We start from the raw sequence: 55243 nt of genomic DNA, 5'->3' as shown, positions 1-55243 counted from the left end.
TTGCAGCAGCGCGGCCAGCCAGGTCTGCAGCACGAACAGGCCGGCCACCAGCAACAGCGCCAGCAGGGTTGCCCGGCCGACCACGCGGTTGCCGCCACGGGCCTCTTCCGACAGCGTGGAGATCGCATCGAAGCCCAGGAACGACACCACTGCCACCGACAAGGCGCTGAAGATCAGCTGCGGCGAAAAGGCCTGCGGGTTATAGAAGGGGCGCAGGCTCCACTGCGCACCATTGACGCCATGCTGGATCGCCAGGCTGGCCAGCACCACGAACACCGCCAGCACCACCAGCTGCGCGTAGAGGAAGAAGCGATTGGCACGCGCGGTGGTTTCGATGCCGCGCAGGTTGACCAGCGTGTTGAGCACCACGAAGAAGGCGATCCAGGCCGGCTGCGGCACCGCCGGCAGCACGTTGTGCATGGCGTTGGCGCCGACCACGTAGAGCAGCGTGGGCACCAGCAGATAATCCAGCAGGATCGCCCAGCCGGCCAGAAAGCCCATGCCGCTGCTCAGGCCGCGGCCCACATATGCATACACCGAGCCGGCCACCGGAAACGCCTGCGACATCTGCTGGTAGCTCAATGCGGTGAACAGCATCGCCACGAAGCCGACCAGGTAGGTCAGCGGCACCATCCCGGCGCTGATGTCGAACACGCCGCCGAAAATGGAAAACGGCGCGGTCGGTACCATGGACACCAGACCGTAGATCAGCAGGTCCTTGAGCGTGAGCTGCCGCTTGAGTTCCTGGGTGTAGCCAAAGCGTTCCAGCGTAGCCGCGTCGTCGCGGCGGGGTGTGTCGGTCATGCATGTGTCCGCTGAAAGGAGTGCCGGGTCGCGACGCAGACGCGGTAGAGCGTCTGAACGGCGATGCTGCAGTGCAACTGCCGGCCAGGCATTGTGACCATAATGTGGCCGCCAAGCCCATCCATTGGTAAAAATGCTAGGTTTTCCATGCTGGATGCGCTCCAGCGGCATACGTCGACACCGAAGGACCCACCATGTTCGACACTCTGGCCAGCCTGGGCCGCGACCTGCAGGCGCTGCACACGCTCAATGCCTGCCTGGATCGGGTGTTTGCCGATGTCTGCGGACTGGGCTTCCAGTCGTTGGTCTACGACTACGCACCGGTCCCGCTGAGTCTGGAAGGTGCCTTGATCACGCCGTCGGTCTTCATGCAGCGCAACGCGCCAGGCGATATGCAGCACGTCTGGTGCGAGCACGGGTATTACCAACATGACCCGGTTCAGCAGCGTGCCACACGGCGTACCACGCCATTCGTGTGGTCCTATCGCAACGATGGCGACATGGAGGGCGTGGAATACGTCGGCAGCCAGCATCGGCAGGTCACGCGCTATCTGTGCGATAGCGGCATGGGAACCGGTGTCACCGTGCCCTTGCATCTGCCCGGCGGCGCGTTTGCAACATTCAGCGCCGCGGTGGACGCCGTCGCGGCCGAGGCGCCACGGCTGGCCGAAGCGCAGCTGTCGCCCTTCCTGCTGCTGGCGCATGCCTTTCAGGCACGTGCGCAGGAGTTGCTCGATCCGCAGGAACGCCGCTGCCACCACATTGCATTGACCCGCCGCGAGCGCGAATGCCTGCAGTACTCGGCCAGGGGGCTGACAGCCAAGAGCATCGCCGCTGCGCTCAACCGTTCCACCGCCACGGTGAACCTGCATCTGAACTCGGCAGCACGCAAGCTGGGTGCGCGCAATCGCGTCGAGGCCGTGGTGCGTGGCATGCATTACCGGTTGCTGGAGCCGTAGGCGCGTCTGGTTCGGCGGCTGCGCCGACGCCTCAGCGATAGGCGACAGACGGTAGCGAGTTCGCCCTGGCCAAGACCTGCGAGTGGCGCGTGCCATCGCGGTGCTGGTCGATGGCCATCCGGGCCACCAACGGCATGCGCAGCTGGATCGCATCGCCTTGGTCGGGCGTCTGTCCCCGAACGCAGCGCGAACCTGGGAGTTTTGCCAGTTAACGCGCGGCGGTTCGCCCGCTAGGCTCGGCGCTCATTCTTGCCGTCAGCAGGCGTAGGTCATGCAGTCCACCGAGGGTTACGTCCAATTCCATGGGTACCGCACCTGGTACCGCATCGCCGGCGACCTGCGCAGCGACGCCTGCCCGCTGATCGTGCTGCACGGCGGCCCCGGCTGCACCCATGACTACGTGGACAGCTTCAAGGACCTGGCCGCCAACGGCCGCGCGGTGATCCATTACGACCAGCTCGGCAACGGCAAGTCCACCCATCTTCCCGATGCCGACCCCGGCTTCTGGACGGTGGGGCTGTTTCTGGACGAGTTGCAGGCCTTGATCACGCAGTTGGGGCTGTCGCAGTACGCGTTGCTGGGGCAGTCCTGGGGCGGGATGCTGGCCGCCGAGCATGCGGTGCGCCGGCCGGCCGGCCTGCGTGCGTTGGTGATTGCCAACTCGCCGGCGTCGATGGGCCTGTGGCGCGCTGCCGCGCTACGGCTGCGCGCGCGCCTGCCCGAGGACATCCAGGCGGTGCTGGATGCGCACGAAGCGGCCGGCACCCTGGACGCCCCGGCCTATCGCGCTGCAAGTCAGGTGTTCTACGCCCAGCACGTCTGCCGCGTGCTGCCGTGGCCTGCCGACGTGGCGCGCACCTTCGCCGCCATCGATGCCGACCCGACCGTGTACCACGCCATGAATGGTCCGACCGAATTCCACGTGGTCGGCAGCCTGCGCAACTGGAGCATCATCGAGCGCCTGCATCGCATCAGCGTGCCCACGCTGGTGCTGTCGGGCAAGTACGACGAAGCCACGCCGGAAACGGTGGAACCGTACGCGCGTCTGATCCCGGACGCGCGGTGGCATGTGTTCGCCAATTCCAGCCATATGCCGCATGTGGAAGAGCGCCCGGCGTGCATGCGCCTGGTCGGCAACTTCCTCGACGACCACACGCCGTGGCCCGGTGCGGAACTGGCGCATGCGTCCACGCTGGCCAGCCGCGCGGTGTGAGCCGGTGGGGCGGGGCGCGTGAGTCCGCGCGATCCCGAGCGTGCCCGGCCTGCCGGGCGCTGCTGCGGTGCGTCTCGATGCAGCCTGCGCTGCGGCCTGCGCATCGCAAGCGTCGGTGTGGCAACGTTTTAAGAGTCGTCGTCTTGAGACACGCAGATGCGCCGCAACGGCGTGTCGCTACCTCCACGCATCCACTGCTGATCACCACGCTGCGGTCGGACATTCCCTCAGGCACCACGTGGTCGCGCTGAAGTGGCCTGACCTTGCCGATAGACTTGTCATGGCGCCAGCGCTCGCCCACTGTCGCGAGTGATCCAAAGCGCAATCACGCCTCGTCTTCAGCACAGCGCATGTAATGCCGCGCAAACCGCGCGCCGGTGCGATGGCACTGCTGCTACGCACCACTACCTCTGACGACTCACAACACGCGGTCGTGTGCAGCTACCACCGCGTCGCGTCCGGTAAATGCATGTGGATTCTTGGAGAGCGCATTTGCCACCAGCAACTGCGGTCGAAAGCGCGCGTGAGCAAACCGGCATCAGTCTGCGTTTGCATGCATGGAAAACACATCTGCCTACATCAGAAAACAACGCGTACGACACCGCGCTGTCCTGTCCCGGGTGTCTTCCGCTGTCTCTTTTGCATGTCCTGCCAGAAGAACACCGTGGTGCGTCAAAGTTTCAGTGATGGATAATTGTTTTATGTTTTAAATCGCGCGAAGAATGCGGCCCCCACGCACCGCTTTGCTGTTGTCGTCGCTACGGCGCAGGCAGCACGCATCGCTTTTCCACTTCTTTGGGAGAGGCTGCATGATGATCAAGACATTCCATGGCGCACTGGCGCTTGCACTGTCCGCTTGCGCTGCGGGCGCCATTGCCGGCCCGGTCGGGTACGGTGCCGCCACCACCGGCGGCGGCAACAAGACACCGGTCAACGTGGCCACCTTCGAGGCGATGCAGGCGGCCATCGACAGTTACTCCGGCAGCGGCGGGTTGGTGCTCAACTACACCGGCAAGTTCGATTTCAGCACCATCAAGGACGTCTGCGCCCAGTGGAAGTTGCCGGCCAAGACGGTGCAGATCAAGAACAAGAGCAACATCACCGTCAAGGGTGCCAACGGCTCGTCGGCCAACTTCGGGCTATGGGTGGTTGGCAATTCCAGCAACGTCATCATCCAGAACATGACCATCGGCCTGCTGCAGGGCGGCGAGGATGCCGACTCGATTTCACTGGAAGGCAATTCCAGCGGCTCGCCGTCCAATATCTGGGTGGACCACAACACCGTGTTCGCCTCGTTGACCAAGTGCTCGGGTGCCGGCGATGCGTCTTTCGACGGCGGCATCGACATGAAGAAGGGTACCCATCACGTCACCGTGTCCTACAACCACGTCTACAACTATCAAAAGGTCGCGCTCAACGGATACAGCGACAGCGACACCAAGAACTCGGCCGCACGCACCACCTATCACCACAACCGCTTCGAGAACGTCGAATCGCGCGTGCCGCTGCAACGTCGCGGGCTGAGCCACATCTACAACAACTACTTCAACAACGTCACCACCTCGGGCATCAACGTGCGCATGGGCGGGGTGGCCAAGATCGAGTCCAACTACTTCGAGAACATCAAGAACCCGGTGACCTCGCGCGACAGCAGCGAGATCGGCTACTGGGACCTGATCAACAACTACGTCGGCAGCGGCATCACCTGGAGCACCCCGGACGGCAGCAAGCCTTACGCCAACGCCACCAACTGGATCACCACCAAGGTGTTCCCCGAACCGCTGGGCTACACCTACAGCATCACCCCGGCCGCACAGGTCAAGGCCAAGGTGATCGCCACCGCCGGTGCGGGCACCAACCTGGCCGAGTAAGCGGCAACGGCCTGCGCGCGCACCGATCCCCGGCATGTCCGGGGATTTTTGTCGGTGCGAGGCAGCAGGTTCGCGCATCGCCGGTTGCGGCCAGCCACGGTGGTCACTGGTGGTTGCGCACCGGGAGGCCGTGCTCCCGTGCGGTGGATGCGTGCAAGAGCGCTTCCGGGCTGATCGACTCCCGCTCCCGGGCCGGCGTCAAGAGGCGCGGCAGGCGCCGCGACGCGGTATCGTGTCGCGATCCCATCCATCCAAGCCCGTCCATGCCGCTTCCGACCGATCCCGTTGCTGAGCACGCTCCGTCCGCCACGCCCGCGTTGCGCCATGCGCTGAAACCGCGGCAGTTGATGATGATGGGCCTGGGCACGGCGATCGGCGCCGGGCTGTTTCTGGGCTCGGGAGTGGGGATCCATGCGGCGGGGCCGGCAGTGCTGGTGTCCTATCTGATCGCCGGAGCGCTGGTGATCATCGTGATGAACGCGCTGGGCGAAATGGCGGCCTCCAAGCCGGCCAGCGGGGCGTTCTCGGTGTACGCGGCCGATGCGATGGGCCCGACCGCCGGTGCGACGGTGGGCTGGTTGTGGTGGCTGCAGATCGTGGTGGTGATCGCCGCCGAAGCGGTCGGCGCGGCGGGCCTGCTCGCCTCGGTCTGGCCGGCGTTGTCGGTGCCGTTGCTGGCAGTGGTGTTCATGGCCACCTTCACCGCGATCAACCTGCTGGGCGTGCGCAATTTCGGCGAGTTCGAATTCTGGTTCGCCATCCTCAAGGTCGTGGCGATCGTGGTGTTCCTGCTGATCGGTGTGGCCCTGCTGGCCGGCTGGTTGCCCGGCGTGGTGTCGCCGGGGCTGTCCAACTTCACCCAGAACGGCGGGTTCGCGCCGAAGGGATTGGCCGGCATCGGCTCGGCGTTGCTGGTGGTGGTGTTCGCCTTCGGTGGCACCGAAATCGTGGCGGTGGCCGCTGCGGAAACCGCCGACCCGGGCCGCAGCCTGGCACGCACGATTCGCACCGTGGCCTGGCGCATCCTGGTGTTCTACATCGGCTCGATCAGCGTGATCGTGGCGGTGGTGCCGTGGACCAGCGCAGCGCTCAGCTCGCCGTTCGCTGCGGTGCTGGAGGTGGCGCGCATTCCCGGCGCGGCCACCGCCATCACCCTGGTCGCCGTGGTGGCCTTGCTGTCGGCGCTCAATGCCAACCTGTATGGGGCCTCGCGGATGATCTTCTCGCTGGCGCAGCGCGGCGAAGCGCCGCGGGTGCTTGGCAGGACCAGCGGCGAGCAGGTGCCGCTGGTGGCGGTGATCGCCAGCGTGCTGTTCGGGTTTGCCGCCGCCGCGCTGGAACTGCTGTACCCCAACAAGGTGTTGCCGATGCTGCTCAACATCGTCGGCGCCACCTGCCTGCTGGTGTGGACGATCTCGCTGCTGTCGCAGCTGATCCTGCGCGCACGCGCCGACCGCGCCGGCGTCGTGTTGCCGTTCCGCATGCGGGGTTACCCGTTTCTGACCCTGCTGGCCCTGGCGATCCTGGCGGTGATCTTCGTGCTGCTGGCGTCGTCGGTGGACACCCGCGCGCAGTTCCTGTCGATGGTCGGTCTGACTGTCTTCATCGCCGTGGTCAGCGAGCTTGCCCGGCGGACGCGCGGCGCCGCCTAGCATGCCGCAGCGCCTTGAACGCGTACCATCTGGCAGCAGGACAGGCGCGACGGTTTGACGCAGATGCGACCCCGTGTCGCATCGGGAACCCGCTCGAGCGTCCCTATCATGATGCGGTAGCGCAGGAGGTCGCGATCGGCCACCGCAGCGAGTCTCTGCGATCGATCTGCACCCGCTGCGCTGCGGTTTCCCCATTTTCCTGGAGGACTCTCCATGGATGCCTTGCTGTTATCGCGGATCCAGTTCGGATTCGTCATCGCATTCCACGTGCTGTTTCCCGCATTCACCATCGGGCTGTCCAGCCTGCTGGCATTTCTCGAATGGCGCTGGCTGCGCACCCGGCTGCCGGTGTGGCGCGAGCTGTATTTCTTCTGGCAGAAGATCTTTGCCGTGTCCTTCGGCATGGGCGTGGTCAGCGGCATCGTGATGGCCTTCCAGTTCGGCGCCAACTGGCCGGAGCTGAGCCGGATCGCCGGCAGCGTGATCGGCCCGTTGCTGAGCTACGAAGTACTGACCGCGTTCTTCCTCGAGGCCAGTTTCCTGGGCGTGATGATGTTCGGCTGGGGGCGCATCTCCGAGCGCCTGCATTTCCTGGCGACCTGCATGGTGGCGCTGGGCACGCTGTTTTCCACGTTCTGGATCCTGTCGTCCAACAGCTGGCTGCAGACCCCGGCCGGCTATGAGGTGGTCGACGGCATGGTGCATCCGGTGGCGTGGCTGAAGATCATCTTCAACCCCTCGTTTCCATACCGGCTTGCGCACATGGCGCTGGGCTCGTTCATCACCACCTGCTTCGTGGTCGGCGCGGTGGGGGCGTGGTATCTGCATCGCGGCGTGCATCGCGAGGCCGGGCTGCGCATGCTCAAGCTGGCGGTGGCCTTCGCGGCGATCACCGTGCCGCTGCAGATCTTCGTCGGCGACATGCATGGCCTGAACACGCTCGAGCACCAGCCGATGAAGATCGCGGCGATGGAAGCGCACTGGCATGACGAGGGCCAGGACAAGGGCTTCCCGCTGGTGCTGTTCGCCTTGCCCAACGCGCAGGCCGAGCGCAACGATTACGAGGTGGCGATCCCGCGCCTGGGCAGCCTGATCCTGACCCACAGTCTGGAAGGCAGCATCAAGCCGTTGACCTCGGTGCCGGCCGCCGATCGCCCGCCGGTGATGCCGGTGTTCTTCGCCTTCCGCATCATGGTCGGGCTGGGCTCGTTGATGCTGCTGGTGGCCTGGGTCTCGGCGTTCGCCTGGTGGCGCGGCAAGTTATTGCAGTGGCGCTGGCTGTTGGCGGCCTGGCGCTGGATGCTGCCCAGTGGCTTCATCGCGCTGGTCTCGGGCTGGTTCGTCACTGAGATGGGGCGGCAGCCGTATGTGGTGTACGGGCTGTTGCGCACTGCCGATGCGGTGGGCCCGCAGTCGACGTTGATGACCGCGATCTCGCTGGCGGTCTACGTGCTCGGCTATGCCTTCGTGTTCGGCTGGGGCATCTGGTACCTGGTCAAGATCGGCAAGATCGGGCCGACCCCGCATGACGCGCCGCAGCTGGACCACGGCGAGCACACGCCGGCACGGCCGCTGTCGGCGGCCGATGAACCGATCGACGGAGCCGCATGATGGACATGAGCAGCGTATTGCCGGTGGCGTGGTTTGCGGTGATCGGCTTCGGGGTGCTGATGTACGTGGTGCTGGATGGCTTCGTGCTCGGCATCGGCATCCTGGCGCCGTTCCGCAAGGACGAGGCGCAGCTGGACCTGATGATGAACACCGCCGCGCCGATCTGGGACGGCAACGAGACCTGGCTGGTGCTGGGCGGGGCAGGGCTGCTGGCAGCGTTTCCCAAGGCGTATGCGGTGATCCTGTCGGCGCTGTACCTGCCGGTGTTGCTGATGGTGATGGCGCTGGTGTTCCGCGGCGTGGCGTTCGAGTTCCGCTTCAAGGCGCATCGCTCGCGGCGGCTGTGGAGCAATGCCTTCGCTGCCGGCTCGATCCTGGCGACATTTGCGCAGGGCGTGATCCTGGGCGCGCTGGTGCAGGGCCTGCCGATCGAAAACGACCGCTATGTCGGCGGCATCTGGGGCTGGTTCAGTCCCTTCGCGATGCTGACCGGCGCCGCACTGGTGTTCGGCTACGCCTTGCTCGGCAGCACCTGGCTGATCCTCAAGACCGAAGGCCACGTGCAACAGCTCGCGCGCCAGCTGAGCCGGCCATTGACGATCAGCGTGTTGATCTTCATCGGCCTGGTCAGCGCGTGGCTGCCATCGCTGCAGTCGCATGTGATGGACCGCTGGTTCAGCGATGCGCATTACCTGTGGCTGATGCCGGTGCCGGTGCTGGTCGCCCTGGTGGGGTTCGCGCTCTGGCGTTCCACCGACGCGGGGCGGCCGGATATGCCGCCGTTCCTGTTGGCGATGGGCCTGTTCGTGCTCGGCTTTCTCGGCCTGGTGCTGGGCATGTGGCCATACCTGGTGCCGCCGGTCTACACGATCTGGCAGGCCGCCGCGCCGCCGTCCTCGCAGTTGTTCGCGTTGATCGGCCTGGTGGTGCTGCTGCCGCTGATCCTGGGGTACACGGTGTGGTCGTACCGCGTGTTCCGCGGCAAGATCACCGCGGATACCGGCTATCACCACTGAGCGGGTGCAGACCGCATCGGCGCGGCGAGCCGCCCGCTCAGCGCAGGCGCTGCCTGAACATCCATTCCCACATCGCCGGGTCCGCGTAGGTCGCGTCCCAGGCGTTGTGGTTACCGTCTGGATATTCGCTGTAGCGCACATTGGCGCCGATGCCCTTTGCGGCCCGGTACAGCGCGCGGTCGTCGTGCGGTGGCACCGAGTCGTCCTTGGCGCCATGGAACATCCAGATCGGCACGTGCCTGAGCTGGGTGACCGCAGCGGTGTACGGGTCGGCCTCCTTGGCCACCAGGCTGACGTAGAGCGTGCGACGCTCGTCGCGCGGCGCCTTGAGTGCGCCGCAGATCGGCACGATCGCGGCAAACCGCTGCGGCTGCATCAGCCCGATTTCCCAGGCGCCATAGCCGCCCATCGAGATGCCGGTGAGATAGGTGCGTTGCGGGTCGGCACCGAATTCGGCACTGGCCGCATCCAGCGCGGCGATCGCCATGCGTGCATTGATGCCCAGCCACTCCTCGTCGTCGGGCACCTGCGGCAGCACCACCAGGGCAGGGAACTCGGCGGTGTGTGCGCTCAGGTAGGGACCAACGCCGACCTCCGCCTGATCGCGTCCGTTGTCGCCGCGTTCGCCCGAGCCATGCAGGAACAGCACGATCGGGCGCGGTTGCGGCGCCGTGGAGGCCGGTACGAACACCTGATAGCGGTAGAGCCGTCCTTCCAGTTCCAGCGTGCGGGTGACGAAATGGCCGCGGCGTCCGTCGTGGTGGCGCTCAGCCATGCTGGAACAGCCGGCCAGGACCAGCGCCACAATCGCAAGAACAAGACAACGACGGATCACGCAGACCTCCTGACCAATGACAGACCAGCAGTATCGCCGCATGCAGGTGTGCTGGCATGTCGCGCTGCGGCGATTTTTGCCGACTCTTCATCCGATCCTTGCCGCTGTATGCCCAGCACGACGTTCGGCGCAAGCACCGGATACGGCAGCTACGGCAGCAGGATCAGCGTCGCCAGGCCGAGGAAGCTCAGGAACCCCATCACGTCGGTCAGCGTGGTCAGGATCACGCCACCGGCCAATGCCGGGTCGAAGCCCAGCCGCTTCAGCGTCACCGGGACCAGTACCCCGCCGAAGGCGGCGGTGAGCATGTTCAAGGTCAGCGCGGTGCCGATCACCAGCGACAGCATCGGCTGGCGGAACCACGCCAGCACGATCAGCCCCAGCCCGATCCCCAGCACCATGCCGTTGATCAGCGCGACGGTGAGTTCCTTCTTCAGCAAGGTCATCACGTTGGAGGAGCCGATCTGGCCCAGCGCCAGGCCGCGGACCATCAGCGCCAGCACCTGGGTGCCGGCATTGCCGCCCATGCCGGCAACGATCGGCATCAGCGCCGCCAGGGCCACCAGTTTGGCGATGGTGCCTTCGAATTCGCTGACGACGCTGGAGGCCAGGAACGCCGTGCACAGGTTGATGCCCAGCCAGATCAGGCGGCGGCGGAATGCGCGCCGCGCCGGGCTGAACATGTCCTCGTCCTCGTCCAGGCCGGCCGCGCTCATGGCCTGGTGCTCGGCCTGTTCGCGGATGATGTCGACCACGTCGTCGATGGTGATGCGGCCGAGCAGGATGTTGTTGTCGTCCACCACCGGCGCGGAAATCCAGTCATGGTCGGAGAAGCGCCGTGCGACCTCGTCGGAGCCATCGCCCACGTCGATCGCCGGTTGTTCGTCGTCGATCAGGCGATTGACCGGCGTGCTGTCCTCGTGCGTGACCAGCGCGGCCAGCGACACCCGGCCCAGATACTGATGGCGTCGGCTCACCACGTACAGGTGATCGGTGTGGTCGGGCAGCTCGCCGCGCAGGCGCAGATAGCGCAGCACCACATCGACATTGACGTCGGCGCGCACCGTCACCACGTCCGGATTCATCAGGCGGCCGGCGGTGTCCTCCGGATACGACAGCACCTGCTCGAGCCGCTCGCGGTTCTCGCGGTCCATCGACTTGAGCACTTCGTCGATGACGGTGTCGGGCAGGTCTTCGACCAGGTTGGCCAGATCGTCGATGTCGAGGTCTTCGACCGCGGCGACGATCTCGTCGGTGTCCATGTCGGCCAGCAGGCTTTCGCGCACTTCATCGCCGACATGCAGCAGCACTTCGCCGTCGTCTTCCGGGTCGACCAGGCCCCACACCACTTCGCGCTTGCCGGGCGGCAGCGACTCCAGCAGGTTGCCGATCTCCGCCGGCGCCAGTGTATTGACCAGCCGGCGTACCGGGCCCAGGCGTCCGCTATCCAGCGCATCGGACAGCAATCGCAGCTGTCGCGCGGTCTTGTCGTGGCGGACAGCTTCGGCCATGCGCGGCTCCCTGGAAGAGTGGACACGTCCCGATGGAAGACGCGGTGCTGAGTCAGCACGGCATTATCGCTTGCGCATGGTGACGAAACATACAGTGCGAAGGGCAACGCGCAGGAACATCCCCTGCGCGATGACGCAATCGCTCAGCGCATCAGGCCCTGCGCGACGTTGGCCAGCCACTTTTCGATCCCCTTGCGGTCGCGCGCGCGCAGCAGTTTTTCGCCATGCACGCGCAACTCGCCCAGGTGGATGTCGCGCACCGCACGGCGTACCTCCAGCAGCGTGGCCGGATGCAGGCTGAACTCGGTGAGCCCCAGGACCAGCAACATCGGGACGAAGCGCGGGTCGCCGGCGATCTCGCCGCACACCGCCACCGGCTTGCCGAACGCGCGCCCGGTGGCGATCACCTGCGCGATCAGGCGCAGCACCGCCGGATGCAGCGGCGAGTACAACTCGCCCAATGCCTCGTTGTTGCGATCCACCGCCAGCAGGTACTGCACCAGATCGTTGGTGCCGATCGACAGGAAATCGATATCGTCGATAAAGCAGTCCAGCGCCAGCGCCGCAGCCGGCACTTCGATCATTGCGCCGAGCGGAATGTGCTCGGCGATCTCGTGGCCTTGCTCGCGCAATTGCGCGGCCAGCTTCTTGATCTGCCGGCGCAGCAGCTGGACTTCCTCGCGGCCGCTGACCATCGGCACCAGGATGCGCACCGGCCCGTAGCCGGAGGCGCGCAGGATCGCGCGCAACTGCGCCTGCGCCACCGCAGGCCGGGCCAGCGACAACCGCACCCCGCGCAGACCCAGCGCCGGGTTGTCTTCGTCGCTCAAGGTCAGGCCGGTGCGGTCGGCCTTGTCGGCGCCCAGGTCCAGGGTGCGGATGGTGACCGGTCGCCCGCTCATGCCCAGCACGGTGTCGCGGTAGGTGTGGAACTGTTCCTCTTCGTCCGGCAGCTCGTTGCGCTGCAGGAACAGGAATTCGGTGCGATACAGGCCAAGGCCGCTGGCGCCGAGTGCGTGCGCCTTCGCCACGTCCTCCAGCGATTCGGCATTGGCCAGCAGCGTGATATCGACGTTGTCGCGCGTGCGCGTGGGCTTGGAGCGCAGCCGGCCCAGTTCGCGCTGTTCCTTGGCCAGCGCGCGCAGGCGCTCGCGGTAGTCGCGCAGGTGCTCGGGCTTGGGATCGACGATCACCTGGCCGGAACCGGCATCGACGATCAATACATCGCCATCGTCGATCCGCTGCACCGCATCGCTTACCCCCACCACCAGCGGCAGGTGCAGGCTGCGCGCCAGGATCGCGCTATGCGACAACGCGCTGCCGGCGGTGGTGACGATGCCGACCACCCCTTGCGCCTGCAACTGCGCCAGCTCCGAGGGTGCGACGTTGTCGCAGACCAGGATCTCGCCGGCCACGCCCTTGAGGTCGGGCGCGCGCTTGTGCAGGAACGCATGGATGCGGCCGATGACGTGATCCAGGTCGTCCATGCGGCTCTTGAGGTAGGCGTCCTCCATGCCGTCGAACACCGCTGCCAGCCGGTCGCGCTGCACGCGCAAGGCGTAGTCGGCGCTGTAGCGGTGGGTGCGGATCAACTCGTCCAGGCCTTGCAGCAGCTCCGGGTCGTCGAGCAGCAGCGCATGCAGTTCGAGGAATTCGCCGACTTCGCGCGCAAGCGCGCCATGCAGGCGGTCGCGCAGCTGCTGCATCTCGGTGCGTGCCGCCTCGATCGCCAGATGCAGGCGCTGCAGCTGCGTCTCCACCTGGCTGGCGGGCACGCGTTGTTCGGCCACTTCCAGCGTGTGGCTCTGGCGCACGCGCGCGCGTCCGAGTGCGTTGCCGCGCGAGGCGGCGTGTCCACGCAGACGCAGGCTCATGTGCGCCCCTGGCGCGGCCGCGCCCTGTCGGTCAGCCCCGCACCGACCCCGCGCATGCTCAGCTGTCCTCGTCGAAACGACGCTCGAACAGGTCCACCAGCGCCTGCAGGGCCTGCGCTTCGTCTTCGCCATCCAGCCGCACCACCACGCTGGTGCCTTGGCCTGCGGCCAGCAGCATCACGCCCATGATGCTCTTGGCGTTCACCTCGCGGCCCTTGGCCGCCAGCGTGGCGTTGCTGCGGTAGGACGACAGCGTCTGCACCAGCTTGGCGGTTGCCCGCGCATGCAGTCCGAGTCGGTTGGAAACTATGAGTTCGCGTTCAAGCATCGTCGATGATCGCTCCGTTGCGGGTGCCTGCCGCCGCGGTGGCGGGCAGCTCCTGCAATCCTTGTTCGGGGTAGTTCATCACCCGCAGCAGCATCGGCAGGCTGAGCGCGGACACCCGGCGAACCGGCGTGCCGAGCTTTGCCAACCGGCTGGCGAGATTGCTGGGGCTGGCGCCGTACAGGTCGGTCATGACCAGCACGCCGTCGCCGCTGTCGACCCGTCGCATCGCCGACGAGGCCTGGGGCAGCAAGGCGTCCAGGTCTGCATCGAGCGGCACGTCGAACGCTTCGGTCTTCAGCGGCAACTGCCGCAACAGCCCCGTCGCCACGTTCAACAACGCCGCGCCGATGCCGGGATGAGTAATGAGGAGAATGCCACAGGCCATGCCGAAACGTTAACAGGTCGGCATGACCGCGCGATAGCGTCTGCCGGCACCGATGTGTTGCGAAATGAATAGCCGTTTAGGACCGCCGCACCGTGACGCGCACGATGCCTGCAACACATGCGCTGCCGCCGGCACGGCAATGATCCGTGACCTCGCCAGTCTCCCGATGCGTCCCGCATCACAAGCGAGCGCTGCAGTCAGTAGGCGGGAAGGCAACGCGTGATCAAAACGCGCTGATGAAATGCATTGATGACACGCGTTCTTTCAGACTGCATGACACCGCTCTGACGATTCCCGATTCCCGATTCCCGAATCCCGGCCCTTCAATCCTGCTCGCGATGAAACGTCGCCACTTCCGGCCAGCCCTGCTCGCGCGCATGCCGCGCCATGCGCTCGGCCAGATACACCGAGCGATGCTTGCCGCCGGTGCAGCCGAAGGCGATGGTGACGTAGCTGCGGGTGTCGTTGCGCAGCCGCGGCAGCCAGGTATCGAGCAGGTCCACGATCTGCGCGCTGTAGCGCACCACGTCCGGTTCCTTGTCCAGATAGTCGCGCACGCCGGCATCGCGGCCGGTCAGCGGGCGCAGCTCCGGGTCCCAATGCGGGTTGGGCAAGACGCGCGCATCGAACACGAAGTCGGCCTCGGCCGGCACGCCACGCTTGTAGGCGAACGATTCGAACAGCAGCGACAGTCGGTCGCTGGTGCCGAGCGCAAACTCGGTGACCACCCGGCGACGCAGCTGGTGCACGTTGAGCGCGCTGGTGTCGATGATGGCATCGGCCTGCGCGCGCAGCGGTTCGGTCAGCTGCCGCTCGCGGGTGATCGCTTCCGGCAAGGCCAGGCCGAGATGGCTGAGCGGATGGCGGCGGCGGGTATCGGCGTAGCGCTTGATCAGCGCCTCGTCGCTGGCCTCGAAAAACAGCAGCCGTGCCTCGATGCCGTATTCCTGCGCGGCCTGGCGCCATTGCGCCAGCTGGGTCAGGTCGCTGCGGCTGCGCACATCGATGCCCACCGCCAGGCGCTGGTCGCCGAGCGGGTTGCCACGCAGGCGGCTCTTGACGAAGTCCGGCAGCAGTTCGACCGGCAGATTGTCCGAGCAGTAGTAGTCCAGGTCCTCGAAGGTCTTCAACGCGACCGATTTGCCCGAGCCGGACAGCCCGCTCACGATCATCAACGTGGAGGGCGCGGTACTCATGGCGTGCGTCGCTCCAGCAGGTTGCTGTGGCGGGCGATGAACATCGCCGCCGGGTCGATGCCCTTGGTGCGCAGGATATGCAGCCGCGTGGCCGCCTCGGTCAGCACCGCCAGGTTGCGGCCGGGCATCACCGGCAGGGTGATCAGCGGCACGTCCAGGTCCAGCACATGCCGGCTGCCGGAATCGCCGGTCAGGCGTTCGTAGCCGGACGGGGTGGGCTCGGTCATCGGGCGGGTCAGGTGCACGATCAGGCGCAGGTACTTGTTCTTCTTCACTGCGGTGTCGCCGAACATGTCGCGCACGTTCAACACGCCCAGGCCGCGCACTTCCAGCAGGTCCTGCAGCAGTTCCGGGCAGGTGCCGTCGAGCACGTCGGGCGCGATCTGGGTGAACTCCGGTGCGTCGTCGGCCACCAGGCGGTGACCCCGGCTGAGCAGTTCCAGCGCCAGCTCGCTCTTGCCCGAGCCAGCCTCGCCGGTGATCAGCACGCCGATCGAATAGATCTCCATGAACACGCCATGCAGCGTCACCCGCGGCGCCAGCGTGCGCGCCAGGTGGTAGGAGAGGTGATTGAGCAATTCATGGCCGCGCTTGGGCGAGATCCACAGCGGCGTGTTGGATTCGTCGGCGGCCGCGCGCAGGTCTTCCGGGCACGACTGGTTCTTGCTGATCGCCAGCGCCAGCGGCTGCACCTGGATGATCTTCTCGATGGTCTCCCAGCGCTGGCGCGCATCCAGCGAGTCCAGCCAGGCCAGCTCTTCGGTACCCAGGATCTGCACCTTGTTGGGATAGATCACGTTGAGGTAGCCGGCCAGCGACGGGCGGCGCGCATTGTTGCTGCCGGCCTCGATCTCGCGGTGCTCGCCCTTCTGGCCGGCGACCCAGCGCAGCGCCAGCTTGTCGCGCTGCTGGTCGAACAGTTCGCGTGCGGTGATGCTGGTATTCATGCGGCGCTGGCCTGTGGTGGCGGTGCGTCGGTGAGCAGCGCCATCAAGGCGTCGGCGTTGGGGGCGGCGCGCAGCTGCTGACGAAACTCCGCATCGGAAAACCGTTCGGCCAGCTCCGACAGCAGCATCAGGTGCTGGTGGGTGTAGTGCGCAGGCACCGCCATCGCGAAGATCAGGTCCACCGGCTCATCGCTACCGAAGGCCACCGGCGTGTCCAGCCGCAGCAGTGCGCCCCGTGGCTCGGTGAGATTGGGGCAGCGCCCATGCGGGATGGCGATGCCGTGGCCGATGGCGGTACTGCCCAGGGCCTCGCGCTCGCATAGGTTGGCGTAGAGCTCGTCGGCGCCGGCCTGGCGGCAGGACAGCAGGTCGGCGGCGGTATGCAGGACGGTGTCGCGATCGGCGGCCGGCGACACCACGGTGCGCACGGCCGCCATCAGATCGGTTAAAGGCATGAGGGCATCAAGCGGGAAGCGTCATGCGGGATTGTCGCGCACCTCGCGTGCATGGTGGTTACATTTCTTTTCCTTGTGCTTGAGCACCAGGCGGTCGAGCTTGTCGACCAGCAGGTCGATGGCCGCGTACATGGTGGAGCCGCTGGCATCTGCGTGCAGGGTACGACCGGGAAGGTTGACGGTGGCGACCACGTGATGGTCTGGCTTGCGAACGGCCAGCTGGGTCCGGACTTCACAGTGCTGGTCGAAATGGCGCTGCAGTCGCTGCAGCTTGCTTGCCACGTACTCCCGCAGCGCGGGGGTCACTTCAAGCTGGTGGCCATACGTCTCGATACGCATCGGATACCTCCATTGGTCGGGTGGGCCAATGAACCGTTCCGGTGATCCGACGAACCCGGCGCAGGCCGGCGTTGCGGTGGGTGCAACGTCAGGCGATACGGACGCGTTCGTGGGAGGCGGAAATGTTCATGGCCTCACGATACTTCGCAACGGTGCGCCGCGCCACTGGTACGCCGGAGGTTTTCAGCAGGTCGGCCAACTTGGCGTCCGACAGCGGCTTGCGCGGGTTTTCCGCCTCGATCAGGCGCCGGATCATGGCCTGGATGGCGGTGCTGGAGGCCTCGCCGCCGCTGTCGGTGTCGATGCCGGAGGCGAAGAACGAGCGCAGCGCGATGGTCCCGCGCGGGGTGCGCACGTACTTGCGGGCGATCGCGCGGGAAATGGTGGATTCGTGCAGGCCGAGCTCGCCGGCGATCTCGCGCAGGGTCAACGGGCGCAAGGCCTGCGCGCCGAATTCCAGGAACCCGGCCTGGTGCTGCAGCAGGCAGCGCACCACCCGCAGCAGGGTCTCGCCGCGCGCTTCCAGGCTCTTGAGCAGCCAGCGCGCCTCCTGCAGCTGGCCGCGCAGATAGCCGGCGTCGGATTCGCCGCAGCTGCGGATCAGGTTCTCGTAGCCGCGGTGGATGGTGACCTTGGGCTGGGCGCGACCGGCCAGCGAGGCCCGCCACACGCCACGCTGGCGCCAGATCACGCAGTCCGGCACCACATAAGTGTCCTGCGACAGGTCGCCGATCTGCTTGCCCGGGCGCGGGTCCAGCGAGCGCACCAACTGGACCGCCTGGTCGACATCGGCGGTGGAGCGCTTGAGTTCGTGCGCTAGGCCGGCCACGCCGCTGCGCGGCAGGCGCTCCAGCGGGCCGGCGACGATCTGCAGCGCCAGTTCGCGCCCCGGGGTGGCCGGGTCGAGCACGGCCAGCTGCAGTGCCAGGCATTCGCCCAGGGTGCGCGCACCCACGCCGACCGGGTCGAAGCGCTGGATCTGGTGCAGCACGGTGAGCACGTCGGCCTCGTCCACTGCCGCGCCCAGCGCCAGCGTTTCCAGGATGGCCGACAGCGGTTCGCGCAGGTAGCCGTCTTCGTCCAGCGCATCGATCAGCATCGCGCCGATCTGGCGGTCGCGCGGCGACAGCGGCGACAGGTGCAGCTGCCACAGCAGGTGGTCGGCCAGCGTTTCGGCTTCTGCCACGCGCTCGGCGGCATCGCCGGATTCGTCATCGTCGAAGCTGCCGCCGCTGCCCGAACCTGTCCACTGCAGCTCGTCCTGCGACCAGTCGTCGTCGCGCTCGGCCGGCGCCGGTTCTTCGCGCGGGGTGTCGTCGGTGGAGGCGGCCGACGATGCTTCCACCGGAAGCGCGTTGGCCGCATGCGCGGCTTCGTCGGCCCATTCCAGCAGCGGATTGGTCTCCACCGCTTCGGCGATTTCCAGTTCCAGCTCGGTGGTGGACATCTGCAATAGCTTGATCGCCTGACGCAACTGCGGCGTCATGACCAACTGCTGTCCTAGCGATGTCTGGAGCCGGGCTTTCATGCGGGCACTGACTGGGAAAATCGATGGCGCGGCGACGCGCTCAAAGGCGGAAAGTTTCCCCCAGATACACGCGACGGACGTCGGGATTGGCTAGCAGCGCATCTGGTGCCCCCTGCGCCAGTACGCCCCCCTCGGCGAGAATATACGCGCGATCGCAGATTCCCAAGGTTTCGCGCACGTTGTGATCGGTGATCAGCACGCCGATGCCGCGTTCCTTGAGGTGGATGATGATGCGCTGGATCTCGCCGACCGAAATCGGGTCGACGCCGGCGAAGGGTTCGTCGAGCAGCATCATGCGCGGCTTGGCCGCCAGCGCGCGCGCGATCTCGCACCGCCGCCGCTCGCCGCCGGACAGGCTGGCGCCCAGCTGGTCGGCCACGTGGGTGATCTGCAGTTCTTCCAGCAGCGAGACCAGTTCCTTCTCGCGGCCGGCGCCATCCAGCTCTTCGCGCAGCTCCAGCACCAGGCGGATGTTGTCGGCCACGGTGAGCTTGCGGAAGATCGAGGGCTCCTGCGGCAGATAGCCGACGCCAAGCTTGGCGCGGGCATACATCGGCTCGGCGGTGAGGTCGCGGCCGTCCAGCTCGATCCGGCCGGCATCGGCCTCGACCAGGCCCACGATCATGTAGAAGCAGGTGGTCTTGCCGGCGCCGTTGGGGCCAAGCAGGCCGACCACTTCGCCGGCCTCGAGCGTGAGGCCGAATTCCTTGACCACTTCGCGCTGCTTGTACTTCTTGCGCAGACCGGTGGCGACCAGCATTACTTCTTCCCCTGCGGCTTGGCCGCGGGCTTGGCGGCCGGCGTTGCGGCCGCCGGCGCCGCGGTCTTCGGCTGGATGATGGTGCGCACGCGGCTGCCGTCGCCGCCGCTCTGCATGTTGCCGGTCTTGGTGTTGTAGACCATGCGCTGGCCGGCGTTGGTGCCCTTGGGCGAGTCGACCTTGTAGTTGCCGGTCAGCACGATGACTTCGTTGGCGACCTGGTACTCGATGTTGTCGGCCTGGCCGTTCATCATCGCGCCGTCGTCCATCTGCTGCTTGAGCGTGGCCTGCTTGCCGGTCAGCACGACGCGGTCGGTCTGACCATTCTTCTGGAAGATGTCGGCGGTGTCGGCGTGGATTTCCAGCGTGCCCTGGGTGATCACCACATTGCCGCTGAAGCGGCACTTGCCGCTGTCGTCGAGCATGTTGCAGTCGTTGGCATTGGAGTCGATCGCCATCGGCTGATTGCGGTCGCTGGTCTTGGCCATCGCAAGGGCAGGCAGCAGCAGCGCGGCAAACGCCAGCTTAGCGGGCAGCATTCGGTTCATAACGGGTCTTGACCTGGGAAAGGAGCTTGTACTGGCGTGATTTGAGATCGGCCTCGAAGCCGACCCCGCTCTGCATGATACCCGGCCGGCTCATGCTCACCGGGGCAGCGGTCTTGGCGAGATTCTGCTGCGGGAACACGTCCAGGCTCTGGGTACGGAACGTGGTCGGCGGGGTTGCGCCGCCGGTGGGGCTGTCGCCCTCGACATCGCCGCGCAGGCGCAACTCGTCGCCCTTGGGGCTGATCCAGCCGGTCTTGGAGCGCAGCGTCCACGGTTGGTTGGTGTTGTCGGGCAACAGGAACACCGGGGTGGTGACCTCGGAGGTGCGATCGGCACGGTTGCGATGCATCTCCGGCGCGCGCAGCGTCATCGATTCCTTGCCGGTTTCCTTGTCCAGCGCAATCAGTTCGAAATCGCGCAGCACGTAGTCGGCGCGCGAATCGTCCGCCGCCGCCGCAACCGGGCGCGCGCGCTGCTGCCAGGCCGACCAGCCGGAGACCACCGCAGCGGCCAACAACACCACGCCCAGGGTGGTGCGCCAGTTCCAGCTCATGCGGAAAACCTTTCGATGATGCCCTCGATCTGGCCTTGCGCGGCCAGCACGACGTCGCAGACCTCGCGCGCGGCACCTTCGCCGCCACGTGCCCGGGTATGCCACTGCACGCGCTCGGCGATCCACGGGTGCGCGTTGGCGGGTGCGACCGGCAGGCCGACCGCCAGCAGGGCCGGCAGGTCGGGCAGGTCGTCGCCCATGAACAGCACCTGGTCCAGCGACAGACCGTGCTCCTGGCACAAGGCCAGCACGGCCAGGCGCTTGTTCTTGACCCCGATCTGCACGTGCAGGCCCAGATCCTGGCCGCGCTTTTCCGCCGACAGGCTGGCGCGCGCAGTGATCAGCGCGACATGGATGCCGGCATGGTCGAGCTGCTTGAGCCCCTGGCCGTCGAGCACGTTGAAGGACTTGCTCTCGTTGCCGGCATGGTCGTAGTACAGGCGGCCATCGGTCAGGGTGCCGTCGACGTCGAAACAGGCCAGGCGGATACGCGCGGCGCGGTCGGTGATGTCGGCGGGCAGGTGCTGCAAAGGGGAATAGGGCATCGGCACGAATCGGTGAGAACGGGGTTCCAACGGTAGAAAACTGAACCTGTTAAACCACTTTTGCGCGCAACAGGTCGTGAATGTTCAATGCGCCGACCGCGCGCTGCTGCGCATCGACCACGATCAAACCGTTGATCTTGTAATCCTCCATCAGCCGCGCGGCTTCGGCGGCCAGCTGGTCGGCGCCGATGGTGCGCGGGTTGCGCGTCATCACCTGCGCAATGCCGGCGCTGCGCACGTCGATGTCGCTGTCCAGCGCGCGGCGCAGGTCGCCGTCGGTGAACAGGCCGATCAGGCGGTCCTGGCCATCGACCACCGCGGTCATGCCCAGGCGCTTGCGGCTCATTTCCATCAACGCCTCGCTCAGGCTGGCGTCCTCGCGCACGCGTGGCAGGTCATCACCGGCGTGCATTACGTCGGTGATGTGCAGCAGCAGGCGCCGGCCCAGGCTGCCGGCCGGATGCGAGCGCGCGAAGTCGTCGGCGGTGAAGCCGCGCGCGTCCAGCAGCGCCACCGCCAGCGCGTCGCCCATTGCCAGCGAGGCGGTGGTGCTGGAAGTGGGCGCCAGATGCAGCGGGCAGGCTTCGGCGGACACGCTCACATCCAGGTGCACGTCGGCGGCCTGGGCCAGCGACGAGCTCGGGCGCCCGGTCATGGCAATGATCGGGTTGCCCTGGCGCTTGAGCACCGGCAGCAGCATGCGCACCTCGTCCGATTCGCCCGAATAGGACAGCGCCAGCACGATGTCGGCCTCGGTGATCATGCCCAGGTCGCCGTGCCCGGCCTCGCCCGGATGGACAAAGAACGCCGGCGTGCCGGTGGAGGCCAGGGTGGCGGCGATCTTGCGCGCGATATGCCCGGACTTGCCCATGCCGGTGGCCACCACGCGCCCGCGCGAGGCCAGCACCAGCCGGCAGGCCGCGGCGAAGTCGCTGCCGATCCGCGCGCCCACGCCGGCCAGCGCCTCGCGCTCGATCTCCAGCACGCGCTGGCCGCTGGCGACCAGGCTGGCGTCGCTGACGGTGGCGGAGGGCAGGTGCGAGACGGCCATGCGGGACTCGGGTGAAGAGTAGAATGTGCGCTCATTTTATGAGGAAACGCCCTGTGGACGCCGAAACCATCCGTAAACTCATCGAATCCGGCTTGCCCGAAGCCCGCGTCGAGGTGCACGGCGACGATGGCGTGCACTTCGAGGCGACCGTGATTAGCCCCGCATTCGCCGGCAAGGCGCCGCTGGCCCGCCACCGCATGGTCTACGCGACCCTGGGCGAGCTGATGGGCGGGGCGATCCACGCGCTGCAGCTCAAGACGCTGACCCCCGACGAAGGCTGAGCGTCAGTCGATCCTGGCCGATCGGGCTGCGCCCCCGCCCCGACTGCCAAGTGCCGGCCGACTCCTGGCGACCCCTTACATTTCCCCGACGTCCCTTTTCGGATTCCCCAAGCTCCCATGGCAAAAATCGTAGTGACCGGCGGCCAAGCGCTGCATGGTGAAGTCAATATTTCCGGCGCCAAGAACGCGGTGCTGCCGATCCTGTGCGCGACCCTGCTGGCCGATGCGCCGGTGGAGATCAGCAACGTGCCGCACCTGCACGACGTGATCACCACGGTGAAGTTGCTCAGCGAGCTGGGCGCCGAGGTGACCATCGACGAAGGCACGCTGGCCAAGGGGCGCTCGATCCTGGTCGACCCGCGCTCGGTCACCCACCAGGTCGCGCCCTATGAGCTGGTCAAGACCATGCGCGCCTCGATCCTGGTGCTGGGCCCGCTGCTGGCGCGCTACGGCACTGCCGAAGTGTCGCTGCCCGGCGGCTGCGCGATCGGCTCGCGCCCGGTCGACCAGCACATCAAGGGCCTGCAGGCGCTGGGTGCGGAGATCAGCGTGGAAAACGGCTACATCAAGGCCACCAGCAATGGGCGCCTGAAGGGGGGCCGCTACGTGTTCGACATGGTCAGCGTCACCGGTACCGAGAACGTGCTGATGGCGGCCGTGCTGGCCGACGGCACCACCGTGCTGGAAAACGCGGCGATGGAGCCGGAAGTCACCGACCTGGCCGACTGCCTGATCGCGCTCGGTGCGCAGATCGAGGGCGCCGGCACGCCGCGCATCGTGGTGCAGGGCGTCGAGCGCCTGGGCGGCGGGCACCATGCGGTGCTGCCGGATCGTATCGAGACCGGCACCTTCCTGGTCGCCGCGGCGATGACCGGCGGCAGCGTCACCGTGCGCCGCGCCCGTCCGGACACCCTGGACGCGGTGCTGGACAAGCTCACCGAAGCCGGCGCGGCCATCACCACCACCGCCGACAGCATCACGCTTGACATGCATGGCAAGCGCCCGCGCGCGGTCAACCTGACCACCGCGCCGTACCCGGCGTTTCCCACCGACATGCAGGCGCAGTTCATGGCGCTCAACTGCGTGGCCGATGGCGTGGGCGTGATCAACGAAACCATCTTCGAAAACCGCTTCATGCACGTCAACGAGCTGCTGCGCCTGGGCGCTGACATCCAGGTCGAAGGCCACACCGCGATCGTGCGCGGTGCCGAGCGCCTCAGCGGCGCGCCGGTGATGGCGACCGACCTGCGCGCTTCGGCGTCGTTGATCCTGGCCGGCCTGGTGGCCGACGGCGACACCAGCATCGACCGTATCTACCACCTGGACCGTGGCTACGAAAACATCGAGGAGAAGCTGGGGGCGCTGGGCGCGACCATCCGGCGCAGCGCATGATCCTGCGCGGGCGGTTCACCACCCGGCGCAAGATCCTGCTCGGCGTGATCGTGCTGATCCTGGCGTGGCTGGCCTACGCCTGGTCGGTCGGCATGGCGATCACCCAGGGTGTCGAGTTCAAGGACATGGACTGGAACAACGACGGCACTGCCAGCCGCGACGAGATCGCGCAGTCGTTCTATGCGGTGGCGGTGAAGAAGACCGTCGAAGGCAAGCGCCATTGCGACCTGTTCTACTGGCGCAAGAATGACCAGCAGATTCGCGTGGACTGCCGCACGGTGTTCAGCACCGGCGACGACAAGGCTGCGGCAAAGCCCTGAGGGGTGAGCGTGTCTCTGCCTGCTGCGGAGATTCCGCACCGCGCCTGATCGAAATGAAGAGCCCGGCTGGCAGCCGGGCTTTTTCTTGCAGTCGGAGGGCAGCTGCCGAGCAGCTCCCACGACCTGGTAGGAGCGTGCCTGCGCGCGACGGCGCATGACCGATAACGCCCCGTCGCGCGCGGGCACGCTCCTACCAGGCGCGCCTGGCGCTCAGCGCAACGCCTTGATGGTCAGGTCCAGCGCGTCCTGGCCCTTTTCCTTCTGCAGCAGGCGCGCCGGCACCGGCAGGTCCTTGACTACCCAGGCAATCAATTCCTTGTCGCCGTCCACGCGCGACACCTTGGTCGCCTGCTCCTGCTTGCCGTTGACGGTGATGGTTTCCTTGCCGACCACCTTGTAGCTCATCGGCTTGATGCGGCCTTCGTCGACCATGCGGTAGTTCAGCGGCTTGCCAGCGGCCAGGTCGCGGGTGATCGCCAGGTTGATCAGCAGGGCATCCATGTCGCCGGGCTGCAACTTCACCGGGCCCCGGCGGTCCGGCTTGATGTCGCCACCCCAGGTGGCCTGGCTGGTCTTCCAGTCGTAGTTGGCCGTGACGTTGCGGCGCTTGACCATCATCGACGAGGTGTCGTTGCTGCTGACCGGGCGCAGCTGGCCGTTGCTCTCTTCGAACACCGTGCTCTGGGTCAGGTTGGCCAGCTGGTTCTGGATGGTGAGCGTGTAGCGCCACTGGTTGGCGCCGGCGGCGGCCAGGGTCATGGTGCCGTTGGCCTGCATGCCCATGTAGTTGGCCGAATAATCGGCCTGGAACGGCTGCATGGCGAACGCGGGCAGGCTGGCTACGGCCAGTGCGGCAGCGGCGATCAGCGAACAGGTGCGGGAAACGGTGTGCATGGGTCAGGCTCCTTGATATTCGACCAGGCGTAGATCGACCTGATCCTCACCTTTGTCACGTTGCAGGATGCGCACCGGCGTGGGAACCCCGTTGGCGATCCAGAGGATGGTTTCGTTGTCGCCGCTGTTGACGCGGTACACGCGCAACGCGTCGTAGCTCAGGTCGCCGACCTGCACCACCTCGGTGGCATCGGCGACCTTGTAGTCGTATTTGCGCACCCGGCCGACATCCACGTAGCGATAGCTCAGGCTGCGTCCGGGTTGCGCGTCGCGCATCAGCGACAGGTTCAGCGACAGCGCGCTCTGGTCGCCGCGCTGCAGCGGAATCGGCTGCTGGCGCTCCTTCTTCAGATCGCCGTCCCACTGGGCGCTGGCGGTCTGCCAGTTGTAGACGCCGGTGACCTTCTTGCCGAAGAACATCGCCTTGCGCACGGTGCTCTGGCTCAATGGCACATAGGTGTCGCCATCGACGCGAAACACCGTGCTCTGTTCCAGGTTCAGACCGAGAATGCTGGCAAAGCCCTTGCGGCCGCGTACCGACATGTCGATGCGCCACTGGCTGCCTTCGCCGTTGCTGACCTGCATGGTGGCATCGCCGGCTTCCTTGCCGCGGTAGAACGCCTGGTACGTGGCCACGAAGGGCTGCAGTGGCGGCGGCGTCCAGCTGCTGGCAGGCAGGGCGGCTGCAGATGCAGGCGCCGTCGGCGGCGCCGCAACCGGAGCGGCGGCAGCTGGCGCAGGCACGGCAGCGGCCTGTTGCGCACGGCCGGCACCGGCCGGAACAAGCAGGACGGCGGTTAACAGCGCGGTGGCGATCGGGAGGGGTTTCATGCGCTGAGAGCGAGGCACGGGGCCGCCAGGATGTCCGAGACAGGATGAGGAGGGCGTATCCGCATTCAGGCGAGTGCGGTGTCAGCGGACTCTAGTCGCAATGGCGTAAACAGGCACTGACCGTCGATGTGGACGCCATCGCCACGCACCTGCACGCGCCCGCTGGCAAGCAGGTCCAGCGTGGCCAGCAGCAGCGGGTGTTCGCGCGCCAGCACGCGCGCGGCCAGCTGCTCGGCGCTGTCGTCGGGCAGTACCGGTACGCGCGCCTGCGCGATCACCGTGCCGGCATCCAGTTCCGGCACCACCAGATGCACGCTGGCGCCATGTTCGGCGTCGCCGGCTTCCAGTGCGCGGGCGTGGGTGTGCAGGCCGCGGTACTTGGGCAGCAGCGAGGGGTGGATATTGAGCATGCGCCCGGCAAAGCGACGCACCAGCGGCTCGCCGAGGATGCGCATGTAGCCGGCGCAGATCACCCAGTCCGGCCGCGCGGCGGCGATCGCATCGCCCAGCGCGGCGTCGAAGGCGGCACGGTCGGAGAAGTCGCGCGGGCTGGCGCTCCAGCGCAGTGCCTCATCGACCTTGTGCAGGGCCGGCGCCTGTGGGCGATCGGAAAACACGCCCACGACCTCGGCCGGCAGCCGGCCGCTGGCGATGGCATCGAGGATGGCCTGCAGGTTGCTGCCGCGGCCGGAGGCCAGCACGGCCAGGCGCAGGCTCATGCGGTGCGATTCGCTGATGTCATGGGCAGTGCGCGTCACGCTGCAGTGGCGGTGGGAGCAAACAAGGCCTTGACCTGCGGGCGCAGCAGCACCACCAGCGTAAACACGCCGACGACGGTACCGAACGGCATGAAGGAGCAGGAAATGCCGGCCACGATCAGGCACAGCAGGTGCCGTCTGCGCTGGGCAATGCAGCGGCCGGCATAGGCCATGAACGCTGCCAGCGTCAGGCCGCAGACAATGAACACACCTGCGAACACCACGAAGAACCAGCCGAACAACCGCGGATCCATCGGTGGTGCATCCGTGCTGGCCTGTGTCATGGGCAGGTGCCCGGTGACGATCGCAATGCCCATGAACAGGTGGATCAACGGGAAAAGCGAAAACAGCGCGGTGATGGCGGCCAGCACATAGTGAAAGATCGACAGCAGTTTCAGGTGCTGGAGATCGTCAGCGCTGGCCTGTGCCGGCAGTGCGTGTGGGGCAGCGTCCATGCAGGTCTCCTCGGTCAACCGATCCGCACGCGCTCATCGCCCTGCGCCGGCACCACCTGGCCGATGCGCCAGTGCGCCAGCGACTGCGCCTCCAGTGCCTGTTCCAGCGCGGCGGCCTGTTCGGGTGCGGCGACCAGCACGAAGCCGATGCCGCAGTTGAAGGTGCGCCACATTTCCGCATCGGCCACCGCGCCTTCGCGCTGCAGCCAGGCGAACACCGGCGGCAGCATCCAGGCGGTGGCGTCGATGTCCAGGCCCAGGCCGTCGGGGATCACCCGGATGATGTTTTCGGTCAGCCCGCCGCCGGTGATGTGGGCCATGGCGTGGATGCTGTCGCCATGCGACTTGAGCAGCGCCAGGATCGGCTTGACGTACAGCGCGGTCGGCGCCATCAGCGCGTCGATCAGCTTGACGCCGTCGTCCAGCACCAGCTCGGCCGGGGCGCCGGCACGCTCGTAGATCCTGCGGATCAGCGAGTAGCCATTGGAATGCGGGCCGGACGAGGCGATGCCGATCAGCACGTCGCCGGCGCGCACCTGCGCGCCGTCCAGCAGCTGCGATTTTTCCACCGCCCCGACGGTGAAGCCGGCCAGGTCGTATTCGCCCGGCGGATACATGTCGGGCATCTCGGCGGTTTCGCCGCCGATCAGGGCGCAGCCGGACAGCTCGCAGCCGCGCGCGATGCCGCCGACCACCGCCGCGGCGGTCTCCACGTCCAGCTTGCCGGTGGCGAAATAATCCAGGAAGAACAACGGCTCGGCGCCCTGCACCAGCACGTCGTTGACGCACATGCCGACCAGGTCGATGCCGATGGTGTCGTGCCGGCCCAGCTGCTGGGCCAGCTTGAGCTTGGTGCCGACGCCGTCGGTGCCGGACACCAGCACCGGCTCCCGGTACTTGCCGGACAGGTCGAACAAGGCGCCAAACCCGCCCAGGCCACCCATCACCTCCGGCCGGAAGCTGCGCTTGACCAGCGGCTTGATGCGTTCGACCAACGCATTGCCGGCGTCGATGTCGACACCTGCCTCACGGTAGGTCATGGGCGAGGGATTGGAAGGCGTTGGGCTGGTCACGGGCAGGGAGGGCTCGGCTGTAAAGGCGGCGATTTTAGCAGCCACGTTGGCGCTGGCGTCCCATTCGGGCAACAATTCACCCGGATACGCTTACGTCATGGAACCGTCGATGCGCCGCAGTCTCGCTTTCTTTCTCGCCCTCGTGGTCGCCATGCCCCTCGCGCCAGCCTTTGCGCAGGCCGATCTACGCACCGAAGGCGACGTCGCCAAGGCGCAAAGCGCCTATGAGGCCGAAGTGCCGGTCAACAGCCAGAGCGAGTCCGATCGCCCCGGCGCGCTGGCGCGCGCGCTCGGCGCGGTGCTGGGCAAGGTCTCCGGCGACCGCGGGGTGATGAGCCGCCCAGGCGTCTCGCAGGCACTGCGCGGCGCGCCGGGCTATGTCGAAAACTACGACTACCGTCAGGACCAGGGCACCTCGCGCACCGGGGCGCCGACCTTCCGCACCGTGCTGGTGGCGCGCTTCCGGCAGTCCGACGTGGATGGCCTGATCGCCGCACTGGGGCTGCCGGTGTGGCCGCTGCCGCGGCCCAAGCCGGTGCTGTGGCTGGCCATCGACGACGGCAGCGGCCCGCGCCTGGTCGGCGTGGCGCAGGCCAATGCCGCGCGCAGCGTGCTGGACCGGGCGATCGAGCGCGGCTACCGGCTCGGCCTGCCCGGCGGTGCCGCCGCCGAGCAGGTGCTGGCCGGCGCGATCTGGCGCAAGGACACCGCGGCGGTGGCGCGCGCATCGGCCAAGTACAGCCCGCCAATGCAGTTGATCGGCAAGCTCTACCGCAATGACGCCGGCTGGACCGCCGACTGGGTCTTCGTCGACAACGGCAACGTGCTGTCCAGCTGGACCAGCAGCGACGGCGATGCGCGTCGTGCGATGGCCGCCGGTGCCGATGGCGCGGCCGATGCCCTGGTCAAGCGTTACGCCAAGCGCGTGGATTCGGGTGTGCCCGGTGTCTACCGCGCGGTGATCACCGGGATCGGCAGCGCCGACGACTATCTGCGCGTCTCCGCCGCGCTGCAGGGCGTGTCGGTGGTGCGCAGCATCCGCCCGGTCAGCGCCAACGGCGACCGCATGGAAGTGGATCTGGAATTGCTCACGGGCATTTCCGGCCTCAACCGTATGCTCGGCGACAACAGCCCGTTGGTACCCGTGTCGGTGCCGACCGAGGGCCCGATCATTCTCGAAAACGAGCACGCCGAGTACCGCCTGAAATGACCTTGACTCCCGAAGCCGAAATCGCCCTGTTTCTGCGTCGCCTGAAATGGGTGGCGGTGACTGTCGGCGTGTTGTGGGTGGTCTCGCTGCTGTCGCCGATCCTGACGCCGTTCGTGCTGGCGTTGCTGCTGGCCTGGCTGGGCGATCCGCTGGTGGATCGCATCGAACGCGCCGGCCGCTCGCGCAACATCGCGGTGGTGCTGGTGTTCGTGCTGGCCCTGCTGCTGTTCGTGCTGGCGCTGATGATTCTGGTGCCGATGATCGAGCGCCAGATCATGACCCTGATCGACGCGCTGCCGCAGATGCGGACCTGGGCGATCAGTACCGCGATCCCGTGGCTGGAAGCCAAGACCGGCGTGGAACTGATGGGCTGGCTGGACCCGGAGCGCCTGATCGACTGGATCCGCAGTCACTGGGAACAGGCCGGCGGCGCCGCCAAGACCTTCTTCGGCTACGTGCAGCGTTCGGGCTTTGCGATGGTGACCTGGGTGATCAACCTGGCGTTGCTGCCGATCCTGGCGTTCTACTTCCTGCGCGACTGGGATCGCCTGGTCGAGCGGGTGGCCGCGGTCATTCCGCGTGCCTACATCGGTACCGTGAGCCGGCTCGCACTGGAATCCAATGACGTGCTGGGCGGCTTCATCCGCGGCCAGTTCCTGGTGATGCTGGCGCTGGGGGCGATCTACGCCGCCGGCCTGTCCATCATCGGGCTCAATCTGGGCCTGTTGATCGGCATCATCGCCGGCTTCATCAGCTTCATTCCGTATCTGGGCGCCACCACCGGCATCGTGCTCGCCCTGCTGGCGGCCGTGGTGCAGGCGCAGGGCTTCGACCTGAAGTTGCTGATCGGCGTCGGCGTGGTGTTCACCGTCGGCCAGTTGCTGGAAAGCTATGTGCTGACGCCGCGCATCGTCGGCGACAAGATCGGCCTGCATCCGGTCGCGGTGATCTTCGCGGTGATGGCGGGTGGCCAGTTGTTCGGCTTTCTCGGCATGCTGCTGGCGCTGCCGGTGGCGGCGGTGGCCAATGTGCTGCTGCGCTATGCGCATGAGCAATACACGCGTAGCGATCTGTATGCGGGCGAGCGCGCCGGCATCGTGCTGCAGTCCACGCCCGAGCGCAGCGTGATCATCGACCCAAGCAAGGACACGGATCGCTCGTGAGTGTTCCGCAGTTGCCACTGGCGTTGCGCGCGCCGCCCGATCAGCGATTCGATAGTTACATCGCCGCGCCTGATGGCCTGCTGTCGCAGCTGCAGGCATTGGCGGCCGGGCAGGTGAACGACTGGCTGTATCTGTCCGGCCCCGCCGGCACTGGCAAGACGCATCTGGCGTTGTCGTTGTGCGCGGCCGCCGAACAGGCCGGGCGTGCCCCGGCGTACCTGCCCCTGCACGCGGCCACTGGCCGGTTGCGCGATGCGCTCGAGGCGCTGGAAGGGCGCAGCCTGGTCGCATTGGACGGTGTGGAAAGCATTGCCGGGCAGCGCGACGACGAAGTGGCGCTGTTCGATTTCCACAACCGCGCGCGCGCTGCCGGCACCACCTTGCTGTACACCGCGCGGCAGACGCCCGATGGCCTGGCCTTGGTATTGCCGGACCTGCGCTCGCGGCTGTCGCAGTGCATCCGCATCAGCCTGCCGGTGCTCGACGACGCCGGGCGCGCGGCCGTGTTGCGCGATCGTGCGCAACGGCGCGGGCTGGCGCTGGACGAGGCAGCAATCGACTGGCTGCTGACCCATAGCGAACGCGAACTGGCCGGACTGGTGGCGTTGCTGGACCGGCTGGATCGCGAATCGCTGGCTGCCAAGCGCCGCATCACCGTGCCGTTCCTGCGGCGGGTGCTGGAGGATCGCGGCTCTTAGAGCGGCCTACAGAATTACGTTGCTCACTGCTACTCAGGTGCAGGCTGCTTTGCGTTTCCTATCAGCACATCCATCCGCAGTGTCCAGGCACTTGAAGCACGAGGCCCAGAGTTTGCAGAGCGGATGGTCTGTAGCTTTGCTGCAGGGCCCTTGCCCGCCCACCATCGCAGGACACGCCGCAAGTACGTCCGTGTAGGCTCCGGCGCGGCATCCATGCCGCTCAGGGTCCCGCGACGGTGAGCGGGCAAGGACCCGTCGAGAGGGGCGATGTGCAGGGCTTCCAGTAAACAATCAGCGCACTGTCTGGTGCGGTGAGGGCGCCGTGCCTTCGGCGCTGCGAGTTTGCTGCGCGGTCCTTGTCCGCCCACCATCGCGGGACACGCCGCAAGTACGCCCATGTAGGCTCCGGCGCGTCATCCATGCCGCTCAGGGGCCCGCGACGGTGGGCGGGCAAGGACCCGTCGAGAGGGGCGATGTGCAGGGCTTCCAGTAAACAATCAGCGCACTGTCTGGTGCGGTGGGGGCGCCGCGCCCTCGGCGCTGCGAGTTTGCTGCGCGGCCCTTGCCCGCCCACCATCGCGGGACACGCCGCAAGTACGTCCATGTAGGCTCCGGCGCGGCATCCATGCCGCTCAGGGTCCCGCGACGGTAGGCGGGCAAGGACCCGTCGAGAGGGTTGGTGCGCATGGATAACAGCAGGCGCGGCGGCACTCGGGTTGGATGCAAGGCCCGTCAGGATGGTTGGTGTGCGTAGTTCGAGCAACGCACGATGCGCGGCTGGCCGGTTGCAGCGCTTGGTTGCGGTCAGCCGCCGTCGCGCAGCAGCTGGGCATCCAGCTCTGCCAATCGCTGCGGCGTGCCGACATCGGTCCAGCGTCCGGCATGGTGGATGCCATCGATCAGCCCTGCCGCCATCTGCGCACGCAGGATTGGCGCCAGCGCAAACCGTGGTGCCGCGCCGCTGGGCTCCGGCAGCTGGCCGATGACCGATGGCCAGTCGCGCAGCAGTGCCGGTCGATACATGCCGATGCCGGAATAGGTGAGCGTTGCCGGCAGGTCCGCGCGCACCTTGCCATCGGCATCCAACGCAAAGTCTGCGCGCGCTGCATAGGCGGGGCGGTCGACCAGCACCAGCTGCGCCAGGCCCGCCGGCGCGGCCGACAGCCGCGCGAAATCGAAATCGGTCCAGATGTCGCCGTTGACCAGCAGGAACGGCGCATCGCCCAGCAACGACAATGCATGCAGCATGCCGCCGCCGGTTTCCAGTGGGGTGGCGCCCTCGAAGGAATACGTCAGCCGCAGCCCGAACGCGCTGCCATCGCCCAGTACCTGCGGAAATTGGTCGGCCAGCCACGAGGTATTGATCACCACCTCGTCCACGCCCAGTGCGGCCAGCTTGCGCAGATGCCAGACGATCAGCGGTGTGCCGCCGACCGACAGCAGCGGCTTGGGCGTGTGTTCGGTCAACGGACGCATGCGCTCGCCGAAACCGGCGGCGAAGATCAGCGCCTTCATGCGCCGGCCTGTGCGGAGCGTGCCGCCAGGGCAGGTTTGACCAGCTTTTCCAGCAGGCCGACCAGCGGCGCAAGGTCGGGATGACGCGGCAACACCTCGTCCAGATAGGCGATGAAACGCGGCACGTTATCCAGATACCAATGCTTGCCGTCGCGATGGCTCAGGCGCGAGAAGATGCCGAGATTCTTCAGATGCCGCTGCACGCCCATCCAGTCCGCATCGCGCAGGAATTGCGCCAGCGGCGGCACCGGCAATCCGGACGCTGCCGCACGTGCGTGGTAGCGCTCCAGCCAGCCATCCACGCGCGCCAGCGGCCAGCTCACCGAGGTGTCCTTGAACAGGCTGATCGGGTCGTAGGCGATCGGGCCGATCACGCAATCCTGGAAATCCAGCACCGCCGGCCCGTCGCCGATCGGCATCAGATTGCGCGGCATGAAATCGCGATGGGTGAACACGCGCGGCTGCGCCAGTGCGTTGTCCATCAAGCGGCGCTGCACCAACTGCAGCTGCTCGGCCTGGCCGCAGTCCAGCTGCAAGCCGAGGTGGCGGCCGAGGAACCATTCTTCGAACAGGCCGGCATCGCGTTGCAGCAGCGCCTCGCCGAACTCGCCACTGTCGGCAGGTGGCGGAATGCGCTGCAGCAGCAATAACTGAGTGATCGCAGCATCCAGCAACGCGTCGGCATTGGCGTCGGTCAGTACCTGCGCCAGGGTCGGCACGCCCAGGTCTTCCAGCAGCAGGAAGCCGGTTTCAAGATCCTGCGCAAGCACCTGCGGCACCCGCACGCCGTGCGCGCCGAGCAGGGCGTGCATGCGCAACCAGGGCGCCACATTTTCCAGTGCAGGTGGCGCATCCATCAGGATGTGGTCCACGCCGCGTCCCTGGGTACGCCAGTAGCTGCGGAATCCCGCATCGACCGAGGCACGTTGCAGCGTGACCTCAGGGGCGTTCAACGCATGCTGCGCCCATTGCAGGCGGAGCGCAGCGCGCGCGGTATCTGGAGTCAACGATGACGTCATGGGTGAATGCTGTGTCGTGAAGTGAGGCGCAGCCTGGTCGAAAACGACGCAGGTTCGATCAACGCTTGCTGGCGCTGAACAGCCGCAGCAGTGCCAGGATTGCGATCGCACCCAGCAACGCACCGAGGAAACCGGCCGGTTCGCCGGCGTGGTACCAGCCCATGTAGCGGCCGAACCAGCTGGCGACCAGTGCACCGGCGATGCCCAGCACGATGGTCAGCAGGCAGCCCAGGCGCTGCGTGCCAGGGGTGATGAAACGGGCCAGCAGCCCGACCACGAAGCCGACCAGAATGATGTAAAGCCAGCTGTCGCTACCGAAGAGAGTGTTCATCGCAGGCACTGAGGGGAGGGGATCGGCAGACTAGCATTCGCCGCCGCCGCGACCACGTGTGCCGCGCTGGCTGTCGCCATGGCGTTGGGGCTGCATCCATGCGCGCGCCGCAGCGCATGGCGAGGCGCTGGGCCGCCCCGACATGCGCGGGGCGGCCCAGGCATCAATCAGCAGCAGCCATGCCCGCCATGACGGGTGCCGCTGTCGGCCGCCACCGGCGAGCCGCTGGTCTCGCCGCGCAGGCAGGCGGCGTGATGCTCGGCAATCACCTTGGACACGCAGGCCGTCACCCGCTTGCCCATCGGGATGTGCAGGAACTCGTTCGGGCCATGCGCATTGGAATGCGGGCCGAGCACGCCGGTGATCATGAACTGCGCGCCGGGGAACTTCTCGCCCAGCATGCCCATGAACGGGATCGAGCCGCCTTCGCCCATGTACATCGCCGGCTTGTCGAAGAACGCCAGGCTGGCGTCGTCGATGGCCTTTTCCAGCCACGGCGCCATCGCCGGCGCATTCCAGCCGGACGAGGCCTTTTCCAGCTCCAGCGTTACCTGGGCGCCATTGGGCGGATCGCGCAGCAGCGCTTCCTTGAGCAGTTCGCCGCAGGCCTTGCCGTCGGCGGTCGGCGGCAGCCGCAGCGACAGCTTCACTGCGGTCTGCGGACGCAGCACGTTGCCGGCCGACGCCAGCGGCGGCATGCCGTCCACACCGGTGATCGACAGCGCCGGGCGCCAGGTGCGGTTCAACACCAGCTCGGTGAGGTCGTCATGCATCGGCACCAGGCCCTCGACCATCGGGAACTTGTCGAAGATGGCGGTATCCAGCGTCGCCGCCGCGGCCTTGGCCTGCGCCAGCCGTTCGGCCGGCACTTCCACGTGCAGTCCGTCCAGCAGGATGCGGCCGCTGGCTTCGTCCTCGATCCGCGACAGTAGCTGGCGCAGCAGGCGGAAGCTGGACGGCACCACGCCGGAGGCATCGCCCGAATGCACGCCTTCCTCCAGTACCTTCACGCTCAGGTTGCCGCCGGTCAGCCCGCGCAGCGAGGTGGTGCACCACAGTTGCTCATAGTTGCCGCAGCCCGAATCCAGGCACACCACCAGCGACGGCTTGCCGATGCGTGCGGCCAGATGATCGACATAGGCCGGCAGGTCGTAGCTGCCGGATTCCTCGCAGGCTTCGATCAGCACCACGCAGCGCGCATGCGGCAGGCCCTGGGTACGCAGCGCCAGCACCGCCGCCAGCGAACCAAAGATCGCATAGCCGTCGTCGGCGCCGCCGCGCCCGTACAGCTTGTCGTCGCGCAGCACCGGCTCCCACGGACCGAGGTCGGCATCCCAGCCGGTCATTTCCGGCTGCTTGTCCAGGTGGCCGTACAGCAGCACGGTGTCGTCGCCCGATTCGGTGCCGGTGGCCGGAATCTCGATGAAGATCAACGGCGTGCGGCCTTCCAGGCGCACCACCTCGACCTGCATGCCCTCGATCGCCTGCGCGCGCGCCCAGGTTTCCATCAGGGTGACGGCCTGCTCCATGTAGCCGTGCGCGACCCAGTCGGCATCGAACATCGGCGATTTATTGGGAATGCGGATGTAATCGACCAATTGCGGGACGATCTCGCGGTCCCAGGTGTCGCTGATGAATTGGTCGATCTTGGCGCTTTCCATGGAGGCTCCGAATACGTGGCGTAACGGCACATTCTACGCCCGTGCCTGGGGGTAGGTATTTCCCTACAAGCCGGCGCGCAGTTCACCGGCTGTGTGAAAAGTTCGTTGGCGATAGGATTGCTGCATGTGGCGCGGGACACTGGCTCCGCCGGCAGGAATGCTGGCTAGGACCATCACCCAAGCCACAAGGAGCGTTGCAATGAGGTCATTTACCGTAGTCCTGAAGTCCCTGCTACTGGCGTTGCTGTTGTCCTCGAATGCGTATGCACTCGACAAGGTCGATATCAACACCGCGTCTGCTGAGGAATTGGACAAGGTGCTGACGAATGTCGGGCGATCAAAAGCCGAGGCAATCGTCGAGCACCGTCAGGCAAACGGTCCCTTCAAAAGTGCCGAGGAACTGGCACTGGTCAAGGGCATCGGACTCAAGACGGTCGAACGGAATCGCGACCTGATCGAAGTAGGAGCCACGATGGCTCCCGCCAAGAAGGCTGCCAAGGGGGCGGCGGTGAAACCGGTGGGACGGCGTTAAGGGGAAAGGATCCGAGATACGGTTCGACGCGAGGATGCGTGGCCGCAACCTAACTGGACAGGATGTCCGGGGGATGGCTGGAAGCCGACAAGGACGTGGAATCGCCCGGTGTTGCACTTGGATGTGCAGCCGGGCGTTTTTCGTTTTGGGGACTCGGCGCGGATTGGCTGGTGCGCGTGGCCATTCCGGGGACGCCGATGGTGCGGCGGAAATGAGTGATGCAGTGGGCCACTCGTAGCGCTCTGCTCCTGGCGGTAGGCTCACTCCGCTGGTCAACCGTCAGCCTATGGCATACGTTTCAACTGCAGGCCTCTGTCTGCTCAGCGGCATCTCGCAGGTGATTGCTGGTTGCCAGCACGTGCCCAGCATTATTGGCCGATGGTATTGCCCGCATCTGTCGTGGAGCCCGGTCGATACGCTGGCGCGCCGAGCCGGGGGAGGACGGACCACCGCAGCGCTTCAGGCACAATGCACCGATGCAGCCCACAGACCTGAGCAGCCGGGTGATTCCGGCCACTGACTACCGCCGCGAGCGGTGGCGCAATCAATTGGGCTGGACGCGCGAGATCCTGTGCCTCGGCGATGCCGACGCGTGGGCGCTACGCCTGTCGATCGCCGAGATCGAACAGGATGCGGTGTTTTCCGCATTCCCAGGCATCGATCGCGAGCTGGTGCTGTTGCACGGCAATGGCATGCGGCTGCAGTTTGGTGATGCTGGCTGCGACAGAAGTGCAGGTGGAAGTGTAGGTGTAGGTGCAGGTGCAGGCATTGGTACTCCTACTGCTACTCCTACTGCGACTGCGACTGCGACTGGCGGCGGCACTGGCGGCAAAAACGATAGCGGCAGCGACAATGAGGGCGGTGGCGCTGGGCGTGGCGGCCATGATGCTGGAGGCGATGGTGGCATCGGTGCTGCTGGCGGCAATCATCGCAGCTGCACATTGCTGCCGCCGTACCAGCGCGTCCGATTCGCAGGCGAAGAAAGGGTGCATGCGACGCTGCTCGACGGGCCGACCCAGGATTTCAATCTGATGTGGCGGCGCGATCTGCTGCAGACCCAACTGCTGCATCGGCCGCTGGTCGGCACCATGCTGTTTTTCGCCGATCCGGGCAGCGCCTGGGCGATCCATCTGCTCGCAGGCCAGGCCAGCTTTGGACGCGACAGCGGCTTGCCACCGTTGGCTGCCGGCGATACCGCATGGCTGAGTGCCTCCACGCGCACCCGCTATGTGCTCGATGGCGGCGGCGAGTTGCTGGCGATCCGGGTGAGTCCGGTCTAGGGCGTTTCACTTATGCGGTGAGCGCACAGCCACCGCAGGCATCGATGATGCGGATTGCAGCAACGGGCGCGCTGGCCTGGCTGCCAGGTCGTCGCTGCGTTGATCGCTGTTGGCAGCGCTACACCCGAGGGTTCAATACACGTCGCGGCGATAGCGGCCGTTGCGTAGCAGTTCCTGTCTGACCTCGGCACCGAGAATGGCATCCAGGGTCCGGTCAAGCTCCGGTGCCATGCCGCGCAGGCTGCCGCAGACGTAGATGCAGGCGCCTTGATCAACCCAATGACGCAAGCGGTCGGCAGCGGCGGCCAGTGCGTGTTGGACGTAATGCGGTGGCTGTTGCCGATCGCGCGAGTAGACAAGTTCCAGGCGTTCGATCCAGCCATCCTGCTGCCACTGCTGCAGCTCGTCGGCGTACAGCGCGTCGTGCGCGGCATTACGCTCGCCGAACAGCAGCCAGTTACGACGTGCGCCGGTCGCGATGCGTGCACGCAGATGCGCGCGCAGACCGGCGATGCCGGTGCCGTTGCCGATCAGCAGCATGGGCTGCTCGGGTGCGGGCGGGTGGAAGCCGGGGTTGCTGCGCAGGCGCAGCGCGATGGCTGCGCCGATCGGTGCATGGACGCAGAGCCAGCCGCTACCCAGGCCCAGGCTGCCGTCGGCGTGCCGGTGCTCGCGCACCAGCAGTTCGGCATGGCCTTCCTCGGGAATGGAGGCAAGCGAGTAGTCGCGATGGGGCAGGGCGGCCAGGCGGCGCACCATTGCTTCTGCGTCCATTGCTGAGCTCAGGCCTGTCCTTGTAGCTATGCCTGCAGCCGCCTCTGTATTCGTACCCACACCTGGGCCACTTTCGCCTCCGGCTTCTGCTTCTGCATCGGGACTGGCACCGGCACCCACATCGATACCGAGAGCGGCATCGGCATCGACGGGAAGTTGCGCGCCGCCGAGCCAGTCGCGCAGGGGGCGGCCGTCGATATGCTGCGCGCCATCGCGTTGGTTGCGCTGCAGCCAGGACTCCACCGCGTCCGGCGTGTTACGCGGTGCAATCTCCGCGATATCGCCTGCGCTCCAGTGCGGCAACGCGCCATCGCATGGCACCAGGCGCAGCCGGTAAATCGGTGCGCCCGCACTGCCGGGATTGACGTGGATGCGCTCGCGTAGCTGCCAGGCGGTGTAGGTCGGCAGGCTCCAGTCCGACTGCGTCGCGAGTGCGGGCGCCAGTTCCACCAGACGGCGTTGCCAGTGCTGCAGTGCGTTCGGGTCGGCGTTATCGACCTCGATGCGCTCGAACAGGCGCGTGGCGCCGCGCGCCTGCAGGCGATCGTCGAGGCGCCGGCCGAACGCGCAGAAGTGCGCATAACCACGGTCGCCCAGGGCCAGGACCGCGTACTGCACGGCAGTCAGATCCTGCGCGTCGTCGGCAAGCCAACTGCGCTCGGCCGACTGCGCGTGGTCGGGTGCATCGCCTTCGCCGGTGGTGCTGACGATGCACAACAGCCGCGGCACGCGTATGAGTTGATCGCGATCGACGGCCTCGATCGGCAGCGCATGCGCGCCGACGCCTGCCGATTGCAGCGCGGCAACGCTGCGTTGCGCCAGTTCGCGCGCAAATCCGGTCTGGCTTGCCCAGACGATCAACACGCCGCTGGCGTCTGCGCGTTGTGCGCCAACACGCGTGCGCGCACGCAGCAGCACGGCCGTGCACAGGCCGAGATACAGCGCCAGGCCGAGAGCCGCCAGTTGCCAGCGCTGCGGCGTGGGTGCACTCCACCATGTGCCGTCATGCAAGCCGCCCAGCCAGCCGACGACGCCGGCAAGCGCCAGCAGAACCAGCCCATTGCCCAGCCACACGCGTGAGGTGGCGCTGCTCATGACGCGGACAGGTGGCGTTCGAACGCCGGGCTCATGGATTCGAGCAGAATGCCGTCCTTGCGCACCAGAAATCGCACGGCCAGGTCCGCCTTGCGTGCACGGGCAAGACCGGCATCGACGCCAAGCACGGTCATCGCGGTGGCACAGGCATCGGCCTGCATCGCATCGGGAGCCAGTACGGTGACCGCCGCGGGGGCATGCGGAACGGGCGTGCCGCTGCGTGGGTCGAAGGTATGCGTATAGCGCGTGCCATCGGCATCGAAGCGGTGCCAGCGATCGCCGGAGGTGGCCACTGCCAGCCCCGCCAGTGCCAGCACCCGTGCCGGCAGCGCGGTGCCGGCATCTTCGTCGGGGGCCGATTCGACCAGCACGCGCCACACGTTGCCATCGGGCTTGCGCCCGTAACCGAACAATTCGCCGCCGACCTCGATCAAGGCACTGTCGATCCCCGACTGCAGCAAGGCGCGATGCACGCAGTCCACACCAAACCCTTTGGCGATGCCGGACAGATCCAGTGCCGCTGCGCCCGGCTGCAGCACGCGCCTGCCATCCAGCCGCAGGCGCTGCCAGCCGCAGCGCAGGCTGGCCAATGCGATCGCCTCTGCTGTCGGCACGCGCTGACGCCCGGCGGCAGCGCCGAAACCCCATAGCTCGACCATCGGGCCGACGGTGGGATCGAAGGCGCCATCGCTGGCCTGTGCAATCTCCAGTGCGGCGCTCAGCACCGCGTGGAATTCGTCGGGCAGGCGGTGCCAGCTGCCTGGTGGTGCGCGGTTGTAACGGCTGATATCCGAATCGGCTTCCCAGGTACTCATCTGCGCAACCACGCGGTCCAGTGCGGCCTGGATGCACGCATGCAAGGGGTGCAGATCGCGTCCGCGCGGCGGCACCAGCTTCACGCTCCAGGTGGTGCCCATGCTGCGGCCGCCGAGCGTGGCAATGGCGTGGTCGGAGGAAGACGGGACGGGCATGGACGGATCGTATGAAGATGGGGCGGCAGGATGCACGCTGTGCGCGCTCCTGCCGCGTGCCGGCAGATTACTGCGGCAGCACTTCCAGCGTGGCGACATAGCCCAGGCGGCGCTGCTTGGCCTGCGGCAGCGAGGTTTTCTTGTCTTCGGTGGTGGTTTCCAGCCAGTACATGCCGGCCTCCGGCCAGGTCACGCTGAAGCCGCCCTTGGCATCGGTGGTGAGCTTGATCTCGTTCTGCGCATCGCGATAGCGGGTACCGCCGCGCACGATCTCGATCTCCAGCCCGGCCGCCGGCTTGCCATCCAGTTGCAGCGTGAACTGCGCCGCCTCGCCGGCGACCAGATCGTTGGGATGGGTCACCGGCACCAGCTCGATGCCCTTGCCGCTGGGCTTGAACACGGTGGTGGTCGGCGCGCCGCGGGTGACGAAGGTTTCCACGCGATTGAAGGACTGCGAGACCTGCAGGTCCTGCGCGTTCTTCGGCACCTCGGTGGCGAAGCGGGCTTCGTCGCCGCGCCAGCGCTTGGGCTTGCCGTCTTCCTTCCAGCTGGCGAACAGGCCGGCGTTGACGATGCTCAGCTTGTAGGTGCCGGGTTGGGTGAGCTGCAGATCGAACACGCTGCGGTACTTGCCGGTGGCCGGATTTTCCGGCGTGAGCGCGCTGCCATCGGGTGCGGTGATGCTCAGCTTGTCCAGGCGCAGCGGCACGTGATTGAAGTAGAACAGGTCGTTGGAGACCGCCGCATCCACGGTGATCCACGGGGCCTCACCGGCGATGACGGTCTGCGACGGCAGCAACCAGGCCTTGTGGGCGAATGCGCTGACCGGCAGTGCGGCGAGCAGGGCGACCAGGACGAGCGAACGTTGCATGACAACTCCTTGAAGGACGATAAGGGCGGTGGGCACGTGTCTGATCAGCGCGCGTCGCTGCGCTGGCTGGATGCGTGGGACAAAAAAGCGGGAGACGATCTGCTGAAGCGGCTGCAGCGGGCGCCAGCGGGGCAGGGACGCAAGCGGCCCGCGCCACCGGCCGACGCCAGGCGTTACGGCTTGGCGACCAGGCTGACGGCGCCCAGTTCGCTGCTGCCACTGGCCTTGGCGCTCTGCGGCGCCTTTGCCGGCCAGCTGAAAGGCACCTTGACCAGTTCGCGGCCGCCGACCTCGCGCGCGGCTTCCACCACCAGCGTGTACTGGCCGGCCGGCAGCGACGTCAATGCGCCCTTGGTGTCGGAGAACGACAGCGCATGCGCGCCGGCCGGGCGGGTGGGGCCGGTGACGCCGTCGACCGGCACCTCCAGGGTGCGCCCGCTCTTGCGCCACCACTGGCGCAGGTCCGGCAGCCACTTGGTGCCATGGCCTTCGGCGGTGTCCTTGGATTGATACCAGACCGCCAGGTTGGCGGCGACCTTCTGGTCCGCGCCTTCCAGCCAGATCGCCACATACGGGCGGTGGTACTCGGCGACGTTGAGCTTGGGAATCTCCACGTTGATGTCGAGCGTGGCGGCGTATGCCGGCATGGCGAGCAGGCCGCTCAGGGCGATGGTCAGGGTGGCGCGCATGATCGTCTCCGGTAGAAAGGTCAGTGGATCAACAGCAGGGCGAGCAGCAACGGAATCAGCAGGCCCAGGCCGACCAGCGGCCAGGTCATGCGGCGCTGGCGCGCATGCAGATGCAGCAGGAACAACCCGGTGATGCAGAACACCAGGCAGGCGATGGCGAACACGTCGATGAACCAGCCCCAGGCCGGCCCTGCGTTACGGCCCTTGTGCAGGTCGTTGAGATAAGCGATGGCGCCGCGCCCGGTACGCTCGTATTCGATCGCGCCGGTGTTGCGATCCAGGCTCAGCCACGCATCGCCGCCGGGGCGCGGCAGCGCCAGGTACACCTCGTCGGCCGACCATTCGCCGTTGCGCGTGCCGATGCTGATCTCCAGCTCACGCCCCAGCCAGTGCGCTACGCGTGGCGGCAGCGGGGCGTCGCCATCTTCGCGGGTGCCCAGGGACTTGAGCAGTGCCGGCGGCAGCGTGAGCGTGCGGTGTTCGGTCGAGGGGCTGGCTTCGATGCGCGCGGCGTGATTCAAGGTCAGCCCGGTGATGGTGAACAGCAGCATGCCGATCAGGCACAGCGCCGAACTGATCCAGTGCCATTGATGCAGCATGCGCAGCCAGAAGCCGCGGCGTTGCTGCGTGGTGGCCAGGGTGTCATTGGAAGTGGCCATGCCGCGCTCAGGCCACGTCCGCTGCCGGGGACGGCTGCAACTGCGATTGCCGCGCGGTCACTTCGCTCAGCAACGCGCGCAGACGTGGGTGCGTTGCACCCGCCAGCAACGGCGTGAGCTGTTGCAGGAAGCCGGCATGCCCGCCGGCGATCGCACGGCGCATCCAGCGCTCGGCCTGATCGAGGTCGCCGGCATCCGCGAGCAAGGTGGCGTAACTGGCCTGGCCGCGAAAATCGCCTGCTTCTGCAGAGCGGCGATACCAGTGGCGCGCAGCGATCGGATCCGCGGTGCAGGCCAGGCCCTGGTCGAGATAGCGCGCCACAAAGTTCATCGACTTGGCGTGCCCGCGTTCGGCGGCCGTGCGGTACAGCGCCAGCGCCTGGGCGTGGTCCTGTGGCACGCCACGCCCGGAGCCGTACAGATGCGCGAGGTTGTACATGCCCCAATCCAGGCCATGTTCGGCGGCGCGGCGATACCACAGCGCCGCCAGCACCTCGTTGCACGCGGTGCCGAAGCCCAGTTCATGGCAACGCCCCAACTGGTTCATCGCTTCCGCATGCCCGGCATTGGCGGCCACCTCGTACCACAGCATGGCCATGGCCGGATCGGCGGGGATGCCGCGGCCCTCGGCGTAGAGCTGCGCGAGCAGCAGTTGCGCCGCCAGATCCTGGCGCTCGGCGGCCTTGCGCAGCCATGCGATCGCGCGATCGGGGTGAGTGCGCAGCAGGTCGATCAACTGCGTGGGGTCCAGTGCGGGCTCAGACATCGGCCCATTGCCGCAACAGGTTGTGATACACGCCGGTGAGCTGGATCAGCGAGGGATGGCCAGGGGTGTCCTGGGTCAGCCGCCGGATGGACACATCCAGTTCGAACAGCAGGCGCCGCTGCGCATCGTCGCGCAACATGCTTTGCGTCCAGAAGAAACACGCCACACGGGCGCCGCCGGTCACCGGCATCACCCGATGCAGGCTGGTGCCGGGATAGATCACCAGGTGCCCGGCCGGCAGCTTCACCGACTGCGTGCCGTAGGTGTCTTCGATCACCAGCTCGCCGCCGTCGTAGCTGTCCGGGTCGCTGAGAAACAAGGTGGCGGAGACGTCGGTGCGGATGGGATCTGCGCCGCCGCGACTGCGGTCGTAACGGATCGCGTTGTCGACGTGATACCCGAACGACTGCCCGCCGCTGTAGCGGTTGAACAGCGGCGGATAGATGCGCCGCGGCAACACCGCCGAAAAGAACGTGCTGTTGCGCGCGAGCGCCTCGAGCACCAGCGCACCGGCCTCGCGTGCAATGGCGCTGTCTTCGGGCAGTTGTGCGTTGTCCTTGGCCTGCGCGGACTGATGGCCGGCAGTGATGCGGCCGTCCGCCCAGTCGGCTGCGTCCAGCCGTGCCCGCAACTCGCCGAGTTGTGCGGGGGTGAGGACATCGGGAATGGGCAGCAACATGGGCAGATCTCCACGCCGCCCGCACCGTGCGGGCGGCGTGCCGGAGGCTTAGAAACTAAACGTGGCGCTCAACACCGCCGAGCGGCCTTCGCCAGGAATTGCCCAGCCATTGCCCGCCGTGACAGTCCCTGCGGCGTTGACGGTGAGGTTGTTGCGCACGCTGGTGTAGTACTCCTCGTCGAACAGGTTGTTGACGTTCAACTGCAGGCTGAGCCAGTCGTTGACGCGCAGGCCGACCATCGCGCGGTGCACCCAGTAGTCATCGGTCTTGATGTAGGCGGCCGCCGAGGAATTATTCGGATAGAAACCGCCCTGGTAGGTGACGCCGTAGCCGAAGGTCCACTGGTTGAGCGTGTAGGTGGTCCAGATGTTGCCGGCATTGCGCGGAGTCTGCACCAGCTCGCGTCCGGCCACCGGGTCGCCGGTGAGGCTCTCGGTGCGGTTGGACACGCTCTGCAGCACTTCGCTGTCCAGGAAGGTGTAGTTGGCGAAGATCGACCAGCGCTCGGTCAGGTAACCGGCGGCGCCAAGCGCGACGCCGTCCACGCGCGCCTTGCCGTCCAGCACCTGCTCGGGAATCAGCGGGTCGCCGCTGTTGACCTTGTAGTTTTCGCGCTCATTGCGGAACACCGCAGCGGTCAGTGCCAGGCGCTGGTCCAGCACGTCCCACTTGCCGCCCAGTTCGATGTTGACCGCCGTCTCCGGCTCGACATTGCAGTTGGCGCCGGCGGTGGCAGTGGCGATCGGCGTGCACGAGCCGTTGACCGAGGCCTTGGACGGCGTCTTGCTGTTGGCGTAGGACAGGTACAGGCTGGCGTTCTCGGCCGGCTTGAAGACCAGGCCGGCGCGATACGAGAACAGGTCCTCTTCGCTGCCGGCCGGGAAGCCCGGGCTCACACCGGTGACGTTGCCGGCGGCGTTGACGGTATAGGTGGTGCTGTCGCCTTCGTTGTGCTCGTAGCGGCCGCCCAGGTTGAGCATCCATTGCTCGTTGAACTGCAAGGTATCGAACAGGTACACCGCCTGGTTGGTCAGGCTGCCCTTGCTGCGCCCGGTGCGGAAATAGTTCTGCGGGCCGGTCCAGACGTTGTAGGGATTGTCGAAGGACTGCAGCGGATAGGTAATGCCGGTGGTGGAGCCATCGGCATTGCGGAAGGTGGTGCCGCTATCGAGTTCGAAGTCTTCCTTGCTGAAGGCCACGCCAGCGACCACGCGGTGCTCGATGGCGCCGGTGTGCAAGGTGGCGGTCAGGTCGGTCTGGCTGTGCGCGATGAAGTTCTCCGTCTCGCGCACCAGGCCGCGCGGGCCACTGTTCGGATTCCAGCTGGCTGCCGGCTGGCCGGCGCAGGCGCGGCCGGTGTACGGATCGGTGCCGTCGGGCAGGCACCAGGTGCCCTGCAGCGCGGTGGCGTTGGTGGTCTGGTCGACCCGCTGCACGCGCGCCAGGCTGCGCAGCTTGACGGTGTCGTCGAAGTCCATTTCCAGCACGCCGGTCAGCATGTCCACGTCGATGTCCTGACGCGAGGTGTTGCGGTAGCCGAAGAAGGTTTCCGGGTCCACGCCCGGCAGCGGACCGTCGTTGAACGGGCTGAGCGCGAACGGCACGCCGTACTGCGGCAGGTTGTTGTCGTGCTGGTGCAGGTAGCTCAGGGTGAAGCGGGTATCCGAGCCCAGGCCGAAGGCCACCGACGGCGCAAAGCCCCAGCGATGCCGGAATTCCTCATCGCGCCCCGGCACGTCCTGGGTGTGGCCCATCGCGTTCAGGCGCACGGCGGTGCCGTTGTCGAAATCGTAATTGCTGTCGGCGGTCAGCCGGCCATAGCGGTCGCTGCCGCCACCGACCACGACGTTGGTGAAGTCGCCCTGGCCGGCGGTCTTGGTCACCAGATTGATGTTGCCGCCGACCGAACCGGCGCCGGACATGGCCGAGTTGGCGCCGTTGATCAGCTCCACCGCTTCCAGGTTGAAGGTGTCGCTGCGGCTGTACTGCGCGCTGTCGCGCACGCCATCGGTGGTGATGTCGCTGCTGGCGGTGAAGCCGCGCAGGTTGATGCTGTCGCCATAGCCGCCGCCGCCTTCGCCCGCGCCGAAGGTGATGCCGGGCAGGGTGCTCAGCACGTCGCGCAGCGACAGCAGGTTCTGCTGGTCCATGGTCTGCTTGGTGACCACGGTGATCGTCTGCGGCGTGTCGCGCAGCACCTCGGTGTACTTGGGCGAGGACGGCTTTTGCGCACGTTCCTGCTGCACCCGGATGGCGTCCAGATCGACCGCGCCCGGAGGCGCCGGCGCATCGCCGGGCTGGGCGAAGGCAGGAGCGGACAGCGTCAGCAGCACGGCCGAGGTGAGCGGGGAAATCCTGGGAGTCATGAGGCGTCTCGAAGAGGAAAGCGAGGCTCCGGCCTGGCGATGGCTCGGCGGATGCGGGATGGGAAGGCGGATCGGGAGCGGGCCCGCTAGCCCGAGGCGGCCAGTCGGCCCGACCAGTGTCCGGACACACGCAAGCGCTGCGCAGCCAGGCGCATGCGGGGCAAGGTCAGGAAAAACGTGTCGAGCAGGGCTGGGCGCATGGGATCGCAGGGCAGGCCAGTTGTTAAGAAGGCCTGAAGGGCTGAGATCTTAAATGCAAATCATTCTTCTTTGCAATCTTTCTTGGTGCCTGCCAGGCGAAGGGGCAACCGCGACGCCTGAGGCATCAGGCAGCTGCAGTCCCAAGGCAGAGATGCGTGGGAGATGCGCGTATCTGCGCTTGCTCGCCGGCCCAACAGCCGCGCTCCAGCCGGCCGTGCTCGCTGACATGGCAGGGGGGTGTTCCCATGCAGGGCGCGGAGCCGCGGACTCCGGGTGCGCATGCAGGACAGCGACCCACTGCAGATCAGCGCCGTGCGTGGCCTCCACTTACGGCTGCCGTATCTCGCGCGCGGATGCGGCCGCGGTCAGCGGTCGTCGCGGGTCCAGATGCCGCCGTGTTCGCGCTTGACCGGGAACTTGGGCACCGCGGTGTAGGCCGGTGCGCACAGCGGGCGGCCGTCGCGGATGTCGAAGCGGGCGCTGTGCAGCAGGCACTCGATGCTGCCTTCTACGGGGTCGAACGTGCCCGGCGACAATTCATAGTCTTCATGGCTGCAGCGGTCTTCCAGCGCGTACAGCTCGCCGTCGAGGTTGAAGATCACGATCGGGGCATCGGTTACCTCGTCCCAGACGGTCTGCAGCTCGCCGGGCAGCAGCGCCTCGCTGGCGCAGACAAAGGTCCAGGTGTCGCTCACAGCGCTGCGCCGCCGAGCGGTTTTTCCAGCACCTCGAAGCGCAGGTCCTGGCGCAGCGGCACGCCGAAACGCGCGTCGCCATACGGGAACGGCTTGGTGATGCCGGTGCGGCGGTAGCCGCGTCGCTCATAGAACGCAATCAGCTCGGCGCGAATGTCGATCACTGTCATGCGCATCACCGGCAGCTGCCACTCGCTGTGGGCGATACGCTCGGCCTCGGCCAGCAGCGTCTTGCCCAGCCCGCTGCCCTGCAGCGCGGGGTCGACCGCAAACATGCCGAAGTAGCCGGCACCCTGGTCGTCTGCGATATGCGCACAGGCCAGCAGGCGCCTGTCCTGTTCGACCAGCAGCACCAGGCTGCGATCGCGCAGCAGGTCCTCGCGCAGGACTGCAGGATCGATCCGCGCGCCGTCGAGAAAGTCGGCCTCGGTGGTCCAGCCCACCCGGCTGACATCACCGCGATAGGCCGAGGTCACCAGTGACACGAGGGCGTCGATATCGTCGACGGTGGCGGTACGGAAGGTGGTGGTCTGCATGGGAGCAGTTTAATCGGGAATCGGGAATCGGGAATCGGGAATCGGGAATCGGGAATCGGGAATCGGGAATCGGGAATCGGGAATCGGGAATCGGGAATCGGGAAAAGCGTTGCGCCGCTCGATGAGCTATTCCACGTGTCGAATCGCATCAGTCTGCGGGAGAGCCGCATTGTCGATTCTCCATTCCCGATTCCAATCAACCCAGCAGGCGACGCACCTTCACCAGCGCAGCAACGAAGCGCTCGATCTCGTCATGCGTGTTGTAGAACGCCAGCGAGGCGCGGCAGGTGGCGGCGACGCCGTAGTACTGCAGCAGCGGGTGCGCGCAGTGCTGGCCCGAGCGCACCGCGACGCCTTCCAGGTCGAGCAGGGTGGCCAGGTCGTGGGCATGCGCGCCTTCGATCAGGAACGACACCACCGCGGCCTTGTCCGGCGTGGTGCCGAAGATGCGCAGGCCGTCGATGCGCTGCAGCTCCTCGGTGAAGTGCGCCAGCAGCTCGGCCTCGCGCGCTTCCACATGCGCCAGGCCGACCGACTCCAGGTAATCGACTGCCGCGCCCAGGCCGATGAATCCGGCGATGTTGGGCGTGCCGGCTTCGAACTTGTGCGGGGCCTCGTTGAACACCGTGCCCTCGAAACTCACTTCCTTGATCATCTCGCCGCCGCCCAGGAACGGCGGCATCGCCTGCAGGTGTTCGCGACGCGCCCACAGTGCGCCGGTGCCGGTGGGCCCGCACATCTTGTGGCCGGTGATTGCGTAGAAATCGCAACCGATGCCGGCCACGTCGATACGCCGATGCGGCGCCGCCTGCGAGCCATCCACCACGGTGACGATGCCGCGCTTGCGCGCCTCGCGGCAGATCTCGCGCACCGGATTGACCGTGCCCAGCACATTGGACACATGCGTGATCGCCAGCAGCTTGACCTGCGGCGTCATCGCCTTGCGCAAGGCGTCCAGATCCAGTGCACCGTCCGGGGTGATCTCGGCCACGCGAATGGTGGCGCCGGTGCGTTGCGCCACCAGCTGCCACGGCACGATGTTGGCGTGGTGCTCCATGCGCGAGATCAGGATCACATCGCCGGCGCCCAGGCGCGGCAGCGCCCATGAATAAGCGACCAGATTGATCGCAAAGGTCGTGCCGCTGCACAGCACCAGTTCGTCGGCGCGTACGTTGAGAAAGCGTGCCAGCTTGCTGCGCGCGCCTTCGAAGGCATCGGTGGCCTCGGTGCCCAGCGCATGCACTGCGCGGCTCACGTTGGCGTTCTGGCGACGGTAGAACTCGTCGGTCGCGGCGATGACCTGCAGCGGCTTCTGCCCGGTGTTCGCGTTGTCGAAATAGATCAGCGGCTTGCCATGCACCTGCCGCATCAGCAACGGGAAATCCGAGCGCACGCGCTCCCAGTCCGGCGCGGCGAGGTGCGTGGTGGCGGGCGCGTTCATGCCACGCCTGCCGAGGTCAGTGCGCGATCCAGCTGCAGCGCCAGCACCGCGCCCAGCGCGCTGGGCAGCATGCGCAGCGGCTCGTGGCAGAACGCGGCGCTCAGCAAACGCTGCGCCTCGGCCTGCGGCAGGCCGCGCGAGCGCAGATAGAACAGGGCATTGTCGTCGAGCTGGCCGACGGTGGCGCCATGCGCGGCCTGCACTTCCTCGGCATCGATCACCAGCACCGGCTGGGTATCGATCTCGGCATTGGCCGACAGCAGCAGGTTCTTGTTCGACAGCCGCGCGTCGGTGCCGTCGGCGCCGGGACGGATGTTGATGCCGCCGTGGAAGACCACCCGGCTGCGATCGGCGCCCACGCCGCGCCAGACCAGCTCGCAGCTGGTGTCGCGGGCGATGTGCGCGATACCCAGGCGTGTATCGACATGGCGGCGGCCGTTGCCGAGCAGCACGCCATTGGCGGTGAGCTGGGCGTTGTTGCCTTCCAGGCGCACGTTGAGCTCGTGGCGCGACAGGTTGGAACCCAGTTCCAGATCCACGCGCTGGTAGCGCGCATTGCGCGCCAGCACCGCGTCGGTGCGCAACAGCGACGTTGCGTGCGCACTGTCGGCCTGCACGCGCGCATGCGACAGCACCGCATCCTGGGCCAGATGGACATGCATCAGGCTGTTGTGCAGATGCGCGGCATCGCCGACATGCAGGTGATGCTCGACCACGTTCAGCGCCGCGCCGGCGCGCAGTTCGATCAGGTGACGGTGATGCCAGGACAGGTCGTGCTCGCCGGCCACGCCGATGAAGACCAGGTGCAGCGGCGCCTCGATCTGCGCGCCGTCCTGCACGCGCACCAGCACGCCTTCGTCGGCAAGCGCGGCATTGAGGCGCGCGAAGATTTCGTCGCGTCCCTCGAAACGGCGGCCAAGCAACTGCTGCGCGTCGTCGCCTGCGGCCAGCGACGCGGACAAGGTGTCCAGCTGTACGCCGTCCGGCAGCGTCGACAGGTCGCTCAATGCGTCGGACGGGCGGCCGTTGACGAACACCAGTCGCGGTGACGGGATCTCGTCCAGCAACGCGGCGTCGATCAACGTCGGCACCAGCGGCGCGGGCTGGAAGCTGCGCCGCTCCAGCTGCCGCAGCGAGGTGTATTTCCAGGCTTCGGCGCGCGGGCCGGGCAGGCCGGTCTGCAGCGCGGCATCGAGCTCGGCGCGGCGCGCGTCGTTGCCGCTGAAGCCACGGGCGAGGGATTCCAGCAGGGCGCTCATCAGGCAGCCGCCTCGGGCACCACGCGGTCCTTGAGGAAGTGGTAGCCGTGCTTTTCCAGCTCCAGCGCCAGTTCCGGGCCACCGCTCTGCACGATGCGGCCTTCGGCCAGGACATGCACCACGTCCGGGGTGATGTAGTCGAGCAGGCGCTGATAGTGGGTGATCACCAGGAACGAACGCTCCGGCGAGCGCAGCGCGTTGACGCCATCAGCCACGCTCTTGAGCGCGTCGATGTCCAGGCCCGAATCGGTCTCGTCCAGGATGGCGAGCTTGGGTTCGAGCACAGCCAGCTGGAAGATCTCGTTGCGCTTCTTCTCGCCACCGGAGAACCCTTCGTTGACGCCACGGTGCAGCAGCTCGTCCTTCAGATGCAGCACGGCCAGTTTCTGCCGCACCAGCTTGAGGAACTGCATCGAGTCCAGCTCGTCCTCGCCACGCGCCTTGCGTTGCGCATTGAGCGCGGCACGCAGGAAATAGGTGTTGTTGACGCCGGGGATTTCCACCGGGTACTGGAAGGCCAGGAACAGACCGGCCGCCGCGCGTTCTTCCGGCGGCAGCTCGAGCAGGTCCTTGCCTTCGAACTGCACGCTGCCGGCGCTGACCTCATAGCCGTCGCGCCCGGCCAGCACATTGCCCAGCGTGGACTTGCCGGCGCCGTTGGGGCCCATGATGGCGTGCACCTGGCCCGGCTGGATGTCCAGCGACAGGCCCTTGAGGATGTCTTTGCCGGCGATGCTGGCGTGGAGGTTGTTGATCGTAAGCATGGGAATAGGGAATCGAGAATAGGGAATGGGTAATGCGAGACGTTGGCGCGGCAAGGAGCAGGAAAGAGAACCAATACCGATTCTCCATTCCCCACTCCCCATTCCGTCGGCGTCAGCCGACGCTGCCTTCCAGCGAGACTTCCAGCAGCTTCTTGGCTTCCACTGCGAACTCCATCGGCAGCTCGCGGAACACCTGCTTGCAGAAGCCGTCGACGATCAGCGACACCGCGTCCTCCTGGCTGATGCCGCGCGCGCGGCAATAAAACAGCTGGTCGTCGCTGATCTTGGAGGTGGTGGCCTCGTGCTCGACGGTGGCGCCGGGATTCTTCACCTCGATGTAGGGGAAGGTATGCGCGCCGCACTGCTTGCCGATCAACAACGAATCGCACTGGGTGTAATTGCGCGCGCCATCGGCATTGCGGTCCACCTTGACCAGGCCGCGATAGGTGTTCTGTCCGCGCCCGGCGCTGATGCCCTTGCTGACGATCTTGCTCTTGGTGCGCTTGCCGATGTGGATCATCTTGGTGCCGGTATCGGCCTGCTGACGGTGATGGGTCAGCGCCACCGAATGGAACTCGCCGACCGAATCGTCGCCGAGCAGCACGCAGGAGGGATACTTCCAGGTGATCGCCGAACCGGTTTCGACCTGGGTCCAGGTGACCTTGCTGCGCGCGCCGCGGCACTCGGCACGCTTGGTGACGAAGTTGTAGATGCCGCCACGGCCTTCCTCGTCGCCTGGATACCAGTTCTGCACGGTCGAATACTTGATCTCGGCATCTTCCAGCGTCACCAGCTCGACCACCGCCGCGTGCAACTGGTTCTCATCGCGCATCGGCGCGGTGCAGCCTTCCAGATACGACACATAGGCCTTGTCCTCGCACACGATCAAGGTGCGTTCGAACTGCCCGGTGTGGCCGGCGTTGATGCGGAAATAGGTGCTCAGTTCCATCGGGCAACGCACGCCCTTCGGGATGAAAACGAAGCTGCCATCGGAGAACACCGCCGAGTTGAGCGCGGCGAAATAGTTGTCGCCAACCGGCACCACGCTGCCCAGATATTGTTTGACGATCTCCGGGTGCTCCTTGATGGCCTCGGACATCGAGCAGAAGATCACGCCCTTTTCGGCCAGCTCCTTGCGGAAGGTGGTGCCGACCGAGACCGAGTCAAACACCGCATCCACTGCCACGCCGGCCAGCCGGGCGCGCTCGTGCAACGGCACGCCGAGCTTGTCGTAGGTGTCGAGCAGTTCCTTGGGCACGTCGTCCAGCGAGGCGTACTTCGGGCCCTTGGGCGCGGAGTAATAGCTCAATGCCTGGAAATCGATCGGCGAAACCTTCAATTTCGCCCATTCCGGCATCGGCATCTTCAGCCAGTGCCGATACGCCTCGAGACGCCAGTCGGTCATCCATTGCGGCTCGTCTTTCTTGGCCGACAACGCACGGATGACGTCCTCGTCCAGGCCGGGCGGGAGCGAGTCCGATTCGATCTCGGTGATGAAGCCGGCGTCATAGCGTCGGCCCAACCGTTCGATAATTTCGGCATTCTGCGGGGGTGCAAGTTCGGTGGCCATCGGGCTGCCTACAGGGTCAGGTGGTCGCGACGCGTGCGGCGATGGAACGCCGACGGCCGTCGCCAGGGAGAGAGAGGGGCTGCAACATCTGGGCGAGCGTGACGCGACGCAATGCATCGCCGACCACGTCGTTGATCAGGCGCCAGTTGGAGCGCACCCCGCATGTCTGCGCGATGCCGCACTGGCTGTGGTCCTGGCTGCATTCGGTGATCGCCAGCGGGCCTTCCATCGCCTCGACGATCTCCACCAGCGTGATCTCGCTGGCCGCGCGCGCCAGGCGGTAGCCGCCATGCACGCCGCGCAGCCCTTCGACCAGGCCCGCCTGCGACAGCGGCTTGAGGATCTTGCTCACGGTCGGCGGTTCCAGGCCGGCCTGCTCGGCCAGTTCGCTGGCGCTGAGCACCTGCCCGCAGCGCGCTGCCAGGACGGTCAACACGACGGTGGCGTAATCGGTGAGTTTGGTAACGCGCAACATGAGCGAGCAGGAACCTTAAAGCGGACCGAAATTGTACTCTTTCCGGCCGGGCAGGGCCAACCGCCCGGTTCAGCCGCCGGCAAGCGTGCGCCGTTGCGAGCGATGGTGCGCTTGTGCTTGGCGCATCGTCGCACTGCAGTCACAATGAGCGGCCCCATCACTGGACCCCTTCATGTCGCGCAAAGTTGCCGCCCGCAAGTCACGTATCCACGGCAATGGCATGTTCGCCCTCGCCGCGCTCCGCAAAGGCGAGCGCATCATCCAGTACAAGGGGCGTTTGCGCACGCACGCGGAAGTGGATGCCGATGACACCGGCGATGTCGAAAGCGGGCATACCTTCCTGTTCACGCTCAGCGACGACTACGTGCTGGATGCCAACTACGAGGGCAATGTCGCGCGCTGGATCAACCACAGCTGCAATCCCAATTGCGAAGCGGTGATCGAAGAGGCCGAAGGCGACGACCGTAGCAAGGACAAGATCTTCATCGAGGCCAAACGCGCGATCAAGGCCGGCGAAGAGCTCACCTACAATTACGGCATCACGCTGGCCGAGCGGCATACGCCGCGTCTGAAGAAGATCTGGGCATGCCGCTGCGGGTCCAAGAACTGCACCGGCACCATGCTGCAGCCCAAGCGCTGAGCACGCGCGTGCGGCTGCCCGCACTGACGCGGCGCACACATCGGTTCACCCACGTGCAACAGCTGCACGACTAGCGTGCGGGCTTCTTTTCAGCAAGGAGTCCCCCATGTCTTATTCGCTCTCCGGCAAGACCATCGCCGTGCTCGCCACCGACGGCTTCGAACAGTCCGAACTGACTGAGCCCAAGCGCCTGCTGGAATCCTGGGGTGCCAAGGTCGATGTGATCGCGCCCGGTGACGCAGCGCAGATTCGCGCCTGGGACAAGACCGACTGGGGCGATTCGGTGCCGGTGGACCAGCGGCTGGACCAGGCCAAGGTCGACACCTACGATGCGCTGGTGCTGCCGGGCGGTGTGCTCAACCCCGACACCCTGCGCGGCGACGCCAAGGCGATCGCATTCATCCAGGCCTTTGCCAGTGCAGACAAGCCGGTTGCCGCGATCTGCCACGGCCCGTGGCTGCTGGTGGAAAGCGATCTGGTGCGCGATCGCGACGTCACCTCGTGGTCGTCGGTCAAGACCGACCTGCGCAATGCCGGCGCACGCTGGCAGGATGCAGAAGTCGTTGTCGACGGGACGCTGATCACCAGCCGCAAGCCAGACGATATCCCGGCCTTCACCGCCGCGGTGGCCAAGGCCCTGGCGTCCTGATCGCATCGTTGCAATGGTGACAGCATGAAAGCAAAGGCCCGGCGTGGTGGCGCCGGGCCTTTGTCTTGATCAAATAATGGTTCGCGCGACTTTGCGCAACGGCATGACGGCGTACGTCCATGCTGCGTCGCGACCGGTGCGAGGGCCTATTTCCCGGACAGCGCGGCTGCCGGCACCAGTTGCTCGATGTTCTGGTTGAAATTGACCGCGACGCGGCCGTTCTGGATGCCGACCGACTCCACCTGCACATTGCCCATCACCGCCGCGATGGCCGGGTCGATGCGATAGATCGGCTCCTTGCGCGCGTAATCGGCCAGCCAGGCATTGAGCAGCTGGCGGGTGCTTTGGTCGAGTCGTGCGCCGGCATTGGCCGGGCGGAAGTCATCGATGGTGGGCTGATCCAGGTAAAAGCCCTGTTTGGCGGTGTCGTAGCGCAGTGCGCTGGTCAAGGTCACATTGCCGACCGGTGCGGGCGCGCCGCCGGCGGTGGCCAGCGCCAGATCGAATGCCATCTTGAGCCGGTCGCCCGGCGGCAGCGACAGCACCGGATTGCTGACCGTCATCTCGACCAGGCCGCCCAGCGCATCATGCGTCTGCGGGAAGCGGCCACCCAGGAACTGCTGCAGGTCGCTGCCCTGCACGCTGATCTGGTGCCCCTGGATCTGCGGCGTCGCCCACGCGCCGGTCGTCGGTAGCGCCAGAGCCAGGGCAAGCAGGGATCCGGCAAGCGAACGCAGTTTCATCGGGT

Annotated in this window: 57 protein-coding genes (1 of these 57 running past the window's edge); 16 read left to right on the top strand and 41 right to left on the bottom strand. The window is 66.6% G+C overall.

Features of this window, described 5'->3' with window-relative positions; genetic code table 11:
- Window positions 1-804 carry the 5' portion of an APC family permease gene (locus tag EO141_RS10490; protein WP_126946355.1) on the bottom strand. Its footprint begins 582 nt before the window's first position, so only the first 804 of its 1386 coding nucleotides appear in the window; it begins with the start codon at window positions 802-804; its stop codon lies beyond the left edge, outside the window.
- 194 nt (window positions 805-998) lie between these two features.
- Here EO141_RS10490 and EO141_RS10485 point away from each other — a divergent pair, with 194 nt between their 5' ends.
- The 6 genes from EO141_RS10485 to cydB all read left to right on the top strand — a co-directional run bounded on the left by EO141_RS10485 (window position 999) and on the right by cydB (window position 9126).
- Window positions 999-1763, top strand: coding sequence for a LuxR family transcriptional regulator (locus EO141_RS10485; protein ID WP_104583040.1), 765 nt, complete (start codon window positions 999-1001; stop codon window positions 1761-1763).
- A gap of 271 nt (window positions 1764-2034) precedes the next feature.
- Complete coding sequence (locus EO141_RS10480) at window positions 2035-2976, top strand: proline iminopeptidase-family hydrolase (RefSeq protein WP_127169138.1); 942 nt, start codon at window positions 2035-2037, stop codon at window positions 2974-2976.
- Window positions 2977-3785: 809 nt separating this feature from the next.
- Window positions 3786-4847: a polysaccharide lyase family 1 protein gene (locus EO141_RS10475; RefSeq protein ID WP_104648161.1), complete on the top strand. Its 1062-nt coding sequence runs from the start codon at window positions 3786-3788 to the stop codon at window positions 4845-4847.
- A 263-nt stretch (window positions 4848-5110) separates the two neighbouring features.
- Window positions 5111-6499 carry an amino acid permease gene (locus EO141_RS10470; protein ID WP_115677660.1) on the top strand — a complete coding sequence of 463 codons (1389 nt, stop codon included), beginning with the start codon at window positions 5111-5113 and terminating at the stop codon, window positions 6497-6499.
- Between the two features lie 213 nt (window positions 6500-6712).
- Entirely contained in the window at window positions 6713-8110 is a 1398-nt protein-coding gene (locus EO141_RS10465) for a cytochrome ubiquinol oxidase subunit I (protein WP_127169137.1), read from the top strand.
- Complete coding sequence (gene cydB / locus EO141_RS10460) at window positions 8110-9126, top strand: cytochrome d ubiquinol oxidase subunit II (protein ID WP_119127792.1); 1017 nt, start codon at window positions 8110-8112, stop codon at window positions 9124-9126. Before EO141_RS10465 ends, cydB begins: the two co-directional genes overlap by 1 nt.
- A gap of 37 nt (window positions 9127-9163) precedes the next feature.
- Here the strand turns inward: cydB and EO141_RS10455 are convergent, their stop codons facing one another.
- The 15 genes from EO141_RS10455 to EO141_RS10385 all read right to left on the bottom strand — a co-directional run bounded on the left by EO141_RS10455 (window position 9164) and on the right by EO141_RS10385 (window position 21981).
- Window positions 9164-10003 (bottom strand): prolyl oligopeptidase family serine peptidase, encoded by an 840-nt coding sequence (locus EO141_RS10455; RefSeq protein WP_164739154.1) that lies wholly within the window; start codon window positions 10001-10003, stop codon window positions 9164-9166.
- 107 nt (window positions 10004-10110) lie between these two features.
- Window positions 10111-11472 (bottom strand): magnesium transporter, encoded by a 1362-nt coding sequence (mgtE, locus tag EO141_RS10450; RefSeq protein WP_104583046.1) that lies wholly within the window; start codon window positions 11470-11472, stop codon window positions 10111-10113.
- 143 nt (window positions 11473-11615) lie between these two features.
- Window positions 11616-13346 carry a phosphoenolpyruvate--protein phosphotransferase gene (gene ptsP / locus EO141_RS10445; protein WP_127169136.1) on the bottom strand — a complete coding sequence of 577 codons (1731 nt, stop codon included), beginning with the start codon at window positions 13344-13346 and terminating at the stop codon, window positions 11616-11618.
- A 58-nt stretch (window positions 13347-13404) separates the two neighbouring features.
- Window positions 13405-13674, bottom strand: coding sequence for an HPr family phosphocarrier protein (locus EO141_RS10440; protein WP_016904613.1), 270 nt, complete (start codon window positions 13672-13674; stop codon window positions 13405-13407).
- Entirely contained in the window at window positions 13667-14059 is a 393-nt protein-coding gene (locus EO141_RS10435; protein WP_016904612.1) for a PTS sugar transporter subunit IIA, read from the bottom strand. Before EO141_RS10435 ends, EO141_RS10440 begins: the two co-directional genes overlap by 8 nt.
- Before the next feature lie 323 nt (window positions 14060-14382).
- The gene (gene rapZ / locus EO141_RS10430; protein ID WP_164739153.1) at window positions 14383-15255 is read right to left on the bottom strand and encodes an RNase adapter RapZ; all 873 of its coding nucleotides are present in this window, start codon (window positions 15253-15255) and stop codon (window positions 14383-14385) included.
- Entirely contained in the window at window positions 15252-16202 is a 951-nt protein-coding gene (hprK, locus tag EO141_RS10425) for an HPr(Ser) kinase/phosphatase (protein WP_016904610.1), read from the bottom strand. The genes rapZ and hprK overlap by 4 nt, the downstream gene beginning before the upstream one ends.
- On the bottom strand, window positions 16199-16657 hold the full coding sequence (locus tag EO141_RS10420; RefSeq protein ID WP_104648158.1) for a PTS sugar transporter subunit IIA: 459 nt from the start codon (window positions 16655-16657) through the stop codon (window positions 16199-16201). The genes hprK and EO141_RS10420 overlap by 4 nt, the downstream gene beginning before the upstream one ends.
- A gap of 21 nt (window positions 16658-16678) precedes the next feature.
- The gene (gene raiA / locus EO141_RS10415; protein WP_005913379.1) at window positions 16679-16996 is read right to left on the bottom strand and encodes a ribosome-associated translation inhibitor RaiA; all 318 of its coding nucleotides are present in this window, start codon (window positions 16994-16996) and stop codon (window positions 16679-16681) included.
- An 88-nt stretch (window positions 16997-17084) separates the two neighbouring features.
- On the bottom strand, window positions 17085-18524 hold the full coding sequence (locus EO141_RS10410; RefSeq protein WP_127169135.1) for an RNA polymerase factor sigma-54: 1440 nt from the start codon (window positions 18522-18524) through the stop codon (window positions 17085-17087).
- A gap of 40 nt (window positions 18525-18564) precedes the next feature.
- A complete protein-coding gene (gene lptB, locus EO141_RS10405) occupies window positions 18565-19284 on the bottom strand; it encodes an LPS export ABC transporter ATP-binding protein (protein ID WP_016904606.1) in 720 nt (239 codons plus the stop codon).
- Entirely contained in the window at window positions 19284-19832 is a 549-nt protein-coding gene (gene lptA, locus EO141_RS10400; RefSeq protein WP_104583050.1) for a lipopolysaccharide transport periplasmic protein LptA, read from the bottom strand. The genes lptB and lptA overlap by 1 nt, the downstream gene beginning before the upstream one ends.
- Window positions 19810-20385 carry an LPS export ABC transporter periplasmic protein LptC gene (gene lptC / locus EO141_RS10395; protein ID WP_127169134.1) on the bottom strand — a complete coding sequence of 192 codons (576 nt, stop codon included), beginning with the start codon at window positions 20383-20385 and terminating at the stop codon, window positions 19810-19812. The genes lptA and lptC overlap by 23 nt, the downstream gene beginning before the upstream one ends.
- Window positions 20382-20930 (bottom strand): HAD hydrolase family protein, encoded by a 549-nt coding sequence (locus tag EO141_RS10390; RefSeq protein WP_104583052.1) that lies wholly within the window; start codon window positions 20928-20930, stop codon window positions 20382-20384. The genes lptC and EO141_RS10390 overlap by 4 nt, the downstream gene beginning before the upstream one ends.
- A gap of 49 nt (window positions 20931-20979) precedes the next feature.
- Window positions 20980-21981 (bottom strand): KpsF/GutQ family sugar-phosphate isomerase, encoded by a 1002-nt coding sequence (locus EO141_RS10385; RefSeq protein WP_104648157.1) that lies wholly within the window; start codon window positions 21979-21981, stop codon window positions 20980-20982.
- 53 nt (window positions 21982-22034) lie between these two features.
- Between EO141_RS10385 and EO141_RS10380 the strand changes: the two genes are divergently transcribed.
- The 3 genes from EO141_RS10380 to EO141_RS10370 all read left to right on the top strand — a co-directional run bounded on the left by EO141_RS10380 (window position 22035) and on the right by EO141_RS10370 (window position 23974).
- A complete protein-coding gene (locus EO141_RS10380) occupies window positions 22035-22262 on the top strand; it encodes a BolA family protein (protein WP_104543115.1) in 228 nt (75 codons plus the stop codon).
- A 117-nt stretch (window positions 22263-22379) separates the two neighbouring features.
- Window positions 22380-23654: a UDP-N-acetylglucosamine 1-carboxyvinyltransferase gene (murA, locus tag EO141_RS10375; RefSeq protein WP_127169133.1), complete on the top strand. Its 1275-nt coding sequence runs from the start codon at window positions 22380-22382 to the stop codon at window positions 23652-23654.
- Window positions 23651-23974 carry a hypothetical protein gene (locus EO141_RS10370; protein ID WP_104583055.1) on the top strand — a complete coding sequence of 108 codons (324 nt, stop codon included), beginning with the start codon at window positions 23651-23653 and terminating at the stop codon, window positions 23972-23974. The genes murA and EO141_RS10370 overlap by 4 nt, the downstream gene beginning before the upstream one ends.
- Before the next feature lie 210 nt (window positions 23975-24184).
- Here the strand turns inward: EO141_RS10370 and EO141_RS10365 are convergent, their stop codons facing one another.
- From EO141_RS10365 to purM, 5 genes are all read right to left on the bottom strand, one after another.
- A complete protein-coding gene (locus tag EO141_RS10365; protein WP_115677656.1) occupies window positions 24185-24868 on the bottom strand; it encodes a DUF3108 domain-containing protein in 684 nt (227 codons plus the stop codon).
- 3 nt (window positions 24869-24871) lie between these two features.
- Complete coding sequence (locus EO141_RS10360) at window positions 24872-25699, bottom strand: DUF3108 domain-containing protein (protein ID WP_104648155.1); 828 nt, start codon at window positions 25697-25699, stop codon at window positions 24872-24874.
- A gap of 65 nt (window positions 25700-25764) precedes the next feature.
- Window positions 25765-26418 (bottom strand): phosphoribosylglycinamide formyltransferase, encoded by a 654-nt coding sequence (gene purN / locus EO141_RS10355; protein ID WP_127169132.1) that lies wholly within the window; start codon window positions 26416-26418, stop codon window positions 25765-25767.
- 35 nt (window positions 26419-26453) lie between these two features.
- Window positions 26454-26912: a hypothetical protein gene (locus EO141_RS10350; protein WP_104648281.1), complete on the bottom strand. Its 459-nt coding sequence runs from the start codon at window positions 26910-26912 to the stop codon at window positions 26454-26456.
- Between the two features lie 14 nt (window positions 26913-26926).
- Window positions 26927-28060, bottom strand: a complete 1134-nt coding sequence (gene purM / locus EO141_RS10345) for a phosphoribosylformylglycinamidine cyclo-ligase (RefSeq protein WP_206514791.1) — start codon at window positions 28058-28060, stop codon at window positions 26927-26929.
- A gap of 22 nt (window positions 28061-28082) precedes the next feature.
- On the opposite strand from purM, the gene EO141_RS10340 reads away from it, so the two are divergent.
- The 3 genes from EO141_RS10340 to hda are packed head-to-tail and all read left to right on the top strand — an operon-like array spanning window position 28083 to window position 31056.
- Window positions 28083-29195 carry a DUF2066 domain-containing protein gene (locus EO141_RS10340; RefSeq protein WP_164739151.1) on the top strand — a complete coding sequence of 371 codons (1113 nt, stop codon included), beginning with the start codon at window positions 28083-28085 and terminating at the stop codon, window positions 29193-29195.
- Window positions 29192-30358, top strand: coding sequence for an AI-2E family transporter (locus EO141_RS10335; RefSeq protein ID WP_104583061.1), 1167 nt, complete (start codon window positions 29192-29194; stop codon window positions 30356-30358). The genes EO141_RS10340 and EO141_RS10335 overlap by 4 nt, the downstream gene beginning before the upstream one ends.
- The gene (hda, locus tag EO141_RS10330) at window positions 30355-31056 is read left to right on the top strand and encodes a DnaA regulatory inactivator Hda (protein WP_115677653.1); all 702 of its coding nucleotides are present in this window, start codon (window positions 30355-30357) and stop codon (window positions 31054-31056) included. Before EO141_RS10335 ends, hda begins: the two co-directional genes overlap by 4 nt.
- A gap of 804 nt (window positions 31057-31860) precedes the next feature.
- Here the strand turns inward: hda and murU are convergent.
- The 4 genes from murU to EO141_RS10305 form a co-directional block, all read right to left on the bottom strand.
- Window positions 31861-32571 (bottom strand): N-acetylmuramate alpha-1-phosphate uridylyltransferase MurU, encoded by a 711-nt coding sequence (murU, locus tag EO141_RS10320; RefSeq protein ID WP_127169129.1) that lies wholly within the window; start codon window positions 32569-32571, stop codon window positions 31861-31863.
- On the bottom strand, window positions 32568-33590 hold the full coding sequence (locus tag EO141_RS10315; protein WP_127169128.1) for a phosphotransferase: 1023 nt from the start codon (window positions 33588-33590) through the stop codon (window positions 32568-32570). The genes murU and EO141_RS10315 overlap by 4 nt, the downstream gene beginning before the upstream one ends.
- Before the next feature lie 58 nt (window positions 33591-33648).
- A complete protein-coding gene (locus tag EO141_RS10310) occupies window positions 33649-33921 on the bottom strand; it encodes a GlsB/YeaQ/YmgE family stress response membrane protein (RefSeq protein WP_127169127.1) in 273 nt (90 codons plus the stop codon).
- A gap of 167 nt (window positions 33922-34088) precedes the next feature.
- A complete protein-coding gene (locus EO141_RS10305; RefSeq protein WP_127169126.1) occupies window positions 34089-35582 on the bottom strand; it encodes a M20 family metallopeptidase in 1494 nt (497 codons plus the stop codon).
- 157 nt (window positions 35583-35739) lie between these two features.
- On the opposite strand from EO141_RS10305, the gene EO141_RS10300 reads away from it, so the two are divergent.
- Window positions 35740-36114 (top strand): helix-hairpin-helix domain-containing protein, encoded by a 375-nt coding sequence (locus tag EO141_RS10300; protein WP_321186573.1) that lies wholly within the window; start codon window positions 35740-35742, stop codon window positions 36112-36114.
- Between the two features lie 476 nt (window positions 36115-36590).
- Entirely contained in the window at window positions 36591-37394 is an 804-nt protein-coding gene (locus EO141_RS10295) for a HutD family protein (protein WP_127169227.1), read from the top strand.
- A 132-nt stretch (window positions 37395-37526) separates the two neighbouring features.
- On the opposite strand, the gene EO141_RS10290 is transcribed toward EO141_RS10295, so the two are convergent.
- The 15 genes from EO141_RS10290 to EO141_RS10220 all read right to left on the bottom strand — a co-directional run bounded on the left by EO141_RS10290 (window position 37527) and on the right by EO141_RS10220 (window position 53206).
- Window positions 37527-39263 carry a sulfite reductase flavoprotein subunit alpha gene (locus EO141_RS10290; protein ID WP_127169125.1) on the bottom strand — a complete coding sequence of 579 codons (1737 nt, stop codon included), beginning with the start codon at window positions 39261-39263 and terminating at the stop codon, window positions 37527-37529.
- Complete coding sequence (locus tag EO141_RS10285) at window positions 39260-40234, bottom strand: FAD:protein FMN transferase (RefSeq protein ID WP_164739150.1); 975 nt, start codon at window positions 40232-40234, stop codon at window positions 39260-39262. The genes EO141_RS10290 and EO141_RS10285 overlap by 4 nt, the downstream gene beginning before the upstream one ends.
- Window positions 40235-40301: 67 nt before the next feature.
- On the bottom strand, window positions 40302-41105 hold the full coding sequence (locus EO141_RS10280; protein WP_127169124.1) for a DUF4198 domain-containing protein: 804 nt from the start codon (window positions 41103-41105) through the stop codon (window positions 40302-40304).
- Window positions 41106-41278: 173 nt separating this feature from the next.
- Window positions 41279-41794 carry a DUF2271 domain-containing protein gene (locus tag EO141_RS10275; RefSeq protein ID WP_104648139.1) on the bottom strand — a complete coding sequence of 172 codons (516 nt, stop codon included), beginning with the start codon at window positions 41792-41794 and terminating at the stop codon, window positions 41279-41281.
- Between the two features lie 20 nt (window positions 41795-41814).
- Window positions 41815-42453, bottom strand: coding sequence for a PepSY-associated TM helix domain-containing protein (locus tag EO141_RS10270; protein ID WP_119131201.1), 639 nt, complete (start codon window positions 42451-42453; stop codon window positions 41815-41817).
- Window positions 42454-42460: 7 nt separating this feature from the next.
- On the bottom strand, window positions 42461-43219 hold the full coding sequence (locus EO141_RS10265; protein ID WP_126969568.1) for a tetratricopeptide repeat protein: 759 nt from the start codon (window positions 43217-43219) through the stop codon (window positions 42461-42463).
- Entirely contained in the window at window positions 43212-43898 is a 687-nt protein-coding gene (locus EO141_RS10260) for a Fe2+-dependent dioxygenase (RefSeq protein ID WP_115677644.1), read from the bottom strand. Before EO141_RS10260 ends, EO141_RS10265 begins: the two co-directional genes overlap by 8 nt.
- A gap of 48 nt (window positions 43899-43946) precedes the next feature.
- Window positions 43947-46265 carry a TonB-dependent siderophore receptor gene (locus EO141_RS10255; protein ID WP_127169123.1) on the bottom strand — a complete coding sequence of 773 codons (2319 nt, stop codon included), beginning with the start codon at window positions 46263-46265 and terminating at the stop codon, window positions 43947-43949.
- A 566-nt stretch (window positions 46266-46831) separates the two neighbouring features.
- Window positions 46832-47161 (bottom strand): non-heme iron oxygenase ferredoxin subunit, encoded by a 330-nt coding sequence (locus EO141_RS10250; protein ID WP_104583076.1) that lies wholly within the window; start codon window positions 47159-47161, stop codon window positions 46832-46834.
- Complete coding sequence (locus EO141_RS10245; protein ID WP_115677642.1) at window positions 47158-47697, bottom strand: GNAT family N-acetyltransferase; 540 nt, start codon at window positions 47695-47697, stop codon at window positions 47158-47160. The genes EO141_RS10250 and EO141_RS10245 overlap by 4 nt, the downstream gene beginning before the upstream one ends.
- Before the next feature lie 196 nt (window positions 47698-47893).
- A complete protein-coding gene (locus EO141_RS10240) occupies window positions 47894-49138 on the bottom strand; it encodes a cysteine desulfurase (RefSeq protein WP_127169122.1) in 1245 nt (414 codons plus the stop codon).
- A complete protein-coding gene (gene sufD / locus EO141_RS10235) occupies window positions 49135-50397 on the bottom strand; it encodes a Fe-S cluster assembly protein SufD (protein ID WP_127169121.1) in 1263 nt (420 codons plus the stop codon). The genes EO141_RS10240 and sufD overlap by 4 nt, the downstream gene beginning before the upstream one ends.
- Window positions 50397-51161 (bottom strand): Fe-S cluster assembly ATPase SufC, encoded by a 765-nt coding sequence (gene sufC, locus EO141_RS10230; protein ID WP_054591439.1) that lies wholly within the window; start codon window positions 51159-51161, stop codon window positions 50397-50399. Before sufC ends, sufD begins: the two co-directional genes overlap by 1 nt.
- 112 nt (window positions 51162-51273) lie before the next feature.
- A complete protein-coding gene (gene sufB / locus EO141_RS10225; RefSeq protein ID WP_104583080.1) occupies window positions 51274-52731 on the bottom strand; it encodes a Fe-S cluster assembly protein SufB in 1458 nt (485 codons plus the stop codon).
- Between the two features lie 16 nt (window positions 52732-52747).
- Complete coding sequence (locus EO141_RS10220; RefSeq protein ID WP_115677640.1) at window positions 52748-53206, bottom strand: SUF system Fe-S cluster assembly regulator; 459 nt, start codon at window positions 53204-53206, stop codon at window positions 52748-52750.
- A 172-nt stretch (window positions 53207-53378) separates the two neighbouring features.
- Here EO141_RS10220 and EO141_RS10215 point away from each other — a divergent pair, with 172 nt between their 5' ends.
- Both EO141_RS10215 and EO141_RS10210 read left to right on the top strand, forming a co-directional pair.
- Complete coding sequence (locus EO141_RS10215; RefSeq protein WP_016902346.1) at window positions 53379-53846, top strand: SET domain-containing protein-lysine N-methyltransferase; 468 nt, start codon at window positions 53379-53381, stop codon at window positions 53844-53846.
- A gap of 106 nt (window positions 53847-53952) precedes the next feature.
- Window positions 53953-54495, top strand: a complete 543-nt coding sequence (locus EO141_RS10210) for a type 1 glutamine amidotransferase domain-containing protein (protein ID WP_115677639.1) — start codon at window positions 53953-53955, stop codon at window positions 54493-54495.
- 146 nt (window positions 54496-54641) lie between these two features.
- On the opposite strand, the gene EO141_RS10205 is transcribed toward EO141_RS10210, so the two are convergent.
- On the bottom strand, window positions 54642-55238 hold the full coding sequence (locus tag EO141_RS10205) for a DUF1439 domain-containing protein (protein WP_127169120.1): 597 nt from the start codon (window positions 55236-55238) through the stop codon (window positions 54642-54644).
- Window positions 55239-55243 lie beyond the last annotated feature (5 nt).

Source organism: Xanthomonas sp. BRIP62415 (genome assembly GCF_003993515.1).
GTDB classification, from domain to species: Bacteria; Pseudomonadota; Gammaproteobacteria; order Xanthomonadales; family Xanthomonadaceae; genus Xanthomonas; species Xanthomonas euroxanthea.
The sequence above is the reverse complement of the archived record's forward strand: the minus strand, read 5'-3'. Positions and strand labels throughout refer to the sequence as shown.

Excerpts from the sequence above, each read along its gene's own strand:
- EO141_RS10420 (WP_104648158.1), bottom strand. The coding sequence starts at position 16,657 with ATGCCTTTAACCGATCTGATGGCGGCCGTGCGCACCGTGGTGTCGCCG.
- purN (WP_127169132.1), bottom strand. The coding sequence starts at position 26,418 with ATGAGCCTGCGCCTGGCCGTGCTGGCCTCCGGCCGCGGCAGCAACCTG.
- ptsP (WP_127169136.1), bottom strand. The coding sequence starts at position 13,346 with ATGAGCCTGCGTCTGCGTGGACACGCCGCCTCGCGCGGCAACGCACTC.
- EO141_RS10315 (WP_127169128.1), bottom strand. The coding sequence starts at position 33,590 with ATGACGTCATCGTTGACTCCAGATACCGCGCGCGCTGCGCTCCGCCTG.
- EO141_RS10360 (WP_104648155.1), bottom strand. The coding sequence starts at position 25,699 with ATGAAACCCCTCCCGATCGCCACCGCGCTGTTAACCGCCGTCCTGCTT.
- sufC (WP_054591439.1), bottom strand. The coding sequence starts at position 51,161 with ATGCTTACGATCAACAACCTCCACGCCAGCATCGCCGGCAAAGACATC.
- EO141_RS10205 (WP_127169120.1), bottom strand. The coding sequence starts at position 55,238 with ATGAAACTGCGTTCGCTTGCCGGATCCCTGCTTGCCCTGGCTCTGGCG.
- EO141_RS10295 (WP_127169227.1), top strand. The coding sequence starts at position 36,591 with ATGCAGCCCACAGACCTGAGCAGCCGGGTGATTCCGGCCACTGACTAC.
- EO141_RS10440 (WP_016904613.1), bottom strand. The coding sequence starts at position 13,674 with ATGCTTGAACGCGAACTCATAGTTTCCAACCGACTCGGACTGCATGCG.
- EO141_RS10305 (WP_127169126.1), bottom strand. The coding sequence starts at position 35,582 with ATGGAAAGCGCCAAGATCGACCAATTCATCAGCGACACCTGGGACCGC.
- EO141_RS10285 (WP_164739150.1), bottom strand. The coding sequence starts at position 40,234 with ATGCCCGTCCCGTCTTCCTCCGACCACGCCATTGCCACGCTCGGCGGC.
- EO141_RS10365 (WP_115677656.1), bottom strand. The coding sequence starts at position 24,868 with ATGCACACCGTTTCCCGCACCTGTTCGCTGATCGCCGCTGCCGCACTG.
- EO141_RS10335 (WP_104583061.1), top strand. The coding sequence starts at position 29,192 with ATGACCTTGACTCCCGAAGCCGAAATCGCCCTGTTTCTGCGTCGCCTG.
- EO141_RS10480 (WP_127169138.1), top strand. The coding sequence starts at position 2,035 with ATGCAGTCCACCGAGGGTTACGTCCAATTCCATGGGTACCGCACCTGG.
- EO141_RS10385 (WP_104648157.1), bottom strand. The coding sequence starts at position 21,981 with ATGGCCGTCTCGCACCTGCCCTCCGCCACCGTCAGCGACGCCAGCCTG.
- EO141_RS10240 (WP_127169122.1), bottom strand. The coding sequence starts at position 49,138 with ATGAACGCGCCCGCCACCACGCACCTCGCCGCGCCGGACTGGGAGCGC.
- EO141_RS10265 (WP_126969568.1), bottom strand. The coding sequence starts at position 43,219 with ATGTCTGAGCCCGCACTGGACCCCACGCAGTTGATCGACCTGCTGCGC.
- EO141_RS10340 (WP_164739151.1), top strand. The coding sequence starts at position 28,083 with ATGGAACCGTCGATGCGCCGCAGTCTCGCTTTCTTTCTCGCCCTCGTG.
- EO141_RS10465 (WP_127169137.1), top strand. The coding sequence starts at position 6,713 with ATGGATGCCTTGCTGTTATCGCGGATCCAGTTCGGATTCGTCATCGCA.
- EO141_RS10260 (WP_115677644.1), bottom strand. The coding sequence starts at position 43,898 with ATGTTGCTGCCCATTCCCGATGTCCTCACCCCCGCACAACTCGGCGAG.
- EO141_RS10270 (WP_119131201.1), bottom strand. The coding sequence starts at position 42,453 with ATGGCCACTTCCAATGACACCCTGGCCACCACGCAGCAACGCCGCGGC.
- EO141_RS10470 (WP_115677660.1), top strand. The coding sequence starts at position 5,111 with ATGCCGCTTCCGACCGATCCCGTTGCTGAGCACGCTCCGTCCGCCACG.
- lptA (WP_104583050.1), bottom strand. The coding sequence starts at position 19,832 with ATGAACCGAATGCTGCCCGCTAAGCTGGCGTTTGCCGCGCTGCTGCTG.
- EO141_RS10310 (WP_127169127.1), bottom strand. The coding sequence starts at position 33,921 with ATGAACACTCTCTTCGGTAGCGACAGCTGGCTTTACATCATTCTGGTC.
- EO141_RS10290 (WP_127169125.1), bottom strand. The coding sequence starts at position 39,263 with ATGAGCAGCGCCACCTCACGCGTGTGGCTGGGCAATGGGCTGGTTCTG.
- sufB (WP_104583080.1), bottom strand. The coding sequence starts at position 52,731 with ATGGCCACCGAACTTGCACCCCCGCAGAATGCCGAAATTATCGAACGG.
- EO141_RS10435 (WP_016904612.1), bottom strand. The coding sequence starts at position 14,059 with ATGGCCTGTGGCATTCTCCTCATTACTCATCCCGGCATCGGCGCGGCG.
- EO141_RS10370 (WP_104583055.1), top strand. The coding sequence starts at position 23,651 with ATGATCCTGCGCGGGCGGTTCACCACCCGGCGCAAGATCCTGCTCGGC.
- EO141_RS10280 (WP_127169124.1), bottom strand. The coding sequence starts at position 41,105 with ATGCAACGTTCGCTCGTCCTGGTCGCCCTGCTCGCCGCACTGCCGGTC.
- EO141_RS10350 (WP_104648281.1), bottom strand. The coding sequence starts at position 26,912 with ATGGACGCTGCCCCACACGCACTGCCGGCACAGGCCAGCGCTGACGAT.
- murU (WP_127169129.1), bottom strand. The coding sequence starts at position 32,571 with ATGAAGGCGCTGATCTTCGCCGCCGGTTTCGGCGAGCGCATGCGTCCG.
- EO141_RS10245 (WP_115677642.1), bottom strand. The coding sequence starts at position 47,697 with ATGCAGACCACCACCTTCCGTACCGCCACCGTCGACGATATCGACGCC.
- EO141_RS10255 (WP_127169123.1), bottom strand. The coding sequence starts at position 46,265 with ATGACTCCCAGGATTTCCCCGCTCACCTCGGCCGTGCTGCTGACGCTG.
- murA (WP_127169133.1), top strand. The coding sequence starts at position 22,380 with ATGGCAAAAATCGTAGTGACCGGCGGCCAAGCGCTGCATGGTGAAGTC.
- EO141_RS10455 (WP_164739154.1), bottom strand. The coding sequence starts at position 10,003 with ATGCGGCGATACTGCTGGTCTGTCATTGGTCAGGAGGTCTGCGTGATC.
- EO141_RS10410 (WP_127169135.1), bottom strand. The coding sequence starts at position 18,524 with ATGAAAGCCCGGCTCCAGACATCGCTAGGACAGCAGTTGGTCATGACG.
- mgtE (WP_104583046.1), bottom strand. The coding sequence starts at position 11,472 with ATGGCCGAAGCTGTCCGCCACGACAAGACCGCGCGACAGCTGCGATTG.
- hprK (WP_016904610.1), bottom strand. The coding sequence starts at position 16,202 with ATGAATACCAGCATCACCGCACGCGAACTGTTCGACCAGCAGCGCGAC.
- EO141_RS10475 (WP_104648161.1), top strand. The coding sequence starts at position 3,786 with ATGATGATCAAGACATTCCATGGCGCACTGGCGCTTGCACTGTCCGCT.
- cydB (WP_119127792.1), top strand. The coding sequence starts at position 8,110 with ATGGACATGAGCAGCGTATTGCCGGTGGCGTGGTTTGCGGTGATCGGC.
- EO141_RS10215 (WP_016902346.1), top strand. The coding sequence starts at position 53,379 with ATGTCGCGCAAAGTTGCCGCCCGCAAGTCACGTATCCACGGCAATGGC.
- lptB (WP_016904606.1), bottom strand. The coding sequence starts at position 19,284 with ATGCTGGTCGCCACCGGTCTGCGCAAGAAGTACAAGCAGCGCGAAGTG.
- lptC (WP_127169134.1), bottom strand. The coding sequence starts at position 20,385 with ATGAGCTGGAACTGGCGCACCACCCTGGGCGTGGTGTTGTTGGCCGCT.
- EO141_RS10210 (WP_115677639.1), top strand. The coding sequence starts at position 53,953 with ATGTCTTATTCGCTCTCCGGCAAGACCATCGCCGTGCTCGCCACCGAC.
- sufD (WP_127169121.1), bottom strand. The coding sequence starts at position 50,397 with ATGAGCGCCCTGCTGGAATCCCTCGCCCGTGGCTTCAGCGGCAACGAC.
- EO141_RS10275 (WP_104648139.1), bottom strand. The coding sequence starts at position 41,794 with ATGCGCGCCACCCTGACCATCGCCCTGAGCGGCCTGCTCGCCATGCCG.
- EO141_RS10220 (WP_115677640.1), bottom strand. The coding sequence starts at position 53,206 with ATGTTGCGCGTTACCAAACTCACCGATTACGCCACCGTCGTGTTGACC.
- EO141_RS10300 (WP_321186573.1), top strand. The coding sequence starts at position 35,740 with ATGCTGGCTAGGACCATCACCCAAGCCACAAGGAGCGTTGCAATGAGG.
- raiA (WP_005913379.1), bottom strand. The coding sequence starts at position 16,996 with ATGCGTATCGAGACGTATGGCCACCAGCTTGAAGTGACCCCCGCGCTG.
- rapZ (WP_164739153.1), bottom strand. The coding sequence starts at position 15,255 with ATGAGTACCGCGCCCTCCACGTTGATGATCGTGAGCGGGCTGTCCGGC.
- EO141_RS10390 (WP_104583052.1), bottom strand. The coding sequence starts at position 20,930 with ATGCCCTATTCCCCTTTGCAGCACCTGCCCGCCGACATCACCGACCGC.
- EO141_RS10485 (WP_104583040.1), top strand. The coding sequence starts at position 999 with ATGTTCGACACTCTGGCCAGCCTGGGCCGCGACCTGCAGGCGCTGCAC.